This window comes from Microbacterium sp. PRF11, from assembly GCF_031844085.1.
Classification (GTDB): Bacteria; Actinomycetota; Actinomycetes; order Actinomycetales; family Microbacteriaceae; genus Microbacterium.
Genome location: NZ_JAUZUP010000005.1, coordinates 1 through 57,255 on the forward strand (window position 1 = coordinate 1; position 57,255 = coordinate 57,255).

At 70.1% G+C, this 57,255-nt stretch carries 48 protein-coding genes, 1 tRNA gene, 1 other RNA gene and 1 pseudogene; 25 read left to right on the forward strand and 26 right to left on the reverse strand.

From position 1 onward, the window contains the following. The 3 genes and pseudogenes from Q9R20_RS13665 to Q9R20_RS13675 all read left to right on the forward strand — a co-directional run. Positions 1-193 (forward strand): annotated as a pseudogene (locus tag Q9R20_RS13665) (hypothetical protein); the annotation flags it as partial. 74 nt (positions 194-267) lie between these two features. Continuing rightward, the gene (locus Q9R20_RS13670; RefSeq protein WP_311249854.1) at positions 268-1,137 is read left to right on the forward strand and encodes a hypothetical protein; all 870 of its coding nucleotides are present in this window, start codon (positions 268-270) and stop codon (positions 1,135-1,137) included. Between the two features lie 137 nt (positions 1,138-1,274). Next, a complete protein-coding gene (locus Q9R20_RS13675; protein ID WP_311249855.1) occupies positions 1,275-1,778 on the forward strand; it encodes a DUF3145 domain-containing protein in 504 nt (167 codons plus the stop codon). Between the two features lie 152 nt (positions 1,779-1,930). On the opposite strand, the gene Q9R20_RS13680 is transcribed toward Q9R20_RS13675, so the two are convergent. From Q9R20_RS13680 to aceE, 6 genes are all read right to left on the reverse strand, one after another. Beyond that, positions 1,931-3,169: a beta-ketoacyl-[acyl-carrier-protein] synthase II gene (locus tag Q9R20_RS13680; RefSeq protein ID WP_311249856.1), complete on the reverse strand. Its 1,239-nt coding sequence runs from the start codon at positions 3,167-3,169 to the stop codon at positions 1,931-1,933. A 68-nt stretch (positions 3,170-3,237) separates the two neighbouring features. After that, complete coding sequence (locus Q9R20_RS13685) at positions 3,238-3,486, reverse strand: acyl carrier protein (protein ID WP_022880558.1); 249 nt, start codon at positions 3,484-3,486, stop codon at positions 3,238-3,240. Between the two features lie 68 nt (positions 3,487-3,554). Continuing rightward, complete coding sequence (locus tag Q9R20_RS13690) at positions 3,555-4,559, reverse strand: beta-ketoacyl-ACP synthase III (protein ID WP_311249857.1); 1,005 nt, start codon at positions 4,557-4,559, stop codon at positions 3,555-3,557. Continuing rightward, positions 4,556-5,476, reverse strand: a complete 921-nt coding sequence (locus Q9R20_RS13695; RefSeq protein ID WP_311249858.1) for an ACP S-malonyltransferase — start codon at positions 5,474-5,476, stop codon at positions 4,556-4,558. The genes Q9R20_RS13690 and Q9R20_RS13695 overlap by 4 nt, the downstream gene beginning before the upstream one ends. A gap of 98 nt (positions 5,477-5,574) precedes the next feature. Continuing rightward, positions 5,575-6,762 carry a CdaR family transcriptional regulator gene (locus Q9R20_RS13700; protein ID WP_295840843.1) on the reverse strand — a complete coding sequence of 396 codons (1,188 nt, stop codon included), beginning with the start codon at positions 6,760-6,762 and terminating at the stop codon, positions 5,575-5,577. 115 nt (positions 6,763-6,877) lie between these two features. Further along, positions 6,878-9,604, reverse strand: coding sequence for a pyruvate dehydrogenase (acetyl-transferring), homodimeric type (gene aceE / locus Q9R20_RS13705; protein WP_311249859.1), 2,727 nt, complete (start codon positions 9,602-9,604; stop codon positions 6,878-6,880). 418 nt (positions 9,605-10,022) lie between these two features. Between aceE and Q9R20_RS13710 the strand changes: the two genes are divergently transcribed. Continuing rightward, positions 10,023-10,151: a hypothetical protein gene (locus Q9R20_RS13710; RefSeq protein ID WP_311249860.1), complete on the forward strand. Its 129-nt coding sequence runs from the start codon at positions 10,023-10,025 to the stop codon at positions 10,149-10,151. Between the two features lie 2 nt (positions 10,152-10,153). Here Q9R20_RS13710 and Q9R20_RS13715 read toward each other — a convergent pair. After that, a tRNA-Val gene (locus Q9R20_RS13715) sits at positions 10,154-10,226 on the reverse strand. 208 nt (positions 10,227-10,434) lie between these two features. Between Q9R20_RS13715 and Q9R20_RS13720 the strand changes: the two genes are divergently transcribed. The 4 genes from Q9R20_RS13720 to Q9R20_RS13735 all read left to right on the forward strand — a co-directional run bounded on the left by Q9R20_RS13720 (position 10,435) and on the right by Q9R20_RS13735 (position 13,769). After that, complete coding sequence (locus Q9R20_RS13720) at positions 10,435-11,163, forward strand: C4-type zinc ribbon domain-containing protein (protein ID WP_311249861.1); 729 nt, start codon at positions 10,435-10,437, stop codon at positions 11,161-11,163. 15 nt (positions 11,164-11,178) lie between these two features. Next, positions 11,179-12,882 (forward strand): bifunctional 3'-5' exonuclease/DNA polymerase, encoded by a 1,704-nt coding sequence (locus Q9R20_RS13725; RefSeq protein WP_311249862.1) that lies wholly within the window; start codon positions 11,179-11,181, stop codon positions 12,880-12,882. A gap of 31 nt (positions 12,883-12,913) precedes the next feature. Continuing rightward, positions 12,914-13,274: RNase P RNA component class A (gene rnpB, locus Q9R20_RS13730), an RNA gene on the forward strand. A gap of 216 nt (positions 13,275-13,490) precedes the next feature. After that, a complete protein-coding gene (locus Q9R20_RS13735; protein WP_311249863.1) occupies positions 13,491-13,769 on the forward strand; it encodes a hypothetical protein in 279 nt (92 codons plus the stop codon). 37 nt (positions 13,770-13,806) lie between these two features. On the opposite strand, the gene ppgK is transcribed toward Q9R20_RS13735, so the two are convergent. Next, positions 13,807-14,592 (reverse strand): polyphosphate--glucose phosphotransferase, encoded by a 786-nt coding sequence (gene ppgK / locus Q9R20_RS13740; RefSeq protein WP_311249864.1) that lies wholly within the window; start codon positions 14,590-14,592, stop codon positions 13,807-13,809. A gap of 97 nt (positions 14,593-14,689) precedes the next feature. Between ppgK and Q9R20_RS13745 the strand changes: the two genes are divergently transcribed. The 3 genes from Q9R20_RS13745 to Q9R20_RS13755 are packed head-to-tail and all read left to right on the forward strand — an operon-like array spanning position 14,690 to position 19,260. Beyond that, positions 14,690-14,893 carry an SPOR domain-containing protein gene (locus Q9R20_RS13745; protein WP_311249865.1) on the forward strand — a complete coding sequence of 68 codons (204 nt, stop codon included), beginning with the start codon at positions 14,690-14,692 and terminating at the stop codon, positions 14,891-14,893. Between the two features lie 25 nt (positions 14,894-14,918). After that, positions 14,919-16,259: a type I glutamate--ammonia ligase gene (gene glnA, locus Q9R20_RS13750; protein WP_295840807.1), complete on the forward strand. Its 1,341-nt coding sequence runs from the start codon at positions 14,919-14,921 to the stop codon at positions 16,257-16,259. A 10-nt stretch (positions 16,260-16,269) separates the two neighbouring features. Then, positions 16,270-19,260, forward strand: coding sequence for a bifunctional [glutamine synthetase] adenylyltransferase/[glutamine synthetase]-adenylyl-L-tyrosine phosphorylase (locus tag Q9R20_RS13755; RefSeq protein WP_311249866.1), 2,991 nt, complete (start codon positions 16,270-16,272; stop codon positions 19,258-19,260). A gap of 43 nt (positions 19,261-19,303) precedes the next feature. On the opposite strand, the gene Q9R20_RS13760 is transcribed toward Q9R20_RS13755, so the two are convergent. Next, entirely contained in the window at positions 19,304-20,998 is a 1,695-nt protein-coding gene (locus tag Q9R20_RS13760) for a long-chain-fatty-acid--CoA ligase (protein WP_311249867.1), read from the reverse strand. Between the two features lie 216 nt (positions 20,999-21,214). Between Q9R20_RS13760 and Q9R20_RS13765 the strand changes: the two genes are divergently transcribed. Together Q9R20_RS13765 and Q9R20_RS13770 are read left to right on the forward strand one after the other, a co-directional pair. Continuing rightward, complete coding sequence (locus Q9R20_RS13765; RefSeq protein WP_311249868.1) at positions 21,215-21,535, forward strand: hypothetical protein; 321 nt, start codon at positions 21,215-21,217, stop codon at positions 21,533-21,535. Between the two features lie 38 nt (positions 21,536-21,573). Next, complete coding sequence (locus Q9R20_RS13770) at positions 21,574-21,885, forward strand: DUF2277 domain-containing protein (protein ID WP_311249869.1); 312 nt, start codon at positions 21,574-21,576, stop codon at positions 21,883-21,885. 97 nt (positions 21,886-21,982) lie between these two features. On the opposite strand, the gene glnA (Q9R20_RS13775) is transcribed toward Q9R20_RS13770, so the two are convergent. Next, positions 21,983-23,407 carry a type I glutamate--ammonia ligase gene (gene glnA / locus Q9R20_RS13775; protein ID WP_311249870.1) on the reverse strand — a complete coding sequence of 475 codons (1,425 nt, stop codon included), beginning with the start codon at positions 23,405-23,407 and terminating at the stop codon, positions 21,983-21,985. Between the two features lie 91 nt (positions 23,408-23,498). Here glnA (Q9R20_RS13775) and Q9R20_RS13780 point away from each other — a divergent pair, with 91 nt between their 5' ends. Then, positions 23,499-23,969, forward strand: a complete 471-nt coding sequence (locus tag Q9R20_RS13780; protein WP_396653696.1) for an RDD family protein — start codon at positions 23,499-23,501, stop codon at positions 23,967-23,969. Positions 23,970-24,024: 55 nt separating this feature from the next. On the opposite strand, the gene Q9R20_RS13785 is transcribed toward Q9R20_RS13780, so the two are convergent. Continuing rightward, entirely contained in the window at positions 24,025-24,735 is a 711-nt protein-coding gene (locus Q9R20_RS13785) for a DUF4191 domain-containing protein (RefSeq protein WP_311249872.1), read from the reverse strand. Between the two features lie 118 nt (positions 24,736-24,853). Between Q9R20_RS13785 and Q9R20_RS13790 the strand changes: the two genes are divergently transcribed. Next, the gene (locus Q9R20_RS13790; protein ID WP_311249873.1) at positions 24,854-25,879 is read left to right on the forward strand and encodes a hypothetical protein; all 1,026 of its coding nucleotides are present in this window, start codon (positions 24,854-24,856) and stop codon (positions 25,877-25,879) included. Positions 25,880-25,896: 17 nt separating this feature from the next. On the opposite strand, the gene sucB is transcribed toward Q9R20_RS13790, so the two are convergent. Genes sucB through Q9R20_RS13805 form a run of 3 tightly spaced genes read right to left on the reverse strand, consistent with a single transcriptional unit; the run spans position 25,897 to position 30,547 of the window. Next, positions 25,897-27,657 (reverse strand): 2-oxoglutarate dehydrogenase, E2 component, dihydrolipoamide succinyltransferase, encoded by a 1,761-nt coding sequence (sucB, locus tag Q9R20_RS13795; protein ID WP_311249874.1) that lies wholly within the window; start codon positions 27,655-27,657, stop codon positions 25,897-25,899. 53 nt (positions 27,658-27,710) lie between these two features. Beyond that, positions 27,711-29,084 (reverse strand): dihydrolipoyl dehydrogenase, encoded by a 1,374-nt coding sequence (gene lpdA / locus Q9R20_RS13800; RefSeq protein ID WP_311249875.1) that lies wholly within the window; start codon positions 29,082-29,084, stop codon positions 27,711-27,713. Next, positions 29,081-30,547 carry a leucyl aminopeptidase gene (locus tag Q9R20_RS13805; RefSeq protein WP_311249876.1) on the reverse strand — a complete coding sequence of 489 codons (1,467 nt, stop codon included), beginning with the start codon at positions 30,545-30,547 and terminating at the stop codon, positions 29,081-29,083. The genes lpdA and Q9R20_RS13805 overlap by 4 nt, the downstream gene beginning before the upstream one ends. An 84-nt stretch (positions 30,548-30,631) precedes the next feature. On the opposite strand from Q9R20_RS13805, the gene Q9R20_RS13810 reads away from it, so the two are divergent. The 3 genes from Q9R20_RS13810 to Q9R20_RS13820 all read left to right on the forward strand — a co-directional run bounded on the left by Q9R20_RS13810 (position 30,632) and on the right by Q9R20_RS13820 (position 33,829). Next, positions 30,632-31,555, forward strand: coding sequence for a PAC2 family protein (locus Q9R20_RS13810; protein ID WP_311249877.1), 924 nt, complete (start codon positions 30,632-30,634; stop codon positions 31,553-31,555). Positions 31,556-31,811: 256 nt separating this feature from the next. Continuing rightward, entirely contained in the window at positions 31,812-33,134 is a 1,323-nt protein-coding gene (locus Q9R20_RS13815) for an RNA polymerase sigma factor (RefSeq protein ID WP_311249878.1), read from the forward strand. After that, positions 33,131-33,829, forward strand: coding sequence for a coenzyme F420-0:L-glutamate ligase (locus tag Q9R20_RS13820; protein WP_311249879.1), 699 nt, complete (start codon positions 33,131-33,133; stop codon positions 33,827-33,829). Before Q9R20_RS13815 ends, Q9R20_RS13820 begins: the two co-directional genes overlap by 4 nt. 191 nt (positions 33,830-34,020) lie before the next feature. Here Q9R20_RS13820 and Q9R20_RS13825 read toward each other — a convergent pair whose 3' ends face one another. Continuing rightward, the gene (locus tag Q9R20_RS13825; protein WP_311249880.1) at positions 34,021-35,043 is read right to left on the reverse strand and encodes a sugar-transfer associated ATP-grasp domain-containing protein; all 1,023 of its coding nucleotides are present in this window, start codon (positions 35,041-35,043) and stop codon (positions 34,021-34,023) included. Between the two features lie 44 nt (positions 35,044-35,087). Between Q9R20_RS13825 and Q9R20_RS13830 the strand changes: the two genes are divergently transcribed. Continuing rightward, positions 35,088-35,738, forward strand: coding sequence for an alanine racemase C-terminal domain-containing protein (locus tag Q9R20_RS13830; protein WP_311249881.1), 651 nt, complete (start codon positions 35,088-35,090; stop codon positions 35,736-35,738). Further along, positions 35,735-36,778 (forward strand): alanine racemase, encoded by a 1,044-nt coding sequence (locus Q9R20_RS13835; RefSeq protein WP_311249882.1) that lies wholly within the window; start codon positions 35,735-35,737, stop codon positions 36,776-36,778. The genes Q9R20_RS13830 and Q9R20_RS13835 overlap by 4 nt, the downstream gene beginning before the upstream one ends. 79 nt (positions 36,779-36,857) lie before the next feature. Here the strand turns inward: Q9R20_RS13835 and Q9R20_RS13840 are convergent, their stop codons facing one another. Further along, complete coding sequence (locus Q9R20_RS13840; protein WP_295838946.1) at positions 36,858-37,079, reverse strand: hypothetical protein; 222 nt, start codon at positions 37,077-37,079, stop codon at positions 36,858-36,860. Positions 37,080-37,241: 162 nt separating this feature from the next. Between Q9R20_RS13840 and Q9R20_RS13845 the strand changes: the two genes are divergently transcribed. Next, positions 37,242-39,314: a DNA topoisomerase IV subunit B gene (locus Q9R20_RS13845; protein WP_311250073.1), complete on the forward strand. Its 2,073-nt coding sequence runs from the start codon at positions 37,242-37,244 to the stop codon at positions 39,312-39,314. Between the two features lie 89 nt (positions 39,315-39,403). Here Q9R20_RS13845 and Q9R20_RS13850 read toward each other — a convergent pair whose 3' ends face one another. Then, a complete protein-coding gene (locus Q9R20_RS13850) occupies positions 39,404-41,857 on the reverse strand; it encodes a DNA topoisomerase IV subunit A (RefSeq protein WP_311249883.1) in 2,454 nt (817 codons plus the stop codon). A 71-nt stretch (positions 41,858-41,928) separates the two neighbouring features. On the opposite strand from Q9R20_RS13850, the gene Q9R20_RS13855 reads away from it, so the two are divergent. After that, on the forward strand, positions 41,929-43,059 hold the full coding sequence (locus Q9R20_RS13855) for an alkaline phosphatase family protein (RefSeq protein WP_311249884.1): 1,131 nt from the start codon (positions 41,929-41,931) through the stop codon (positions 43,057-43,059). An 8-nt stretch (positions 43,060-43,067) separates the two neighbouring features. Here Q9R20_RS13855 and Q9R20_RS13860 read toward each other — a convergent pair whose 3' ends face one another. Next, positions 43,068-43,985 carry an AEC family transporter gene (locus Q9R20_RS13860; RefSeq protein ID WP_311249885.1) on the reverse strand — a complete coding sequence of 306 codons (918 nt, stop codon included), beginning with the start codon at positions 43,983-43,985 and terminating at the stop codon, positions 43,068-43,070. 260 nt (positions 43,986-44,245) lie between these two features. Between Q9R20_RS13860 and Q9R20_RS13865 the strand changes: the two genes are divergently transcribed. Both Q9R20_RS13865 and Q9R20_RS13870 read left to right on the forward strand, forming a co-directional pair. After that, a complete protein-coding gene (locus tag Q9R20_RS13865) occupies positions 44,246-45,325 on the forward strand; it encodes a hypothetical protein (RefSeq protein WP_311249886.1) in 1,080 nt (359 codons plus the stop codon). Between the two features lie 147 nt (positions 45,326-45,472). Next, the gene (locus tag Q9R20_RS13870; RefSeq protein WP_396653697.1) at positions 45,473-46,264 is read left to right on the forward strand and encodes an SDR family NAD(P)-dependent oxidoreductase; all 792 of its coding nucleotides are present in this window, start codon (positions 45,473-45,475) and stop codon (positions 46,262-46,264) included. Positions 46,265-46,819: 555 nt separating this feature from the next. Here the strand turns inward: Q9R20_RS13870 and Q9R20_RS13875 are convergent. The 7 genes from Q9R20_RS13875 to polA all read right to left on the reverse strand — a co-directional run bounded on the left by Q9R20_RS13875 (position 46,820) and on the right by polA (position 56,066). Next, on the reverse strand, positions 46,820-47,377 hold the full coding sequence (locus tag Q9R20_RS13875) for a DUF6578 domain-containing protein (RefSeq protein ID WP_311249887.1): 558 nt from the start codon (positions 47,375-47,377) through the stop codon (positions 46,820-46,822). A gap of 26 nt (positions 47,378-47,403) precedes the next feature. Further along, positions 47,404-48,213, reverse strand: coding sequence for an SDR family oxidoreductase (locus tag Q9R20_RS13880; RefSeq protein ID WP_311249888.1), 810 nt, complete (start codon positions 48,211-48,213; stop codon positions 47,404-47,406). Positions 48,214-48,322: 109 nt separating this feature from the next. Beyond that, on the reverse strand, positions 48,323-49,087 hold the full coding sequence (locus Q9R20_RS13885; protein WP_311249889.1) for an SGNH/GDSL hydrolase family protein: 765 nt from the start codon (positions 49,085-49,087) through the stop codon (positions 48,323-48,325). Positions 49,088-49,206: 119 nt separating this feature from the next. Next, positions 49,207-50,541, reverse strand: a complete 1,335-nt coding sequence (locus tag Q9R20_RS13890) for an MFS transporter (RefSeq protein WP_311249890.1) — start codon at positions 50,539-50,541, stop codon at positions 49,207-49,209. Further along, a complete protein-coding gene (locus Q9R20_RS13895) occupies positions 50,538-51,608 on the reverse strand; it encodes an LLM class flavin-dependent oxidoreductase (protein WP_311249891.1) in 1,071 nt (356 codons plus the stop codon). Before Q9R20_RS13895 ends, Q9R20_RS13890 begins: the two co-directional genes overlap by 4 nt. Positions 51,609-51,706: 98 nt before the next feature. Then, on the reverse strand, positions 51,707-53,383 hold the full coding sequence (locus tag Q9R20_RS13900; protein WP_311249892.1) for a DUF885 domain-containing protein: 1,677 nt from the start codon (positions 53,381-53,383) through the stop codon (positions 51,707-51,709). A gap of 46 nt (positions 53,384-53,429) precedes the next feature. Beyond that, complete coding sequence (polA, locus tag Q9R20_RS13905) at positions 53,430-56,066, reverse strand: DNA polymerase I (protein WP_311249893.1); 2,637 nt, start codon at positions 56,064-56,066, stop codon at positions 53,430-53,432. Between the two features lie 60 nt (positions 56,067-56,126). On the opposite strand from polA, the gene Q9R20_RS13910 reads away from it, so the two are divergent. Further along, on the forward strand, positions 56,127-56,558 hold the full coding sequence (locus tag Q9R20_RS13910; protein ID WP_311249894.1) for a hotdog fold thioesterase: 432 nt from the start codon (positions 56,127-56,129) through the stop codon (positions 56,556-56,558). 74 nt (positions 56,559-56,632) lie between these two features. Here the strand turns inward: Q9R20_RS13910 and Q9R20_RS13915 are convergent, their stop codons facing one another. Further along, positions 56,633-57,253, reverse strand: a complete 621-nt coding sequence (locus Q9R20_RS13915; RefSeq protein WP_058233254.1) for an ANTAR domain-containing response regulator — start codon at positions 57,251-57,253, stop codon at positions 56,633-56,635. Between the last annotated feature and the right edge of the window lie 2 nt (positions 57,254-57,255).

Below are 57,255 nucleotides of genomic sequence, written 5' to 3' on the forward strand. Positions count from 1 at the left end.
CGGCGCCCCGGGCGACAAGCCCGCCCCGCCCGCCGACGGGTCGGCGCCGACTCCGCCCGCCGACGGTGACAAGCCCACCCCGCCCGCGGACGGCGACAAGCCCACCCCGCCTGCGCCCCCGGCCGACGGTGCCGCCCCGACGCCCCCGGCCGACGGCTCGGCGCCCACCCCTCCCGCACAGCCCGGGAGCTGACCCGACCGCGCTGACCGACGCGCCACGTTCCCGACGTGCAGCGCGCGGTCAGCGCGGTGCGGCACGATCGAGGGGTGGCGAAGAGACGTTCGCGGCCCCGCCGTACGCCCCGCGCGACGATCCTGCGACGTCGCCGCATCGCGTTCGGCGTCGTGGCCCTCGTCCTGGTGGGCCTCGTCATGCTGGCGATCGCACCGCTCGTCTCGCTCACGGCCGCGTGGAACACAGAGGTCCGCCGTCAGGCCGTCGATCTGCGCGACTTCGACCCCGGCACCCTCATCTCCGACGCCGAGTTCTACGACGGCGATGCGATGACCGCCGGCGAGATCCAGAGCTTCCTCGACGACCAGGTCGGCGAATGTCGCGACGACTCGTGCCTGGCGCGATTGCGCACCGAGCTGCCCGCTCGGGGGCCGATTGTCTCGGATGCCACGGGGGCGACCGTCTGCGAAGGATACGACGGCGGGGAGCTGTCTGCCGCAGAGATCATCGACCGCATCCAGAGGGCGTGCGGCATCTCCGCGAAGGTCCTGCTGGTGACGCTGCAGAAGGAGCAGAGCCTCGTCTCCGGGCGCACCGCCCGCGCCCCCTCCCCGGAGCAACTGGGCGCCGCGATGGGCGCTCGCTGTCCCGACGACGCCCCGTGCGATCCCGGTCGCTCCGGGTTCGCTCTGCAGATCGCGCAGGGCGCGACCGATCTGAAGTCGTACAGCGCCTCCGATTTCATGCGTCAGCCGGGGCAGCACTACATCGCCTACTCGCCCGACCCCTCCTGTGGGGGAAGCGACGTGACGATCACGAACGAGGCCACGGCGGCGCTGTATAACTACACGCCCTACCAACCCAACCCCGCCGCGATCGCGGCCCGCTGGGGCACCGGGGATGCGTGTTCCGCATACGGCAACCGCAACTTCGCCCTGTACTGGGCGCTGTGGTTCGGCTGACGCGACCCTCGCATCGGCGAGCCGAATCACAGTGTTGTGATTTCGTTATGCACGGGCGATAATGGCCGGGACAACCGAACACTCGCCACACTCCATCACAGGTCGTAGGGGAAGACGTACCTGACGAAGGAGAGACCATGGCGATCACGTCTTCGCGCGGAGTGATCCTGATCCACTCCGCGCCCCGCGCGTTGTGCCCCCACCTCGAGTGGGCGGTGGGACGCGCCCTCGGTCGCGCCGTCAACTTCGACTGGGCCGACCAGCCTGTGCTGACGGGGAGCCGTCGCGCCGAGTTCTACTGGGAGGGTCCGGTCGGCTCCGGCGCCGCGCTGGCGAGCGCCATCCGCGGTTGGGAGCACCTGCGCTTCGAAGTGAGCGAAGACCCGACTCCGCGCAGCGACGGCGGCCGCTGGATGCACACGCCGGGGCTCGGCATCCACTATGCGCAGACCGACGCGGCGGGCAACGTCGTGATCGGCGAGGACCGTGTGCGCTACGCCATGGAGGTCGCCGCGGGCGACGCGTTCGAACTGCAGCGCGAGCTCGATGTCGCCCTCGGCTCGGCCTGGGACGAGGAGCTCGAGCCCTTCCGCCACGCCGGCGACGACCAGCAGATCGTCTGGCTGCACAAGGTCGGCTGAAGCCGTCGGGCGGGGGAGGCGCCACTACCGGAGGTCGGTGACCGCACCCGGCACCGGGACCGCGTATCCCCCGCTTGACAACACGAGAGCCCCCTGGCATCCCCGAACGCAGTCGGGGGGATGCCAGGGGGCTCTCGCCGTAGGGACCGCGCTCAGACCGAGGCGATCGCGACCACGGCGTTGTGTCCGCCGAAGCCGAAGGAGTTGCTGATCGCGAGCTGGTCGCCGGTGCCGAGTTCGACGGGGGAGCCCGACAGCGCGAAGGGCACCTCCGGGTCCTGCTCGGTGAGGTTGATCGTCGGCGGGGCGACGCGGTTCTGCAGGGCGAGGACGGTGAAGATCGCCTCGAGTGCGCCGGTGCCGCCCAGCAGGTGACCGGTGGATGCCTTGGTCGCCGACACGGGGATCTCGTCGACCCGGTCCCCGAAGACCGCGCGCAGGGCCTGGTATTCGTTCGGGTCGCCGACGGGGGTCGAGGTGGCGTGGGCGTTGATGTGCGTGACGTCGTCGACCGAGGCCCCCGCCATCTCAAGCGCCATGCGCACGGCGCGCGCGGCGCCGCGACCCTCGGGGTCGTTGGCCGTGATGTGATACGAGTCGGCGGTGACGCCGCCGCCCACGATCGAGGCGTAGATCTTCGCGCCGCGAGCCTTCGCGTGCTCCTCGGTCTCGAGGATCAGCACTCCGGCGCCTTCACCCATGACGAAGCCGTCGCGGTCGATGCTGGCCGGGCGCGACGCCGTCTCGGGGGAGTCGTTGCGCTTGGACAGCGCCTGCATCGAGGCGAACGAGGCGATCGTGATGGGGTGGATGGCCGATTCGGTGCCACCGGCGATGACCACGTCGGCGAGGCCGTCGCGGATGTGCTGCACGGCGTTGACGATCGACTCGGTGCTGGACGCGCACGCCGAGGCCACCGTGCGGGCGAACGCGCGGGCGTTGAAGTGCAGTGACAGGTTGCCGGCTGCGGCGTTGGGCATGAGCATCGGCACCGTCATCGGCATGACGCGACGCGGGCCCTTCTCGCGCAGGGTGTCCCAGGCGTCGAGGAGCGTCCACACGCCGCCGATGCCGGTGGCGAAATCGACGCCGAGGCGGTCGGGGTCGATGTCGGGGGAGCCCGCGTCTTCCCAGGCCTCTTTGGCCGCGACCATCGCGAGCTGCGACGAGGGGTCGAGGCGCTTGGCCACGGGACGCTCGAGCACGGTCTCGGGACGCACGAGTGCCTCGGCGGCGAAGGTGACCGGCAGGTTGTACTGCTCGACCCACTCGTGCTCGAGGGAACGTGCGCCGGAGGTGCCGGCGAGCAGGGCGGACCAGCTCTCGGGCGCCGTGCCGCCGATGGGCGAGGTGGCTCCGATGCCGGTGACGACGATGCGGGGTGTGCTCATGAGCGATGAATCCTTGGTGCGGCCGACGGATCGTGACCGGTGGGGGCCGGAGCCCCCACCGGGAGGTGTCAGGACTGGTTCGACGTGATGAACGTCACGGCGTCGCCGACGGTCTTGAGGTTCTTGACCTCGTCGTCGGGGATGGTGACACCGAACTTCTCCTCGGCGTTGACGACGATCGTCATCATCGAGATGGAGTCGATGTCGAGGTCGTCGGTGAACGACTTCTCGAGCGCGACCTCGTCGGCCGAGATTCCGGTCTCGTCGGTGATGAGCTCGGCAAGGCCGGCGAGAACCTCGTCGTTGGTGAATGCCATGATGTCTCCTGTTTCTCGGGGATGGGGCCCGACGGGCCCCGATCAGTCTAGGGTTCGACGCTCGCGCGTCAGGGGAGGACGACGACCTGCGCGCCGAAGACCAGACCGGCGCCGAAGCCGATCTGCAGCGCGAGTCCGCCGCTGAGCTCGGGGTGCTCCTCGAGCAGTCGGTGGGTGGCGAGCGGGATGGATGCCGCTGAGGTGTTGCCCGTGGTCTCGATGTCGCGACCGATGACCACCGTCTCGGGCAGGCCCAGCTGCTTGGCGAACTCGTCGATGATGCGCATGTTCGCCTGGTGCGGGACGAAGGCGGCGAGGTCCGAGGGCTCGATGCCGGCGGCCTCGATCGCCTGACGGGCGACCTTGACCATCTCCCAGACGGCCCAGCGGAACACCGTGGGGCCCTCCTGGCGCAGGGTGGGCCACGGCGCGGTGCCGTCGCGGAACTCGTTCAGGGTGGCGTTCATGCCCACGGCGTCGGCCTTCGAGCCGTCGGAGCCCCAGACCGTGGGGCCGATGCCGGGGGTGTCGCTCGGGCCGACGACCACGGCGCCCGCGCCGTCGCCGAGCAGGAACGAGATGCTGCGGTCGGTGGGGTCGACGATGTCGCTGAGCTTTTCGGCGCCCACGACCACGACGTGCTTCGCCAGGCCCGCGCGCACCAGAGCGTCGGCCTGGCCCACACCGTACGCGAAGCCCGCGCACGCGGCGTTGACGTCGTAGGCGGCGGCCGGGTTCGCCCCGATGCGGTCGGCGACGATGGCCGAGGCGGACGGCGTCTGCTTGGGGTTGCTGATGGTGGCCACGATCACGGCATCGATGTCTTCGGGCGCCACGCCCGACTTCTCGACGGCCTCGCGCGCGGCCTCGGCCGCCAGGTCAATGGCATCCGTCTCTTTGTTCGCGCGCACGCGCGTGACGATGCCGGTGCGCTGGCGAATCCACTCGTCGCTGGAGTCGATGGGCCCGACGAGGTCGTCGTTCGGCACGAAGTTCTCGCCGCGCGCCGCGCCGTAGGAGTAGATGCGCGTGTGGGCCGGGCCCTGCAGCTGACGAAGGGTGGGGGTACTCATGCCTGGTCTTCTTTCAGGAGTGAGACGGCCGCGTCGAGGTCGTCGGGGGTCTTCACCGCCACGGTGGGCGTGCCGCGCAGGGCGCGCTTGGCGAGCCCCGTGAGGGCACCCGCGGGCGAGAGTTCGATGATGCCGGTCACGCCGTGCTCGGCGAACGAGGCCATGCAGCGATCCCAGCGGACGGGGGAGGCGACCTGGGCGACGACGAGGTCGAGGGCGCGGCGACCGTCGGAGATGACGGAGCCGTCGGAGTTGGTCCACAGGGTGGTGGAGGGGTCGGATACCTCGACATCGGCGGCCGCGGTGCGCAGCGTCTCGACGGCGGGTTCCATGAAACGGGTGTGGAAGGCCCCGGCGACCTGCAGCGGGATGACCCGCGCGCCGCGCGGCGCCTCCGCGCCCAGTTCGGCGAGACGGGAGAGCTCACCGGCGGCGACGATCTGACCGCCGCCGTTGAAGTTCGCGGGCGTCAGCTGCAGCGCCTCGAGACGCTCGAGTACGGCCTGCTCGTCTCCGCCGACGACGGCGCTCATGCCGGTCTCGACGGTGGCGGCCGCCTCGGCCATCGCGCGACCGCGCAGGCCCACCAGGCGCAGGGCGTCGTCGTCGTTCAGGACACCGGATGCCGCCAACGCGGCGATCTCGCCCACGGAGTGCCCCGCGACCCCGGCGACGGGCGTTCCGGCACGCTCGTTCAACGCGGCCCACGACAGCAGGCTCGCCGCGACGATGAGCGGCTGGGCCACGCTGGTGTCGCGGATCCGGTCGGCATCCCACTCGGTCCCCGCGGCCACGAGGTCGACGCCCGCGCGCTCCGAGAACGCTTCCAGACGCTCGCGCGTCCCGTCGAGTTCGAGCCAGGGGGAGAGGAAGCCGGGGGTCTGCGAACCCTGTCCGGGGAAGACGGCGATGATCACCGTTCCATCCTGCCAAGGATCAGGCGGGGGCTTCTGGAGATATCGTCACAGATATGCGGCGTGTCTTTGTGCGTGCCGTGCATCGGCCGCCGTCGGCGTCAGCGGGCGAGCGGCGGTCGTCGGTTCGAGAGACCACGTCGGCGCGTGGCATCGGTGCCGATGGAACCGAGGATCAACGCCGTCTGCAGGATGAGCGCCTCGCGGGGGCCCGTGGCATCCCACCCGATCACCTCGGAGACGCGCTTCAGGCGGTATCGCACGGTGTTGGGGTGCACGTACAGCTCGCGCGCGGTCGCCTCGAGCGACCGCCCGTTGTCGAGATAGCTCCAGAGCGTCGCCACGAGGTCGGCGCTGTGCGCCTGCAGCGGACGGTAGACGCGATCGACGAGCGTCTGCTTCGCCACCGCGTCGCCGGCGAGGGCGCGCTCGGGGAGCAGATCGTCGGCCTCGACGGGGCGGGGCGCGTTGCGCCAGGCGCGCGCGACGGCGAAACCGGCGAGGGCGGCGCGGGCGCTCTGGCCGGCGTCGACGAGCGCCGGAACGGCGGGGCCCAGCACGAGGTGGCCCGTCCCGAAGCTCGGCTCGAGGCGCTTGGCGATCTCGGGGAACGGCAGCTCGGCGACGTCGTCGCCGCCGCGCGCGGGCAGGTCGGCCCGGCCGAGGACCAGCACCAGACGCGATCCCTGCACGCCGATGAGGACGTCGACCCCGAGCTTGCGCGCGGTGCGGCGCACCTGGTCGACGTCGAGCTGCGGGGGAGTGGTCCCCACGAGCACCGAGACCTCGCCGTGGCCGTGCCAACCGAGGGCGGCGATACGGCTGGGCAGCTCGTCGTCGGCCTCTCCGGTGAGGATCGAGTCGACGACGAGGGCCTCGAGACGTGCGTCCCACAGACCCCGCGCCTCGGCGGCACGCGCGTAGACGTCCGCCGCGGCGAACGCGACCTCGCGCGAGTACGACAGCATGGCCTCGCGCACCTTCTCGCTGCGCCCGGCCACGCGCTCCTCCATGACCTCGACGGTCACGCGCACGAGCTGCAGCGTCTGCGTCAGGCTGACGCTGCGCAGCAGCTCGCGGGGAGCGGCGGCGAAGATGTCCGCCGCGATGGCGGGAGTGGATGCCGGCTCCTCGAACCACTGCAGGAACGAGGTGATGCCGGCCTGGGCCACCAGCCCGACGGCCGAGCGCCGCGCCGGCGGCATCTCGGCGTACCAGGGGAGGGTCTCGCCGAGGCGCTGGATGGTCGCGGTGGCGAGATCGCCCGAGATCCGGCGCAGCCACGCCAGCGTCTCGGCCTTCTCGTGCGCGGCTGCGTCGTCTTCTGCGCCCGAAGGCCGGTCGGGCCCGGTTCCGCCGCGCGAGGCGGAGGGACCGGACCCGACCGTGGAGTCGCTCACGCGATCACGCCTCGCCGCCCGCGTTGCCGCTGGTGCCGGCGTTGACGTCGTGCAGACGGTACTTCTCGATCGCCTGACCGACGACGGCGCGGTCGACCTTGCCCTCTTCGGCCAGAGCCTGCAGAGCACGCACCGCGAGCGAGGGACCGTCGATCTTGAAGAAGCGACGGGCCGCGGCGCGCGTGTCGGAGAAGCCGAAGCCGTCGGCGCCGAGCGTCCAGTAGTTCTGCGGGACCCACTGACGGATCTGGTCCTGCACGGCGTGCATCCAGTCGCTGACGGCGATGACCGGGCCCTGGGCTTCCTTCAGCTTGTCGGTGAGGTAGGGCACGCGGCGCTCCTCGTCGGGGTGCAGGAAGTTGTGCTCGTCGGCGGCCAGACCGTCGCGGCGCAGCTCGCTCCACGACGTGACCGACCAGACGTCGGCCACGACGCCCCAGTCGTCCTTCAGCAGACGCTGCGCCTCGAACGCCCACGGCACACCGACGCCCGAGGCGAGCAGCTGCGTGCGGGGGCCGTCGCCCTCGCCCGACGAGATGTGGTGGATGCCGCGGACAATGCCGTCGACGTCGACCCCCTCGGGCTCGGCCGGCTGCACGTAGGGCTCGTTGTAGACCGTCAGGTAGTACATGACGTTGGGGTCGGGGTGGTTCCCGCCGTACATGCGCTCGATGCCCGAACGCACGATGTGCGAGATCTCGTAGCCGTAGGCCGGGTCGTACGAGACGGTCGCCGGGTTGGTGGATGCCAGCAGCTGCGAGTGGCCGTCGGCGTGCTGCAGACCCTCACCCGTCAGCGTGGTGCGGCCGGCCGTGGCGCCGATGATGAAACCGCGCGCCATCTGGTCGCCCGCGGCCCACTGGGCGTCGCCCGTGCGCTGGAAGCCGAACATCGAGTAGAAGACGTACACCGGGATGAGCGGCTCGCCGTGGGTCGAGTACGCCGTGCCCGCCGCGGTGAACGCCGCGAGGGCGCCCGCCTCGTTGATGCCGACGTGCACGATCTGGCCCTGCGGGCTCTCCTTGTACGCCAGCAGCAACTCGCGGTCGACGGAGGTGTAGTGCTGGCCCTTGGGGTTGTAGATCTTCGCCGTGGGGAAGTACGCGTCCATGCCGAACGTGCGCGCCTCGTCGGGGATGATCGGGACGATGCGGTGACCGAAGTCCTTCACCCGCAGCAGGTCCTTCAGCAGACGCACGAACGCCATGGTGGTGGCGATCTCCTGCGTGCCCGAGCCCTTCTTGGGCAGCGCGTAGGCCGCATCGCCCGGCAGCTCGAGGCCGACGTGCGTGGTGCGACGCTCGGGGAGGAAGCCGCCGAGTGCGCGACGGCGCTCGAGCATGTACTTGATCGTCTCGTCCTGCTCACCGGGGTTGTAGTACGGCGGCTGGTACGGGTTCTCGTCGAGCTGCGCGTCGGTGACGGGGATGTCCATCGCGTCGCGGAACGCCTTGAGGTCGTCGAGGGTCAGCTTCTTCATCTGGTGGGTCGCGTTGCGGCCCTCGAAGTGCGGACCGAGGCCGTAGCCCTTGATGGTCTTGGCCAGGATGACGGTGGGCTGACCCTTGTGCTCCTTGGCCGCCTTGAACGCCGCGAACACCTTGCGGTAGTCGTGGCCACCGCGCTTGAGGCCCCAGACCTGCTCGTCGGTGTAGTCCTTGACGAGCTCGAGGGCGCGGGGGTCGCGACCGAAGAAGTTCTCGCGCACGTAGGCGCCGTTCTCGGCCTTGTAGGTCTGGTAGTCGCCGTCGGGGGTGCTGTTCATGAGGTTGAGCAGCGCGCCCTCGGTGTCGCGGGCGAGCAGGTCGTCCCACTCGCGGCCCCAGACGACCTTGATGACGTTCCAGCCCGCACCGCGGAAGAAGCTCTCGAGCTCCTGGATGATCTTGCCGTTTCCGCGGACCGGACCGTCGAGGCGCTGGAGGTTGCAGTTGACGATGAACGTCAGGTTGTCGAGGCCCTCATTGGCGGCGACCTGCAGCTGGCCGCGGCTCTCGACCTCGTCCATCTCGCCGTCGCCGAGGTAGGCCCAGACGTGCGAGTCGCTCACGTCTTTGATGCCGCGGTTCGACAGGTACTTGTTCGACATCGCCTGGTAGATCGCGTTGATCGGGCCGAGACCCATCGACACGGTCGGGAACTGCCAGAACTCCGGCATGAGGCGGGGGTGCGGATAGGAGGGGATGCCGTTGGGCGCCTGCGACTTCTCCTGGCGGAAGCCGTCGAGCTGCGCCTCGGTGAGGCGGCCCTCGAGGTACGCGCGGGCGTAGGCGCCGGGGGAGGCGTGGCCCTGGATGAAGATCTGGTCGCCGCCCGAGGGGTCGTCGAGACCGCGGAAGAAGTGGTTGAAGCCCACCTCGTACAGGGCGGCCGACGACGCGTAGGTCGAGATGTGGCCGCCGACGCCGATGCCGGGGCGCTGCGCGCGGTGCACCGTGACCGCGGCGTTCCAGCGGATCCACTTGCGGTAACGACGCTCCAGCTCCTCATCACCGGGGAACTCGGGCTCGTTCTTCTGCGAGATCGTGTTGATGTAGTCGGTGGTCGGAACCATCGGCACGTTGAGGTGCAGTTCCTTGGAGCCCTTCAGCAGGCTCAGCATGATCTCGCGAGCGCGAGCCGGACCCTTCGCCTGGACCAGCTGTCGCAGGGATTCCTGCCACTCCCCGGTCTCTTCCGGGTCGCTGTCCTGCGGCCCCTGCGAATACGGATCCTGGTCGTGAACAGTCACGGAAGACCTTTCGTCGTCTGGCAGGTCATGCCAGAGAATCGCCATACGAGTGCGGCAACCCTTGTCTGCTCCGCACAATCAACCAACGTCCAGCCTAGCGAGTCGGGACGACATCGGATGCTCTCCCGCGACGCATCCGTCGCCGCCGACGAGATGACCCTTCGACATCGAGACGTCGCGGGCCGACCCGGCCGCGGAGAGGAGGGATGCCGACTCCTCGAGCGAGCGGGGCTTGCAGAGCCCTCGCGCGTCCAGCCTGACCCCGTGAGCACCCGAGAGTCCGCCGCGTTCCGCACGTCAGCTGCTGCGGGGCGAGGGCGACGGAGCGGCGACCCTGCTCGGCGCCGCCCAGGTGTGAGGGGGCGAGGACTGGGCGCCCGGCTACGTCGACTACCTCTCCTTCTCGGCATCCATCGCGATGGCGTTCAGCCCTACCGACGTCATGCCGCTGAGCTCGCGCGCGAAGCTGTTCATGCTGGTGCAGGCGATGTCGGGATTCATCCTGCTCGCGCTGGTCATCGCGCGGAGCGTGAACATCCTGAACTGAGGTGGGCCCTGCCGGGATCGAACCGACGACATCCACGGTGTAAACGTGGCGCTCTACCAGCTGAGCTAAAGGCCCGGGATGCCTCGAGTCTAGCGTCGCGCCCGGGCAGCGACCGCACTGCCCGCGAGGTCACGTGACCCGGGCGGGAGCACAGGTCACGACGTGTCCCATCGCGCAGGTCACGTGATCTCGGGATGCCACCACCCGGCCGCCCGCTGCAGAGCCGACGCCACGGGTCCGGTGCGTGCCGCCGGTGTCTGAGCCGCGGGGTAGCGTGGGGGACGTGAATGCCGATCCCGCCGACCAGCGCAAACTGCTCGACCTCGCCGACCTCGACGCCCGCATCCGGCGCGACGAGAAGGTCTCGGCCAACCCGCCGCAGGCCGAGCGCGTGCGCGAGCTGATCGCGCAGCGCGCGACGCTGTCGCAGGAGCTCGCCACGCGTGCCAACGCGCGCGACGACATCACCGCCGAGCTGAAGCGTCTCGAGTCCGACGTCGCCGTGGTCGACGCCCGCATCGCGCGCGACACCGAGCGCCTCGCCGCTTCGTCGAACCCCAAGCAGGCGCAGGGCTTCGAGAGCGAGCTCGCCTCGCTCACGCGGCGCAAGAGCGACCTCGAAGACATGGAGATCGCCCTCATGGAGCGCCTCGAGACCGCCGATGCGGCGGTGTCGGAGCAGGAGGCGCTGATCGCCGAGACGAACGCCCAGGGCGCATCGCTCAGTGCCGAAGCCAAGGCGACCGTCACCGACGCGACCACCCGCCTCGAGGGCGCCCGCCGTGACCGCGACGCCGTCGCCGCCGCCGTGCCCGTCGAGCTGCTCGGCCTGTACGAGCGTCTCGCCGTGCGCGGCAACGGAGCGGGTCTGCTGCGCGCCGGCGCCTGCGAGGCGTGCCGCATGGTGCTGCCGCCGAGCGATCTGGCCACGGTCCGCCGCGCCCAGACCGATGAGGTCGTGTTCTGCCCCGAGTGCGGTGCGATCCTCGTCCGCACCGAAGAATCCCGATGACCTACCGCGGCGCCCGTGGCATTTGACACGGTCGTCGTCGGACGCGAGAACGGACGCGTCACCCTCGTCGTTCTCGGGCCCGATCACGCGCCGCTGAGCGAGCACGCGGTCGCCGCGCCCGACCTCGCCGCGGCCGTCGCCGAGCGCGAGGCGGCGGGCGGAGTGCGGTGGGTCTGGGCCGACTCGGCGCAGACCTATGCCGCTCTCCTCGACGCAGGCGTGCGCGTCGCCCGCGCGTGGGATCTGCGCCTGGTGCACGGCATCCTGCGCGACGCCCGCGCCGTGGGCGACGATCACGGTCTCCGCGACGCCGTCGAGTGGGATGCCGCGAACCGGGCGACCGTCACCGGCGACACGCTGTTCGAGCTCGGCGACACCGCCGCCGGGGTTCCCGAGTCGGTCTCCGCCGCCCTCGCCGAGTACCGTCGGCAGACCCACGCCATCGCGTCGTCCGCCACCCCCGGGGCACTGCGGCTTCTGTGCGCGGCGGAGTCGGCCGGGGCGCTCATCGCCGAGGAGCTCCATGCGGCCGGCGTCCCCTGGAGCCGCGCCGCGCACGAGGCGCTGCTGGAGGACGAGCTCGGCGCCCGCCGGGGTGGAGGGCTGCCCGCTCGCATCGAACAGGCGGCCGCTGCCGTCCGGGACGCGCTCGGCGACCCCGCCGCCTCCCTCGACTCGCAACCCCGCCTGCTGCGCTCGCTGCACCGCGCGGGGCTCCTCGTGCAGTCCACCAGCCGGTGGGAGCTCGCCGAGCACGATCACCCGGTCGTGCGACCGCTCATCGCCTACAAGAAGCTCATGCGGCTGTACACCGCGAACGGGTGGACGTGGCTCGACGAGTGGGTGCGCGACGACCGCTTCCGCCCGGTCTACGTCGCCGCGGGCGTCGTCACCGGACGCTGGGCGTCGTCGGGCGGGGGAGCGCTGCAGATCCCGCGCTCGCTGCGCACCGCCGTGCGCGCCGACCCCGGGTGGACGCTGGTCACCGCCGATGTTGCACAGCTCGAACCCCGCGTGCTCGCGGCGATGGCCCGCGACACGGCACTGGCGGAGGCGGCATCCGGTCGCGACCTCTACGCCGGCATCGTCGAGCGCGGCGCCGTCGCCAGCCGGGCCGAGGCGAAGCTGGCGATGCTCGGCGCGATGTACGGCGCCACCACGGGGGAGAGCGGACGGCTCCTGCCTCGACTGCGGCGCACCTTCCCGCGCGCGATGCGGCTCGTCGACGACGCCGCCCGCGTCGGCGAGGACGGAGGCGTCGTGCAGACCTGGCTCGGCCGGACGTCGCCGCCGGCGGGGGAGTCCTGGCGCGCGCTGCAATCGCTCGCCAGCGACGCCGCGGCATCCGGCATCGACGAGACCCGCGCCCGTCGCTCCGCGCGCGACCGGGGACGCTTCACCCGCAACTTCGTCGTCCAGGGCACGGCCGCCGAATGGGCCCTGGCCTGGCTGGCCGACCTCCGCTCCCGCCTCGCGGCCTTCCCCGAGGTGGATGCCGCCCACGCGGCGAGCGCATCGGGTCCGGTGTTCGGCCGGTCTCCGCACCTGGCGTTCTTCCTGCACGACGAGATCGTCGTGCACACGCCTCTGGTGCATGCGGACGCGGTGGCCGAAGCCGTGCGGAAGTCCGCGGCATCCGCCGGGCGCCTGCTGTTCGGGGAGTTCCCCATCGACTTCCCCCTCGACCTTCGCATCGGGACGACCGCGGAGAAGGGCTGAGGCGGTACCCCGGTAGACTGATCGCTGCGAATGGGTCGGCTGGACGGTCGCGTCACGGGTTCACCCGTGCCGAGGAACGTCCGGGCTCCACAGGGCAGGACGGTGGGTAACGCCCACCCGGAGTGATCCGCGAGACAGTGCCACAGAGAGCAGACCGCCCGCCTCGCGCGGGTAAGGGTGAAAGGGTGGTGTAAGAGACCACCGGGGGTCGTGGTGACACGACCCGCCAGGTAAACCTCGTCCGGAGCAAGGCCAGACAGGGGATGCAGACGCGGCTCGCCGAGTCCCCGGGTAGGCCGCTGGAGCGGCACGGCAACGTGTCGCCGAGAGAGATGACCGTCCACGGGGTTTCGACCCCCGGACAGAACCCGGCGTACAGGCCGGCCCATTCGCCCCTTCCGCCCGGTGGGTACGACGGTCCGCGGCGCCCAGCGTCGAACGATCCAACCCGATCCGCGCGCGGCGACGAATGACCTGTAGACCCTCCTGGCGCACCCCCTGTGCTCAGGAGGGTCGCCTGCGTTCACGGCTTCGCGTCGTGTCCATCCCCCGGTGAGTGTCGGACATATGTTCTACACTCGAGCACGGCCGGGGAAGGGGTCCGGTGCATGGGTTCGACGAGGGTCAGCGATGAGATGGTCGCGCGGGTGCTGGCATCCATCGCCCCCTGCACCCTCCAGCCCGAGACGTGGGGAGCGCGGCCGATCGAGTGGTACGCCCAGAAGCGTCCGGTGTGGGCGTGGGTGACGTGGCCCAATCGTGCGGCGACGCGAGAGCCCGCGTGGGCGACCGGGGGGAACGACCGGGTCGTCATGCTCGAGGTGCCGTGCGAGGGCGGGCACTGGGCACCGGTCGTCTGGCGCAACGCCGTGAGCGTGCGTCAGTAGTCGAACGCCGTCTGACAGCGCGGCGGGCGCCCGCCCGTCACTTGACGGCGGGGAGGGCCTCCGGGACGGGGACGGCGAGGGACGCCGCGCCGATGATGCCGGCGTTGTTGCGGTGCTTCGCGGGCACGATCGGCGCGCGCAGCTTCAGCAGGGGCAGGAAGTGCTCGGAGTGCTTGGACACGCCTCCGCCGACCACGATCAGGTCGGGGCTGAAGAGGAACTCGACGTAGTCGTAGTACCACTGCAGGCGCTTGGCCCACTTGTCCCACGACAGCTCTTCGCGCTCCATCGCCGAGTACGCGGCGAAGTGCTCGGCATCCTTCTTGTGCCCGGCGCGCTGAAGGTGACCGAGCTCGCTGTTGGGGACGAGCACGCCGTCGTAGATCATCGCCGAACCGATGCCGGTGCCCAGGGTGGTGAGGATGACCAGGCCCTCGACGCCCTTCGCGGCGCCGTAGCGCACCTCGGCGATGCCGGCGACGTCGGCGTCGTTCGCGAAGTGGATGTCGCGCGACAGGCCCTGCTCGAAGAACTTCTCGGCTTCGAAACCGATCCACGACTTCGACACGTTGGCGGCCGACAGGGTGCGTCCACCCTTGACGATGGCGGGGAAGGCGACGCCGAGCGGCAGATCGGCGGGCGCCTCAAGGGTCTCGAGCACCTGGCGGACGGCGGCGAGCACGTCGGCCGGCTCGGCGCCCGCGGGGGTGGCGACCTTGACGCGGTCGCTGACCAGCTCTCCGGCGTCGAGATCGACGATTCCCGCCTTGATGCCGGTTCCGCCGATGTCTACTCCGACCGCGCGAGATGCATTCGTTGCCATACCCCTCAGCCTATCCAGGCGCACGGTCGGCATCAGTAGGATCGGGGGAGCACCGGCGGTTCTGCGCCGACGCACGAGACCCACGTGAGGAGCCATCGTGAGCGACGACAACAACAAGTACTGGTACAACCTCCAGACCGGTCAGGTCGAGCAGGGGTACGAGTCGCCCGCCGTCGATCGCGCCGGCCCCTTCGACACCGCCGAAGAGGCGGCGAACGCTCCGCAGCTCATGAAGGAGCGCTCGAAGCAGTGGGCCGACGAAGAGGCTCGCGACGACTGGGGCTCCGGCTCGGCCCGCTGACGGCCCACCGAAACGAAGGATGACGATGGACAAGCAGCGCGATTTCGTCCTGCGCACGATCGAGGAGCGCGGCGTCAAGTTCGTGCGCCTGTGGTTCACCGACGTGGTCGGCACGCTGAAGTCGGTGGCGATCGCCCCGGCCGAGGTGGAGGGCGCGTTCACCGAGGGTCTCGGCTTCGACGGCTCGGCGATCGAGGGGCTCACCCGCTCGTACGAGTCCGACCTGCTCGCGCACCCCGACCCCACGACGTTCCAGATCCTGCCGTGGCGCGGTGAGATCGACCCGACGGCGCGCATGTTCTGCGACATCACCACGCCCGACGGGCAGCCCGCCGTCGCCGACCCCCGCCACGTGCTCAAGCGCACACTCGCGAAGGCAGCCGATGCCGGGTTCACGTTCTACACGCACCCCGAGATCGAGTTCTACCTGCTGAAGTCGTCGCAGCTCGGCCCCGACGGGCGCCCGCAGCCGGTCGACTCGGCGGGCTATTTCGACAACGTCCCCGGGGGCACGGCGCACGACTTCCGTCGCCGGTCGGTGCGCATGCTCGAAGACCTCGGCATCTCGGTCGAGTTCAGCCACCACGAGGGCGGCCCGGGCCAGAACGAGATCGATCTCCGCTACGCCGATGCGCTCACCACGGCCGACAACATCATGACCTTCCGCACGGTGGTCAAAGAGGTCGCGATCGAGCAGGGCGTCTACGCCACGTTCATGCCGAAGCCCATCAGCGGACAGCCGGGCAGCGGCATGCACACGCACCTCTCGCTCTTCGAGGGCGACATGAACGCCTTCTACGAAGAGGGCGCGCAGTACCAGCTGTCGAAGGTCGGCCGGCACTTCATCGCGGGCCTTCTGCGCCACGCGAACGAGATCTCGGCCGTGACGAACCAGTTCGTCAACTCCTACAAGCGACTGTGGGGCGGCGACGAGGCTCCCAGCTTCATCTGCTGGGGCCACAACAACCGCTCGGCGCTCGTGCGCGTGCCGCTGTACAAGCCCAACAAGGGCCAGTCGACCCGCGTCGAATACCGCGCGCTCGACTCTGCCGCGAACCCCTACCTGTCGTACGCGCTCATGCTCGCGGCCGGCCTGAAGGGCATCGAAGAAGAGTACGAGCTCCCCGCCGAGGCGGAGGACAACGTGTGGTCGCTCAGCGACACGGAGCGCCGTGCCCTCGGCTACGCCCCGCTCCCGTCGAGCCTCGACCACGCCCTCGAGTACCTCGAGGAGTCCGAGCTGGTCGCCGAGACGCTGGGGGAGACGGTCTTCAAGTACGTCCTGCTGAACAAGCGCCGCGAGTGGAACCAGTACCGCGCGCAGGTGACGCCGTTCGAGCTGGCGAGCAACCTCGAAGCGCTCTGACGGAGCACCGATGACCTCGGGCGACCGCTCCACCGCGCTCACCGCCCTCGCCCGCACCGGCTTCTCGAGGCTCACCGACGCAGACACCCTGCTCGGTGAGCTCGAGGAGTCGGTCGGTGTGAGCCGAGCGGATGCCATGCAGCTCGCGCAGCGCGTGGCCGACCCCGACGGGGCGCTGCGAGCCATCCTGCAGGTCGCTCGTCGTGACGTCGCCGCCGTACGCGCGGCTGCCGCGGATGCCGGCGCCTGGCGCGCGCTGTGGGATCTGGTGGGGGCGTCCGACGGCTTCGCGGAGTTCTACCTGCGGCACCCCGACGAGCTCGTCCACCTGTCGGGTGCTGGTCTCACCCTGCCCGACGAGCCCACCATGCGGACCGAGCTGCTGTCGTCGGTCGGCGACGTCGACGGGTTCGCCGCCGATGCGTCGGATGCTGCCTGGGTCGCGTTGCGCACCCGCTACCGGCGGCTGCTGGCCCGGATCGCCGCCTACGACCTCGGCCAGGACGACCCCGCGGAGGCGATCGGCGTGGTCGCCGCGGCCCTGGCCGACCTCGCCGGCGCGGCGCTCGAGGCCTCGCTCAGCGTCGCCCGCTCGCGCGTGTGCGCCCCCGGTCCCGCCGGCTTCCCCCGCGCGCAGGTCGAGGCCACGCGCTTCGCGATCATCGCGATGGGCAAGACCGGCGCCCGCGAATTGAACTACGTCAGCGACGTCGACGTGATCTTCGTCGGCGGTTCCTCCGACGAAGAGGTGGTGTCGGAGGCGCGCGCGATCGACATCGGCACGCGCCTGGCCGTGCAGACCATGCGTGGAATTTCCGGTCCCGAGATCGAGCCGCCGTTGTGGGAGGTCGACCCGAACCTGCGGCCCGAGGGCAAGCAGGGCGCGCTCGTTCGCAGCCTCGCCTCGCACCAGCAGTACTACGCCCGTTGGGCGAAGAGCTGGGAGTTCCAGGCTCTGCTGAAGGCCCGCGCGATCGCCGGCGACGCGACGCTGGGCGCCGAGTACGTGGCCGCGGTGCAGCCGCTCGTCTGGCACAGCGCTGCGCGCGAGAACTTCGTCGAGGGCGTGCAGCGCATGCGCGAGCGCGTCACCGAGCACATCCCCGCGGCCGAGGTGAACCGCCAGCTCAAGCTCGGCCCGGGTGGCATCCGCGACGTCGAGTTCACGGTGCAGTTGCTGCAGCTCGTGCACGGCCTCACCGACGAGCGCATCCGTCAGCGCGGCACCCTCGACGCTCTCGACGCCCTCGTCGCCGAGGGGTACATCGGCCGCTCCGAGGCCGAGGCGTTCGGGCGCGATTACCGTCTCCTGCGCCTGCTCGAGCATCGCCTGCAGCTGCGGGGCCTGCGGCGCACGGCGCTGCTGCCCGAGAAGGACGACGACCTGCGGGTGCTCGCGAGGGCCTCGCGGCTGGCGGACTCGGCATCCGGGGTCCAGGCGGTGTGGGAGGGCATCAAACGCGAGGTGCGCGACATCCACGTGCGCCTGTTCTACCGGCCCCTGCTCTCGGCCGTGGCGGCTCTCCCCGAGGGCGAGCGGACCCTGTCCACCGAGCAGGCCCGCGACCGCCTCGCGGCGATCGGTTTCCGCGATCCGGCCGGGGCCCTCCGCCACATCGCCGCTCTGACGAGCGGCCTGAGCCGCAAGGCGACCATCCAGCGGCACCTCATGCCGATCATGATCCGGTGGTTCGCCGACGGCGTCGACCCCGACTACGGGCTGCTGGTGTTCCGCCGCATCAGCGAGCGGCTCGGCAACACCCCGTGGTTCCTGCGGATGCTGCGCGACTCCGCCGGCGCCGCCGAGAGCCTCACGCGCGTGCTGTCGGGGTCGCGCTACATCGGCGAGCTGATGGAGTGGATCCCCGAGTCGGTCGCCTGGCTCGACGACGATGCGCTGCTGCGCCCCCGCTCGGGCAAGGCGCTCGAGGAGGAAGCCCGGGCCATCCAGACCCGCTGGCAGAACATCGACGACGCGATGCGCTCGGTGCGCGCCCTGCGCCGGCGCGAGATGTTGCGGGTTGCGATGGCGGCGGTGCTGGGCACGGTGTCGCTCGAGGAGCTCTCCGACGCGCTGACCACCATCACCGAGGTCACGATCCAGGCGACGCTGCGCGCGGTGCGCCGCGTGGTGGTGCCGCCCGAAGACGACGACCTCGACTTCGCCGTCATCGCGATGGGCCGCTTCGGCGGTCGCGAACTCGGCTTCGGCTCGGATGCCGACGTCATGTACGTGTATCGCGCGAACGGCCTCGACCCGCAGCGCGCGAGCCAGCTGGCGCTCAAGCTCGTCGCGGGTCTGCGCGAGCACTCCGAGGACCACCGGCTGCCGCTCGACCTCGACGCCGAGCTGCGTCCCGAGGGCCGCAGCGGCCCCCTCGCCCGTTCCCTCGAGGCCTACACCGAGTACTACCGGCGCTGGTCGCTGTCGTGGGAGGCCCAGGCCCTGCTGCGCGCGCGCGGGGTCGCGGGCAGCGTCAAGCTCATCCGCGCGTTCATGGAACTCGCCGACGAGGTGCGCTACCCGGCGGTGGCCGATCAGAACGGCCTGCGCGAGATCCGCCGCATCAAGGCGCGCGTCGAGAACGAGCGCCTGCCGCAGGGCGCCGACCCGGCTCGCCACCTCAAGCTCGGTCCCGGCTCTCTCAGCGACGTCGAATGGCTCGTGCAGCTCCTGCAGTTGCAGCACGCGCGCGCCGTGCCGGCGATGCGCACCACCTCCACGCTCGAGGCCCTCGACGCCGCCGTCGACGCGGGTGTCATCGAGTCCGAGGCAGCAGGGAAGCTCGCCGCGGCGTGGCATCTGGCGAGCCGGCTCCGCTCGGCGAACACCCTGCTGTCGGGGCAGACGAGCAACGTCCTCCCCGTCGACCGAGCCAAGCTCGACGGCATCGGCCGCATCCTCGAGTACGCGCCGCGCTCGGCGACACAGGTCGAGGAGGACTACTTCGGCGCCACCCGCCGCGCACGGCGCGTCTTCGACAAACTCTTCTACGGCTGAGCAGAGGGGATGCCATGGCCCCGAGGTCGTGGCATCCCCCTCGTCACGACATCAGGCGCTGACGCACCTCACGGCGGAGGACCTTGCCGATCAGGGAGCGGGGCAGGTCGTCGACCACGACCACGCGGCGCGGGACCTTGTAGGCGGCGAGACGCGTCTTGCAGTAATCGCGCACCGCGTCGGGCTCGATCGCGACCCCGTCGCGCAGCACGATCGCGGCGGCGACGTCCTCCCCGCCGCGGGGCTTCGGCAGGGCGACGACGGCGGCTCCGACGATGTCGGGGTGGGAGACGAGCACCTCTTCGACCTCGCTCGGCGACACGTTGAAGCCGCCGGTGATGATGATCTCCTTCAGACGGTCCACGATGGTGACGAAACCGTCGGGCGAGACCGAGGCGATGTCGCCGGTGCGCAGCCACTCGCCGTCGATGAGCGTCTCGGCGGTGTCGGCCGGCCTGTTCCAGTACCCCTGGAACACCTGCGGTCCGCGCAGCAGCAGCTCGCCGGTCTCCCCGAGCGGCAGGTCGGTCGTCGGATTCTCCGGATCGACGACGCGGATGTCGGTGCTCGGGAACGGAACCCCCACCGTGCCGGGCCGACGCGAGGGGCCGATGGGGTTGCCGAGCGCGACGGGCGACGACTCGGTCATCCCGTACCCCTCGACGAGCAGTCCGCCCGTGGCTGCCTCCCAGCGGTCGACGGTCGCGACGGGCAGGCTCATCGCTCCCGAGATGGCGAACCGGACGCTGGACAGGTCAATGGTGCCGCGCGCGGCCGCCCGCGCGAGCTGGTCGTAGATGGGTGGCACCGCGGGCAGGAAGGTCGGAGGACTCTTCTTCGCTGCGGCGGCCACGAGGTCGAGATCGTACTTCGGGAACAGCACGAGCTTCGCGCCGATGCTCATCGCGAAGGTGAGGCACAGGGTGAGACCGTACGCGTGGAAGAGCGGAAGCACGCCGTAGAAGGTCTCGTGTCCGTCTCGCAGGCCCGGGACCCACGCGCGTCCCTGCATCGCATTCGCGCGGAGGTTGCGGTGGGTGAGCACGGCGCCCTTCGGGGTGCCGGTGGTGCCGCTGGTGTATTGCAGCAAGGCGATGTCGTCGAGGAGCGGTCCGCGGTGCTTGCGCGAGATCGGGCCCCGGGTCAGCAGCGCCTCCCACGGCGTCGGCCGCTTCGATCGCACGCGCGCCGTCAGCTGCGCCCGCGCGGCGCGGGCCTTGGACACCGGGAGCCGCAGCGCGAGCCGCTTGCCGAGGGGCAGAGCGGCGGTGATGTCGACGCGGACGATGTGCTCGAGCGCGAGGTCGGACGGGAAGTCGGCGACCGTGTCGGCGAGCTTGTCCCACACGATCGCGACACGGGCGCCGTGGTCCTCGAACTGGTGACGCAGTTCGCGCGGCGTGTAGAGCGGGTTGTGCTCGATCACGATCGCCCCCAGCCGCAGCGCGGCGTAGAACGCCACGACGTGCTGCGGGCTGTTCGGCATGACGAGGGCCACCCGGTCGCCCGCGACCACGCCGAGCCGTCGCAGTCCCTCGGCCGCGCGGTCGACGAGCCGTCCGAGCTCGCGGTACGTGGTCGTGGCGCCGAAGAACTCCAGCGCCGTCTGACGTCCGTAGCGCGAGACGGCATCGGCGAGCATCTCGGGCAGGGTCTGCGTGGGGGCGTCGATCTCGTGGGGCACGCCGTCGGCGTACGAGTTCAACCAGGGGCGTGCGGCGTAAGGGGACGTCGGCATCCCCCCATCCTCACCCGCGTCTCCCACACGGCGGTGGGACTTGACCTGTGCGGATGCCGGGAAGCCGGCGACCTGCTTCGATGGGGGAGTGCACGTGCGACCGTTGACCGACGACCCGGCCATGATCCCGTCGGGGTGGGACGCGTCGTTCCTCCCTGCTCTTTCGAAAGTCCGACCCACGGGTCGCTGGTTCCGCCTCGTCGAGATCCCCGCCCCGTGAAGATCTCCCCGCACCGATTCACCGCCGAAGTGGACCGGACGCTCGACCGCCTCGGTCGCATCCGCTCACTCACGGCCGCCGCGGGCTCGATCATCTTCGGTGCCGTCACGCTCGCGCTCGTCGTGACGGTCCTCGGTGACCTCTCGTCCGGGCTCATCGGCTGGGGCGATGTGGTCGGGTCGACACGGCGCGGACTGCCCGCCGTGCTCGTCGTCTTCCTGGGCGGTCCCTTCGCCCTGCTGATGGTCTTCTACGGGGTGTTCGTCGGGGTGCGGCTCCGCCACCGCTGGGCGGACGTCCCCCGCCGCCGCCGCTGACCTACCGCCCGGGCGCGAAGGGGCCTACCCTAGCGGGCATGTGCCGCAACATCGTCCCCCTGCACAACTTCACGCCCCCGGCGACGGATGCCGAGTGCCACGACGCCGCGCTGCAGTTCGTGCGGAAGATCGTCGGGACGACGACACCCTCCCGGGCCAATCAGGCGGTGTTCGACCGCGCGGTCGACGAGATCGCGGCATCCGTCCGCCACCTGCTCGACGACCTCGTGACGAACGCCCCGCCCAAGGTGCGGGAGGTCGAGGCCGCCAAGCGTCAGGCGCGTTCCGCGGAGCGGTACGAGGCGATCCGCGTCTACCAGGAGCAGAAGCGCGCGGCGCGCACGGGCTGACTCGGGAAGTCATCGACGAGCGGTGCCTCCCGGACACGCGTCGACGCCCGCCCCCGCGAAACGGCGGGGACGGGCGTCGACGTGGATGATCGGGATATCAGACCCCGAAGTACAGTTCGTACTCGAAGGGGTGCGGGCGCTGGGCGATCGGCTGGATCTCGTTCTCGATCTTGTACTCGATCCAGGTGTCGATGAGCTCCTGCGTGAAGACGCCACCGGCGAGCAGGAACTCGTGGTCGGCGCGCAGGGCCTCGAGCGAGTCGAGCAGCGAGTTGGGAACCTGCGGGATGTTCTTGGCCTCTTCGGCGGGGAGCTCGTAGAGGTCCTTGTCGACGGGCTCGTGCGGCTCGATGCGGTTCTTGATGCCGTCGATGCCGGCCATCAGCTGGGCCGCGAACGCGAGGTACGGGTTGCCCGAGGCGTCGGGCGCGCGGAACTCGATGCGCTTGGCCTTGGGGTTGGTGCCCGTGATCGGGATACGGATGGCCGCGGAGCGGTTACCGGCCGAGTACACCAGGTTGACCGGCGCCTCGAAGCCCTTCACCAGGCGGTGGTAGCTGTTGAGGGTCGGGTTGGTGAACGCGAGGACGGCGGGCGCGTGCGCCAGCAGACCGCCGATGTACCAGCGGGCGATGTCGGAGAGGCCGCCGTAACCGGTCTCGTCGTAGAAGAGCGGCTTGCCGTCGTTCCACAGCGACTGGTGCGTGTGCATGCCGGAGCCGTTGTCGCCGAAGAGCGGCTTGGGCATGAAGGTCGCGACCTTGCCCCACTGCTCGCAGGTGTTCTTGACGATGTACTTGAACTTCAGGATGTCGTCGGCCGCGTGCAGCATCGTGTCGAAGCGGTAGTTGATCTCCTGCTGACCACCGGTGCCCACCTCGTGGTGCGAGCGCTCGAGCGCGAAGCCCGCCTCGATGAGTTTGAGGGTGATGTCGTCGCGGAGGTCCGCCGTCTTGTCGACGGGGGAGACGGGGAAGTAGCCGCCCTTGTAAGGGGTCTTGTTGGCGAGGTTGCCGCCCTCTTCGGCGCGACCGGTGTTCCAGGCGCCTTCCTCGGAGTCGATCGAGTAGAAGCTCGAGTTCTGCTTCACTTCGTAGCGGACGTCGTCGAAGATGTAGAACTCGGCCTCGGGGGCGAAGAACGCGGTGTCGGCGATGCCGGTGGAGGCGAGGTACTTCTCGGCCTTCTTGGCGACCTGACGCGGGTCCTTCGCGTAGATCTCACCGTTGCGCGGGTTGTAGATGTCGAAGACCATGACGAGGGTCTTGGCCTCGCGGAACTGGTCGACGTACGCGGTGGTCACGTCGGGGATCAGCTGCATGTCCGACTCGTGGATGTTCGCGAACCCGCGGATCGACGAGCCATCGAACAGCTGTCCGACGGTGAAGAACTCCTCGTCGACGGTCGAGGCGGGGATGTTGAAGTGCTGCTGCACACCCGGGAGATCCGTGAAACGGATGTCGAGGAACTTGACGTCCTCGTCCTGGATGAACTTGAGCACCTCGGACGAATCTTTGAACATGAAGACTCCAGAGGTAGAACATTCGGGATCATGCCGGCCTCGGCCAGCCTCCTCGACCCTATACAGAACCGGTGTCCCGGTCATATCTCGCATGTTTCCGGGATGTTACGGCGACCCGATTACGCTGGATGCCGTGAGCGCGACCGCTGAGAACGAGTATCCGGGCCAGCGGCTCGGCCTTCCCCGCGAGGGTCGCGGCTCCATCGCCCGTCCCGGACGCCGCATCGCGGCGCTGCTGATCGACGTCGTCAGCGCGGGACTGATCGGTTTCGCCTTCTTCTCGACGCCCGACCCCGTCACCGGCGTGCCTTTCGCCAACCCAATCGCGGCGAACGTCATCTTCTTCGTCGTGCAGATCTTGTTCATCCCGCTCATCGGGGGAAGCCCCGGACACCGCATCATGGGCATGCGCCTCGAGTTGGCATCCGGGGGCTGGGTGGGCCTCTGGCGACCCATCGTGCGGACGGTCCTGCTCGCGCTCATCATCCCGGCGGTGGTCTTCGACGCCGATCAGCGCGGACTCCACGACAAGGCGGTGGGCACCGTCCTGGTCCGCACCTGAACAGCCCGCACGGATGAGAAAGGCCCCCGCCGCGGCGGGGGCCTTTCTCATGGGGTCAACGGGGGCGCGGGGCGCGCATCTTCGTTGGGTCGACGCCCTTCGGAATGGGCAGCGACGACAGCCCCTGCGATACCGAGGACACGCGCTTGATGACGGCGGCCATGGTGGCACGGTCGACCTTCTTGGGCAGAGCCTTGATGGTCGAGGCGAGCTTCGCGATCGGCACCTCGTCGTCGCCGTGACCCACGTAGAGAATGGTGACGGGCACGCCCGCCGCGACGCGCGTCACCCGCGAGCGCTCCTCACCGACGAGGCGCGTGAGGCGGCTGCGGTTGCCCTCGCCGATGAGGACGACGCCACCGCGGCCGATGGCGCGGTAGAGCGCCTCCTGGGTACGGGGGTTCACGCCGATGGGCGCCTCCGAGGCCTGCCAGTTGCGGCCGAGCGACGACGACAGCACGTGGCCGGTCGCACCGGGCATACCGTCGATCTTCTTGTACATGGCGGTCGTCGACAGACGCGTCATGGTGATCATCGCGGCCAGGATACCGGCCAGCAGGCCCGTGACACCCCACAGGATGACGCTCCAGGCCGCCACCGGCGGGATGAGGAAGCCGATCAGCACACCGAGGGCGATGCCGACCAGCACGATCCCCGCCAGCAGGAACGGCAGCCACCGGTACTCCTTCTGGGTGAAGGTGTACAGGGTTTTCAGCTGCGAGAAGAAGCCCGGACGCTTCTCGGGCGTGGAAGTGCGAGCGGCCATGAGAACGATTCTATCTTCGCCGCCGACTCCTCCTCCCCAGCCCGCGGATCGAGCCGCTCATCCACCGTTCGCCTCTCGACGCCGGCAGCGCCCGGCTGCCGTGATCCAGCATCGGGGGATGAGCAGCAGCGCGGCATCCGTCCTCGTCGAACCCCTCGACGCCTACCTCCTCCGGCGTGCCCGTAGCGCGCTCGCCCTCACCCCCGGAGAGGCGGTCACCGCGGCCGTCGCCCTCTTGCGTGGATGCCGCAGCCCCGCCGCTCGCGGAGAAGGCACGCGGTGGTGGTTGCGAGCCGACGGTTGTCCGGTCGCGGTGGCCGAGGACGGCCCCGACGACGCGGTCTCCGCCACCGCCGACGCCCTCGAGCGTGTCGCAGAGCTCACCGACGGAGCCGCGACGCGGGAGATGGTCGAGCGGGCGCGCGAGAGCCTGCTCACGGAGCCGCCACGCGCCTGGGACCGATTCGAGCGCCGGCTGTTCGCGTTCGCCGATCCCGTGCCGCTCGTGCTCGGGCCCCTCGCGCCTGCGGACGAAGACGAGGCCGAGGGCGTCGACGAGCCTCGTCCCGGCGCCGCCTCCCGCGCCCTGTCGCTGGTGGACGCGGATCTCGGCGACGCGGTGCACGGCGTGCTTCGCGAGCTCCGTGAGCGATGGTCGTCCTCGCGCGGCCTGCGACTGAGCATCGTGGGTGGGGCCGTCGTCGCCGTGGTCGTCGCCACCGCTGCGCTCCTCCTCCCGCCGAGCGGGCAGTCGGATGCCTCGGTGGTGCCCGGTCCGGCCATTGCGAGGCCGACCGGGTCGACCTCCGAGGAACAGGGACAGTCGTCGCCTCCGCCCGCGTCCACCATGGGGGAGGTGCTCACCGGCAATCTCGTCGATGATGCCCGCGCCCTGTTCGCCGACATCGACGGGTGTGCAGGGGAACCGTCCTGCGTGAGCGGGTATTACGAGGACTCGGGCTTCCCGCAGGAACCCCTGCTCGAGCAGACGCTCGACGCCGAGATCGCGCTGCTCGACGACTTCGGCGGCGTCGGGGTCGTGCGGCTGACGCGGGGGGATCGGACGCAGTACGTGACGCTCGTCCGGCAGAAAGACCGATGGCTGGTCCGCGCCGTCAGAACGGTCGCGGACCAGCCATCATGAGCTGGTGCTCAGTGCTGTCAGATACCGAGGTCGCCCTCGAACTGGGCCGCCTCGAGACGGGCCTTCACCGCGCCGAGGAATCGGGCGGCGTCGGCACCGTCGATGATGCGGTGGTCGTACGACAGGGCCAGGTACACGTACGAACGGACCGAGATCGCGTCCTTGCCGTCAACGGTGACCACACCGGGCTTCTTGACGACGGCACCGAGACCGAGGATCGCCGACTGCGGGAGGAAGACGATCGGGGTGTCGAACAGGGCGCCGCGCGAACCGGTGTTGGTCAGCGTGAAGGTGCCGCCGGCGAGCTCGTCGGGCTTCAGCTTGTTGTCACGCGTGCGGGCGGCGAGGTCCGCGATCTCGCGAGCGAGCTGGGCGATGTTCTTCTCACCGGCGTCCTTGACGACGGGAGTGAGCAGACCGCGCTCGGTGTCGACCGCGATCGAGACGTTCTCGTGGGCGGGGTAGACGATCTCGTCGCCCTCGACCGTCGAGTTGATGATCGGGAACGCCTTGAGCGCCTCGACGGCCGCGATGGCGAAGAAGGGTAGGAACGACAGTTTGTCGCCCGTCTTCTGCTGGAACTCGCCCTTCACACGGTCGCGCAGCGCGGAGAGCTTCGTCACGTCGACCTCGACGACGGTGGTCAACTGGGCGGTCGCCTGCATGGACGCCACGGCGCGCTCGGCGATCACCTTGCGCAGGCGCGACATCTTCTGCGTCGTTCCGCGCAGCGGCGAGACCTCGACGGGCGCCGGGGCGGGAGCGGCGGCGGCCGGAGCCGACGACGCGGCCGGAGCCGACTTCGCCGCCTCGGCGGCCTTGAGCACGTCTTCCTTGCGGATGCGTCCACCGACGCCGCTGCCCTTGACGGACGCCAGGTCGACGCCCTGCTGCTGGGCCAGACGACGCACGAGCGGGGTGACGTAGGTGATGTCGTCGTTCGACGACGCGGAGGCCTGCTCGGCGGGCTTCTCAGCGGTGGCGGGGGCGGCCGCGGCGGGCTTCTGCTCGGCGACCGGAGCCGGCTGCTGGGCGGGCTTCTCCTCCGCCGCGGGAGCGGGCTGCTCGGCCGGCTCCTCGGCGGCGGGCTGCGCCGGAGCCTCGGACGGTGCGGGAGCCTCGGGCTGGGCGGCGGCGGGAGCCGCTCCGCTACCGATGCGGGCGAGGGCGGCGCCCACGTTCACCGTCTCGTCCTCCTGGACGAGGATCTCCTGCAGGGTGCCGGCGACCGGCGAGGGGATCTCGGTGTCGACCTTGTCGGTCGAGATCTCCAGCAGCGGCTCGTCGACGGCGACGTCGTCGCCCACGGCCTTGAGCCACCGCGTGACCGTGCCCTCGGTGACGCTCTCACCCAGTTCGGGCAGCTTCACCTCGGTGGAGTCGCCGCCGGCGGCCGGGGCGGACTGCTCGGCGGGCGCGGACTCGGCAGGGGCCGCCTGCTCGGCGGGCGCGGACTCGGCGGGAGCTGCTTCTTCGGCGGGAGCGGACTCCTGCTCGGCGGGGGCGGCCTGGGGCGCGTCGTCGGACGAACCGGCGCCCGACCCATCACCGATCTTCGCCAGGACGGCGCCGACCTCGACGGTCTCGTCTTCCTGGACGAGGATCTCTTCGATGACACCCGAAACGGGGGAGGGGATCTCGGTGTCGACCTTGTCGGTCGAGATCTCCAACAGACCCTCGTCCTCCTGGACGGTGTCACCGACCTGCTTGAGCCAGCGGGTGACCGTTCCCTCGGTCACGCTCTCGCCGAGAGCGGGGAGGACGACGGAAGTGCTCATGGATATGTCTCCTTCGTACCGGATGCGGTACCTAGCTTAGTGACCGGTTTCGGTCAGAGTGCGTGCAGGGGTTTGCCGGCGAGGGCGAGGAAGGCCTCGCCCAGCGCCTCGCTCTGGGTGGGGTGGGCGTGGACGAACGGCGCGATGTCCTCCGGGTGGGCTTCCCACCCGACGGCGAGCTGCGCTTCGGAGATCAGCTCGCCGACCCGGTCGCCGACGAGATGGGCGCCCACGACGGGACCGTCGACGCGGCGGACGATCTTGACGATGCCCGATGTGCCGATGATCTCGCTGCGGCCGTTGCCGGCGAGGTTGTACTCGTACGCCTTCACCGCGTGGGAGCCGTAGCGCTCCGCGGCCTGCGCCTCGGTGAGACCCACCGACGCGACCTCGGGGTGCGAATAGGCCACACGGGGGACGTCCGCATCGGGGACGAGCACCGGTGACAGACCGGCGATCTCTTCGGCGACGAAGATGCCCTGCTGGAAGCCGCGGTGTGCGAGCTGGAGTCCGGGCACGATGTCGCCCACGGCCCAGACGTGCGGCGCGGCGGTGCGCAGTCGATCGTCGGTCTGGACGAAACCGCGGTCGAGGACCACCCCGGCCTCCTCGAAGCCGAGACCCGCGGTCGCGGGGCCGCGGCCGACCGCCACGAGGACGTAGTCCGCCACGAGGGAGGAGCCGTCGTCGAGGCCGATCGTGACGTCACCGTCGGTCTGCGTCAGGGACGAGAACCGTCGCCCGAGCTGGAAGGCGATGCCGCGCTTGCGGAACGCGCGCTCGAGCGCCTTGCTCGATGCGACGTCCTCGGCGGGCAGCAGGTGCGGCAGCGCCTCGACGATCGTGACCTCGACGCCGAACGACCGCCAGACACTGGCGAACTCGACACCGATCACGCCTCCGCCGAGCACGACCACACGCTCAGGGATCACGTCGAGGTCGAGTGCCTGCTCGCTCGTGAGCACGCGACCGCCGATCTCGAGGCCCGGCAGACTGCGGCTGTAGGAGCCTGTGGCCAGGATGACGTCCGCGCCGCGGTACACGTCGTCGCCGACGCGCACCGAGGGGCCGGCCTCGAGGCGGCCCTCGCCGCTGATCACACGGATGCCGCGCGCGGAGACGAGACCCTCGAGGCCCTTGAACTTCTTCGCGACGATGCCCTCGCGGTAGCGGCGCACCCGCGCCGGGTCGATACCGCCGAAGGTCACATCGACGCCGATGTCGGCCGCGCCGCGGGCAGCGTCGGCCACCTCTCCCGCGTGCAGCAGGGCCTTGGTCGGGATGCACCCGCGGTGCAGGCACGTCCCGCCGAGCTTGTCCTTCTCGACGAGGACCACGTGCTTGCCGAGCTCGGCCAGTCGGAGCGCCGCGGCGTATCCGCCGCTGCCACCGCCCAGGACCACGACGTCGGCGGTGTACTCGGTCATCGCCGGGCGCCCGAGGCGAGCATCTCGACGAGAGAGCGCACGGTGGCCCCGGTCACGCCCTTGTCGGTGTACCCGAAGGGAGCCGACTTGTTCATGCCGACGCCGGCGATGTCGAGGTGCACCCAGGGGATGCGGGGCGCATCGGCATCCTCCGACACGCGTCCGACGAAGTGGCGCAGGAACAGCCCGGCGAAGAGCGAACCGCCGGACGGGTCGCCGATCTTCGCGTTCTGCAGGTCGGCGATGGGGGAGTCGAGGTCGTCGACCATGTGGTCGGGCAGCGGCAGCTGCCAGGCGAGCTCGGCCGCGCGTCCCGAGGCGGAGAGGTACTCGGCCACCGCCGCGTCATCACCCATGACGCCGGTGTGCCGGTTGCCGAGAGCGATCGTGATCGCCCCGGTGAGGGTCGCGACGTCGACGATGAGGTCAGGGTTCTCACGGCTGGCCGCGGCGAGGCCGTCGGCGAGCACGAGCCGGCCCTCCGCGTCGGTGTTCAACACCTCGACCGTCGTGCCGTCGAGCGTGCGCAGCACGTCGCCCGGGCGGGTGGCGCGACCGGAGGGCATGTTGTCGGCGATGCAGAGCCAGGCGCTCACCTTGACCGGCAGCTGCATCTCGGCCGCGGCCTTCAGGACGGCCAGGACCGTGGCGGCACCGCACATGTCGTACTTCATGCCGACCATGGATGCCGGCGGCTTGAGCGACAGGCCGCCGGTGTCGAACGTGATGCCCTTGCCGACCAGGGCGACGTGACGCTCTGCTCCGGCGGGGGAGTAGTCGAGGCGCACCATGCGCGGCGGACGGTCGGAGCCCTGTCCGACACCGAGGATGCCGCCGTATCCGCCGTCGCGGAGGGCGTCCTCATCGAGCACCTCCACCTCGACGGGGAGGCCGGCGACGGCCTCGACGGCCGCGTCGGCGAAGTCGGCGGGGCCCAACCACTCCGCGGGGGTGGTGACCAGGTCCTTGACCAGCGCCACGGCGCCGGCGACGGCCGAGACGGCCGCGGTGTCCGCCTCGCTGGGCGCGGCGGTGGTCTGGACGGTGACGCGCGACGCGCGCACCTTCGTCGCCTTCTTCTTGTAGTCAGCGAAGCGGTATCCGCCCAGCGCGGCCCCCTCGGCGAGGACGCGCCACGGCGCAGCGACGACGGACTGCACGGCGACGTGCTCGAAGCCGGTCAACTGGCGCAGACCCGTTCCCGCGGCGTCGCGCAGGGCGGCATCCGACGGATCGACCCCGGCTCCCGCCACGGCAAGTGGCTTCTCGACGCCGGGGAGGTGCACGCGCTGGAACGAGCCGGCACTGCCGGTGAAACCGACAGCGGAGAGGGCGGCGCCCAGCCCCTCCCACCCCTCGGGATCCGGATTCCCCTCCGAAACGGTGGGGACGATCAGCAGGATCGCATCGGCATCGGACTCGCGGAGGGGGGCGGAGGTGTACGCCACAGAGGGGAACGGCATGGCCCCCATCCTAGGTTCGCGCGTGTTCGCTAGGAGCGGGACGCACCGCGACCGCGGCATCCGGCACGCTCGTAGAGTGGAGGGATGACCTCCTCCGCCCCGCTGTACGACCGCGCTCCCGCCGCGCCGCCCGTGCCGTCGGGCCTGCCGCTCGTCATCGCCCTCACCGGTTTCACCGACGCCGGAGGAGCGGTCGCGCGGCTGGTCGAGTACTTCCGCGACGACCTCGAGCCCAACGCGCTCTTCGTGTTCGACAACGACGCACTGCTCGACTACCGGGCGCGTCGGCCGATCATCACGTTCGTCGAAGACCATCTGACCGACTACCGTCCGGCGCGCCTCGAGCTCTCTCTCGCCCACGACTCGCTGGGTCACCCGTTCCTGCTCCTCGCCGGCTACGAGCCCGACTTCCTCTGGGAGGCCTTCGCCGAGACGGTGCTCGAGCTCGCGGCGGGCCTGCAGGTGGCGTCGGTCACGTGGGTGCACGCGATCCCCATGCCCGTGCCGCACACGCGCCCCATCGGCACCACCGTGAGCGGCACGCGCGCCGACCTGGCCGAGGCGCACTCCGTGTGGCGTCCGCACACCCAGGTGCCCTCCACCGCCGGCCACCTGCTCGAATACCGCTTCGCCGAGGCGGGAGCGAAGGTCGCCGGTTTCGCTCTGCTCGTTCCGCACTACCTCGGCGACACCGAGTACCCCGCGGCGGCCCTCGCGGCCCTCGACAGCCTCACCGTGGCCACCGGGCTCGTATTCTCGGGCGAGGTGCTGCGCGAGGAGAACCGCGAGTTCCTCGGAAAGGTCACCGAACAGGTCGAGGGCAGCGACGAACTCACCCGCATGCTCGAGAACCTCGAAGAGCGCTACGACGCCTACATGGCCGGTTCCACGCAGGCGACGCCCATCATCCACACCGGCGACCTCCCGAGCGCCGACGAGCTGGCCGCCGAGCTCGAGCGCTTCCTCGCAAGCCGACCCGACGACGACCGCCGCGGCCGGCTCGGCTGACCCTTCCTCCCGAGCGCATTCTCGGATGCCGGGTCCTCGGCATCCGGGAATGTCAGGCGCGCTGAGGGCGTTGTCTACGCATACACCCCGGTCCGCGTCAAGTCCCGGTCCGGGAATGTGAGAGAATGAAGAACCTGACCCGTTGTCAACCGGACCAGGAGCCCCCGCTCCTCGGCTCGGGACTTGACAAGGGTCTTACTAGTGTCCGAGAACGACCGGTGGCCGTGCAGCGTACGTTCCCGGTGAAAGGCGAAACGTGGCAGACACGACAACCAAGACCCGCTCCCGGAGTGCGAAGGACACCGAGCTCGAGAACTCCGAGGAGACCGTGACGGCGTCGAAGACGACGACCGCCAAGAAGGCCCCCGCGAAGAAGGCCCCGGCCAAGGCCAAGGCGGCTCCCGCCAAGGCCAAGACGAAGGCCAAGGAAGACGACGACCTCGAAGAGGACGAGGACGACATCGACGAGGGCGACGTCGAGATCGACGACGCCGACGACAGCGAAGACTCCGACGACGCGGCGAAGACCGACGCGAAGAAGTCCGACGACGACGAAGACGACGAGACCCCCGCGGCTCCGGCCGAGGCCCTTCCGCAGGGTGCGATCGTCATCTCGTCGAGCGACGAGGACGACGTCCCCGTCTACTCCGCGCAGATCACCGGCGCCACCGCCGACCCGGTCAAGGACTACCTGAAGCAGATCGGTAAGGTGCCTCTGCTGAACGCGGCCGAAGAGGTCGAGCTCGCAATGCGGATCGAGGCCGGCCTGTTCGCCGAGGAGAAGCTGTCGAACATGTCGGCGGCCGAGAAGACCAGCCAGCTCGGTCTCGACCTGCAGTGGGTCGCCCGCGACGGTCAGCGTGCGAAGAGCCACCTGCTCGGCGCGAACCTCCGCCTGGTCGTCTCGCTCGCCAAGCGCTACACCGGTCGCGGCATGCAGTTCCTCGACCTCATCCAGGAGGGCAACCTGGGCCTCATCCGTGCGGTCGAGAAGTTCGACTACACCAAGGGCTTCAAGTTCTCGACCTACGCCACCTGGTGGATCCGTCAGGCCATCACGCGCGCCATGGCCGACCAGGCCCGCACCATCCGCATCCCGGTGCACATGGTCGAGGTCATCAACAAGCTCGCGCGCGTGCAGCGTCAGATGCTGCAGGATCTCGGTCGCGAACCCACGCCCGAGGAGCTCAGCCGCGAACTCGACATGACCCCCGAGAAGGTCATCGAGGTGCAGAAGTACGGCCGCGAGCCGATCTCGCTGCACACGCCCCTCGGTGAAGACGGCGACAGCGAGTTCGGTGACCTCATCGAGGACACCGAGGCCGTCGTCCCCGCCGACGCCGTGGGCTTCACCATGCTGCAGCGCCAGCTCGAGTCGCTCCTCGATTCACTCAGCGAGCGCGAGGCGGGCGTGATCCGCATGCGCTTCGGCCTCGGCGACGGTCAGCCCAAGACCCTTGACCAGATCGGCGACACGTTCGGCGTCACGCGCGAGCGCATCCGTCAGATCGAGTCGAAGACCATGGCGAAGCTGCGTCACCCCAGCCGTTCGCAGTCGCTCCGGGACTACCTCGAATGAGCGGCGAGGCCAACGCCGGCAAGGCGCTCACCGTCACCGTCGAGGGAACCTCGTACGCCCGTATCCCGATCCGCACCCGGGTCGTCATGCCGGGCGACGACCTTGACGCGTTCATCCTCGAGTACGCGAAAGATGCGGTGCAGCCGGGCGACCTGCTGTTCGTCACCGAGAAGATCGTCGCGATCACTCAGGGCCGCTCTTACAAGCTCGACTCGATCAAGCCCCGCAAGCTCGCGCTGTTCCTGTCGAAGTACGTCACCCGCACGCCCTACGGCATCGGCCTCGGCATGCCCGAGACGATGGAGATGGCGCTGCGCGAGTGCGGGACCCCGCGCATCCTCTTCGCCGCGGCCGTCTCGGCCGTGACCAAGGCGATGGGCCGCAAGGGCGACTTCTACCGCATCGCAGGCGACAAGGCGCGCGCGATCGACGGCCCCACCAAGGGCACGATCCCGCCGTACAACCAGGCCGTCGTGCTCGGCCCCGAGCGTCCGCGCGAGGTCGCGGCGCGCCTGAAGTCGCTGCTCGGCGGCGACCTGCAGGTGGCCGTGGTCGACATCAACGATCTGGGCGGCAACATCCTCGGCTCGACGATGGACAAGGCCGGCGAAAAGCGTCTCGTCGCGATCCTGAAGGACAACCCGCTCGGCCAGGGACACGAGTCCACGCCGCTCGGCATCGTCCGCCACAGCTGACACCGTCACACGAAAGGCCCGTCCCGTTCTCGGGGCGGGCCTTTCCGGCATCCGGATGCCATGACCTCGGGCCCGGACCCTTCGACAAAGCTCACGGACCTCCCGACCGAGGTGGCCGAGCCGTCGAAACCACCGGACCGTACGGAAGAGGCCCGCCCCCACACGGGGAGCGGGCCTCTCGGCATCCGGGATCAGAACCCGATCGCGGCCTGATAGCGCGGCTTGTGCCCGGTGCGGATACCGGTCACGCTCGGCTTGTTCTCGTACACGCCGGCACCCCAGTTGCCCTCGACGAGCACGGGGCCGTCGGGGCCGACGACGATGTCCCACCCGACATACTGCACCTGCGGCACGACCCGGGCGACCTGGTCGACGAAGGCCTTGACCTCGTCGATCATCGGCAGCTGGAAGTCGGCGATGCGCACGCCCGAGTCGGGGTGCAGCTCGTGCACGTGGCCGTGCGAGTCGTAGCCGGCACCGAGGGCGTGGCCGTTCTCGTCGAGCATCGTGTAGAAGCCGCCGAAGGTCATCTGGTCGCTGACCGCGCCGCGGCCGAACTTCTGCGCCATCGCGAGGATGTGCGTCTTCTCGCCGTCGAAGAACGCGGTCACACGGGTGGTGTTGACGGTGCCGGGGCAGACGGCCGCGAGGTCGTCGTGCTGGCGGATGACCTCTTCGACGAGGATCTCGCCGCGCTCGAGCAGTCCCCGGTGGAACGCGCCCCAGTCCTCGACCTCGGCCGCGTGGTAGCGGTGCACGCCCGTTCCGGCCTGGCCGACCGGCTCCTTGGTGACGATGGTGCCCAGCTTCTCGGTGAAGGCGCGCAGCTCGTCGGCGTTGTCGGCATCCACCACCATCCATTCGCGGCGGAGGAAGTCGCTGAAACGACGGTCGAAGGCGACCTTGTCCTGGAAGATGCCGCGGTAGTCGGGGTGGTCGTACTTCTGCGAGATCTGGTTCGACACCGGATGCGTCATGTACGTGGCGCGCTCGGCGGGGGTGAGGATCGCGAAGTCGTAGTCGATGTAGTCCTGGAAGCCGACGTTCTTCACGCCCGCCTGGTAGAGCATGTCGGCGACGACGAGCGGCAGGGCCTTGCCGTGCTGGGCCGAGGCCTCTTTGGCGCGTTCGATGACGGATCCGACGTCGATGCGGCGGGCACGTCCGGCGAGGTAGCGCAGGCGCGTGACGGGGGAGAAACCCTGCTGAGGCATGTGGCTCCGGGGTCGGGGAAGAAGGACCCCGTTAGTCTAAAGGGGTGACCTCCACGCTCCCTGCCCGCTCGCCCGCGGCCGGGGGAGTGGCACCCGTGGCCCTCGTTTCCGAGTCCGCCCTGCGCCGCAACGCGCCCCTCGCCCTCGCGGCCGGTGCCGGTTCGCACGCCGACGACGTGCTCGCCGCCGACGGGTGGGGTCACGGCGCCGGGTGGGTGGCATCCGTGCTCGCCGATCTCCGGATGGATGCCGCGCCCCTCGACGCTGCGGTCCTGTTCGGCCTGCCCGGCACGCACGCGCAACCCGTGATGTCGCTGCGCGGTCGAGCCCTGGGCACCAAGCCCCTGCTGCGCGGAGAGGGCGTGTCGTACGGCTACACGCACCGGGCGCCCCGCGACACGACCGTGGCCCTGGTGACCGGCGGGTACGCCCAGGGCGTCGTGCGATCGCTCGGCAACGCCGCGACGGTCGCGATCACCGGCCGACGTCACCGCATCGTCGGGCGCGTGGCGATGGATGTCTGCGTGGTCGACGTCGACGATGCGGCGGTCGCGCGCGGGGCGGAGGTCGTCTTCTTCGGCGACCCCGCCGACGGGCACCCCTCGCTGCAGGAGTGGACGGATGCCACGGGCCTGACCGCCGCGGAGATCGTCGCCGTCGTGGGTATGCGGGCCGATCGGCGGGTGACCACGTGAGCGCCGTCTACCGCGTCGACCTCGACGCCTTCGCCCGGAACCTCCACCGTGTGCGAGAAGCCGTCGCCCCCGCCTCCCACATGCTCGTCGTGAAGGACGACGCTTACGCCCACGGCCTGGAACCGATCGTGACGCGCGCCGTCACGGAGGGCGTTCGCTGGTTCGGGGCGTTCGACGTCGCGACCGGAGCCGAGGTCCGCCGGATCGCCGGACCCGACGCGCGCATCTTCGTATGGCTCATCGGGGGGATCGACGATCTCGTCGAGGGCGTCGCGGCAGACCTCGATCTCGGCATCGGCGACGAAGCACTGCTCGACGACCTCGCAGGGCTCCGCCTCGATCGACACGCTCGCGTGCACCTGAAGATCGACACCGGGCTGCACCGCAACGGCATCCGGCCCGAGCGGTGGGACGCGGCGCTCGCGCGAACGGCGGCGCTGGTCGCCGAGGGCCGAGCGGAGCTCGAGGGCATCTGGTCGCATATCTCGGAAGCCTCGGATGCCGACGACGACGACGCCCGCGCGCTGTTCCTCGCCGCGCGCGAGGCAGCGCTCGCAGCGGGTCTGTCCCCGCGCTTCTCGCACCTCGCCGCCAGCGCCGCCGGTTTCGCGCGCGGGGAGTTCCGCGAGGACCTGGTCCGGGTGGGCGCCTTCTCGTACGGCATCCGTCCCGCCGGCGGTCCGAGCGAGGGAGAGCTCGGAATCGAACCCATCGCGGGTCTGACCGCCACCGTGACGGCGGTGGATGCCGCCGGAGTGCACCTCGACATCGGGAGCCTGCACGGACTGCCCAGCAGCCTGGGCGGCCGCTTCGACGTGGCCACGCCCGAGGGCCCCCGGCGCGTCGAAGCAATCGGTCCGAACGCCGCGGTTCTCGCCCCCTGGACCGGCGCTGCCCCCGGTGACGAGATCGCCGTGTTCGGGAGGGGCGCCCTGTACGGCGTCACGGACCTGGCCGAACTCATCGAAACGATCGGCGAGGAGATCGCTCTGCGCGTGTCGCCCGTCGTCCCACGGGTCTTCATCGCCGCGAACGGCTGAGACACCGGAACGCAGGGACGCCTGATACGCGAAACGGGCCCCGACGCACGAGGTGCGCGGGGCCCGTTCCGACGGGGTCTTACTCCGGGGCGTTCAGACGAGCCGTCTCGTCGTGCCACGAGGTGGCGACGCTGCGGAGCTTCTCTTCGTACTTGCGGCCGTGGTGCGCGCAGAAAAGCAGTTCGCTGCCGTTGACGGTCGCGGCGATGTAAGCCTGTGCGCCACAGGAGTCGCAGCGATCGGCCGCGGTCAGGCGGTGATCGAGGACGGCTGACGCGTCGGGTGCAGTCGTGGTGGTCATGTCGGGTGCCCTCCTCAGGTGGTCGTGGGCGAGTCTCCATATACAACCACGCGGATGTTTCCCCTATGCCGCGGCTTGATCACATTTCGCTGTGCGCGTACGGTGGCCCGCCCCCGCTGTGTGTCTGGCAGGCGATGTCGGCGCCCGCGATTACGCTGGGAGATCGTGACGTCCGAGTACTCCGCCCATCATCTCCAGGTCCTCGAGGGCCTCGAAGCCGTGCGCAAGCGCCCGGGCATGTACATCGGGTCCACCGATTCCCGGGGTCTCATGCACTGCCTGTGGGAGATCATCGACAACTCCGTCGATGAGGCCCTCGGCGGCCACGGCTCGCGGATCGACATCCTGCTGCACGCCGACGGCAGCGTCGAGGTGCGCGACCGCGCCCGCGGCATCCCCGTCGACGTCGAGCCCCGCACCGGCCTGACCGGAGTCGAGGTCGTCTTCACCAAGCTGCACGCCGGCGGCAAGTTCGGCGGCGGTTCCTACGCGGCATCCGGCGGTCTCCACGGTGTGGGTGCCTCGGTCGTGAATGCCCTTTCCGAGCGCCTCGACGTCGAGGTCGACCGGGGCGGCAAGACATACGCCATGTCGTTCCACCGCGGCGAGCCAGGCCTGTTCGCCGGCGACGCCCCCGACTCGGCCTTCACCCCGTTCGAGCGCAGCAGCGAGCTGCGCGTGGTCGGCAAGGCACCGCGCGGCGTGACGGGCACGCGAATCCGCTACTGGGCCGACCGGCAGATCTTCACGAAGGATGCCGCCTTCGGCCTCGACGAGCTCGTCCAGCGCGTTCGTCAGACGGCGTTCCTCGTTCCCGGCCTCGAGATCGTCGTGCACGACGAGCGGAGCGAGGAGCGCGTCGAGACGAGCTATCGCTTCGACGGTGGCATCTCGGAGTTCGCGGAGTTCCTCGCACCCGACGCCGCGGTCACCGACACCTGGCGCCTCACCGGCACCGGCACGTTCACCGAGACCGTCCCCGTCCTCCAGCCCGGCGGGTCGATGGTCCCCACCGAGGTGGAGCGCGAGTGCGAGGTCGACATCGCGGTGCGCTGGGGCACCGGCTACGACACGACCACGCGTTCCTTCGTCAACATCATCGCCACGCCCAAGGGCGGCACGCACCAGCAGGGTTTCGAACAAGGACTCATGAAGGTGCTGCGATCGCAGGTCGAGCAGAACGCCCGCAAGCTCAAGGTCGGGAACGACAAGATCGAGAAAGACGATCTGCTCGCCGGACTCACCGCGGTCATGACCGTGCGCCTGCCCGAGCCGCAGTTCGAGGGCCAGACCAAAGAGATCCTGGGGACCCCCGCGGTGCGTCAGATCGTGGCATCCGTGGTCCAGAAGGAGCTCGCGGCCCGCTTCGCCTCGCCCAAGCGCGACGACAAGGCGCAGACCGCACAGCTGCTCGAGAAGGTCGTCTCCGAGATGAAGGCGCGCATCTCGGCGCGCACGCACAAAGAGACCCAACGGCGAAAGAACGCCCTCGAGTCCTCGTCGCTGCCGGCGAAGCTGGTCGACTGCCGCTCGAACGACGTCAACGACTCCGAGCTGTTCATCGTCGAGGGCGACTCCGCTCTCGGCACCGCGAAGCTGGCTCGCAACAGCGAGTTCCAGGCGCTGCTGCCCATCCGCGGCAAGATCCTCAACACGCAGAAAGCCTCGATCAGCGACATGCTGTCGAACGCCGAGTGCGCCTCGATCATCCAGGTGATCGGCGCCGGCTCCGGCCGCTCGTTCGATCTCGAGGCCGCCCGCTACGGCAAGATCATCCTGATGAGCGACGCCGACGTCGACGGCGCGCACATCCGCACGCTGCTGCTCACGCTGTTCTTCCGCTACATGCGTCCGCTCGTCGAAGAGGGCCGCGTCTTCGCCGCCGTCCCGCCCCTGCACCGCGTGATCGTGATGAACCCCGGCTCCAAGCCTAACGACACGATTTACACCTACAGCGAGCAGGAGCTGCACGCCCTGCTCACCAAGCTCAAGCGCTCCAACAAGCGCTGGCAGGAGCCCGTGCAGCGCTACAAGGGCCTCGGCGAGATGGATGCCGACCAGCTCGCGACCACGACCATGGACCGCGGCGGTCGCATGCTGCGCCGCGTGCGCGTGCAGGACATGGAGGCCGCGGCATCCGTGTTCGACCTGCTCATGGGCAGCGACGTCGCCCCGCGCCGCGAGTTCATCATCGACTCGAGCGACCGTCTCGCCCGCGAGCGCATCGACGTCTGACGCGCCTCACGCGTGAGTCGCCATGATTTGTCGCTTCGGGACCTCCGTAAGCGACGAATCGTGGCGACTCACGCGAGCGCCGGCAGCGGTCAGCGGACGACGGTGCCGATCGCGCCGATGACGGCGTCGAGCGGCTGACCGGAGGCGTCGCGCTTCGCGCCCGCCTCGGGCAGGGCGCGCACGGAGCCGTCGGTGCCGACCGCGCGCGGATCGGTGCCGACCCAGGCGAGGGTCAGGGCGTCCTCACCGCGGAGAAGGCGCTGCGCGCGCACTCCGCCCGTGGCGCGCCCCTTGGCGGGGAACTCCGTGAACGCCGAGACCTTGGCGCTGCCTGCGTCGGTCCCGGGAAGCGCCGCCGACGACCCGGCCACCGTGACCACGACCGCGTCGAAAGCCGACGCGCCCACGACCGCGAACGCGATGACCCGTGCACCGTCGGACAGACGGATGCCGGCCATGCCCCCCGCGGAGCGACCCTGCGGCCGCACAGAGGATGCGTCGAAACGCAGCAGCTGCGCATCACTGGCGACGAAGACGAGCTCGGCGTTGTCGCCCGCCGGTGCGGCGCCGACGACCCGGTCGCCGTCGCGGAGGGAGATGATCTCGATCTCGTCCTTGGCGCCCAGCTCGGTCGCCGCGACCCGCTTGACCACGCCCTGCTCGGTGCCGAGGGCGATGGTGGGGGAGTCGACCAGCGGCACGAGGGCCACGACCTTCTCACCCTTGGCGAGGGCGAGGTATTGCTCGACCTTGGTCCCTGCGGCGACCTGCACCGAGTTGGCGGGGACCGAGGGGAGGTCGACGGGGGAGAAGCGCATCAGGCGCCCCGCGGAGGTGACCGCCCCGATGTCGCCGCGCGTGGTCGTGTCGACCGACGAGCGGATGGCGTCGTGCTTCGACCGGCGCGCGGGCGGCACGACACCGCCGGCGGGCGCGTCCGCGACGAGCTCGGCGCGGACCATGCGACCGGTGGCCGACAGGTACACGCGACACGGCGAGTCGGCGATCTGCAGGTCGGCGGCGGCCGCCGCCTTCGCGGACCGCGGCTGAACCGGACCGCCGTTGAGCAGCATGGTGCGCCGCGGGGTGCCGTACGCCTCGGCGGCGGCATCCAGTTCTCTCGCCACCTGCTGGCGCAGCAGGGTCTCGCTGCCCAGGAGCTCGACGAGCTGGGCGATCTCGGCGTTCAACTGGTCGCGCTCGGCCTCGAGCTCGATGCGCGAGAACTTCGTCAGGCGGCGCAGGCGCAGCTCGAGGATGTACTCGGCCTGCGGGTGCGAGAGGTCGAACACCTCCTGCAGCTTCGTGCGGGCCTGCTCTCCGTCGTCGGACGAGCGGATGACCTGGATGACCTCGTCGATGTCGAGGATCGCGATGAGAAGTCCCTCGACGAGGTGCAGACGCTCGCGCTTGCGGGCGAGACGGTACTCGCTGCGGCGCGTGACCACGCGGAGGCGGTGGTCGATGTAGACCCGCAGCATCTCGCGCAGACCGAGGGTCTGCGGCTGGCCGTCGACGAGGGCGACGTTGTTGATGCCGAAGGAGTCCTCGAGAGGCGTGAGCCGGTACAGCTGCTCCAGGACGGCCTTGGGGTCGAAACCGGTTTTGATGCCGATGACCAGGCGCAGGCCGTTGTTGCGGTCGGTGAGGTCGGTGACGTCGGCGATGCCCGTGAGCTTCTTCGCCTGCACGGCGTCTTTGATCTTCTCGATCACGCGCTCGGGGCCGACGAGGTAGGGGAGCTCGGTGATCACGATGCCGGTGCGGCGCGGGCCCAGCGACTCGATCGACGCCTTCGCCCGGGTGCGGAACGTGCCGCGGCCGTTCGTGTAGGCGTCCTTGATGCCGTCGAGGCCGACGATGATGCCCCCCGAGGGCAGATCGGGGCCCGGGACGAACTCCATGAGCTCCTCGACCGTGGCATCCGGGTGCTGAAGGAGGTGGGTCGCGGCGGCGACGACCTCGATGAGGTTGTGCGGCGCCATGTTCGTGGCCATGCCGACCGCGATGCCCGTCGCGCCGTTGACGAGGAGGTTGGGGAAGGCGGCCGGCAGCACCTCGGGCTGCTGGAACTGCCCGTCGTAGTTGGGGATGAAGTCGACGACGTCTTCGTCGAGGTTCTCGGTGAGGGCGAGCGCCGGGGGAGCGAGACGCGCCTCGGTGTAGCGCGGAGCGGCGGGCCCGTCGTCGAGGGAGCCGAAGTTGCCGTGCCCGTCGACCAGCGGGACCCGCAGCGAGAACCACTGCGCGAGACGCACGAGGGCGTCGTAGATGGGCGCGTCGCCGTGCGGGTGCAGCTTTCCCATGACCTCGCCGACGACGCGCGCGCTCTTGACGTGACCGCGGTCGGGACGCAGACCCATCTCGGCCATCTGGTACAGGATGCGCCGCTGCACCGGCTTGAGCCCGTCGCGCGCGTCGGGCAGGGCGCGCGAGTAGATGACGGAGTAGGCGTACTCGAGGAACGACCCCTGCATCTCGGTCGAGACATCGACGTCTTCGATGCGCTCGGACACAGGGGAGGAGGAACGGGAATCGGGCATGGCGGCGACCTCGGGTCGGGCGGGCGTCCAGGGCGGACGAGGATCGGGAGCCGTGTGGAAGACTTGCTCCGATGTCCCTCAGCCTACCGGCGGACCCGCCGCGTTCCCGCAGCCTCACCGGTGTGGTGGAGCAGTCCCTGCGCGCGCTGACGGGGGAGTCCGACTGGTTCGCACCCGCGCGCAGCGTCATCGTCTTCCTCGTCGACGGTCTCGGTTCGCACAACCTCGCCGCGCGGCGCGGGCACGCCCGTTTCCTCGGATCGACCGGCGGGCGACGCGACGTCGCGCGCACCGTCTTCCCCTCCACGACCGCGGCCGCGTTGACGAGCCTGCTCACCGGCACCGAGCCCGGTGCGCACGGCATCGTCGGCTACCGCGCGCGCATCCCCGGCACCGATGTGGCGCCCAACCAGTTGCACGGCTGGGAGACCGACGGACTCGACCCGCACGTGTGGCAGCGTCGCGCGCCGTTGCTCGAGACGCACGCGGCTTCCGGCGGGCGGGCGTTCGTCGTCTCGCGACCGAGCTACACCGGTACGGGGTTCACCGAGGCGACGCTGCGCGGCGCGGAGTTCTTCCCCTCCGACGACCTCGACGAACGGGTGCGCATCGCGGCCGATCTAGCCGCACGGCATCCGGGATCCATCACCTACCTGTATGCCCCGGAACTCGACACGGCCGGGCACCGCGACGGGTGGGAGTCCGACCGGTGGACCGACGCCCTCGAGCAGCTCGACGACGCCGCTCGTCGCCTGTCGAACACCATCGACCCGCGCACGGGTGTGCTGCTGACCGCCGACCACGGCATGGTCGACGTCCCCGCGCACAAGCACGTGCTGCTGCGCGACGGCGACGCCCTGCTCGACGATGTCGCGCTCATCGGGGGAGAGCCTCGCATGCTCCACCTCTACACGACCGAGGGACGAGGGGATGCCGTGACCCGCACCTGGCGCGAGAGCGAAGACGCGCGCGCCTGGGTCATGACGCGCGACGAGGCGATCGCCGCGGGGCTGTTCGGGTCGCGGGTCGACGACGACGTGCGGCCGCGGATCGGTGACGTGTTGGTCGCTGCGCGCGGGCGGTTCGCGTTCTACGACGATCGCGAGTCCGATAAGCGCCCGCAGCGCATGGTCGGGCAGCACGGCTCGCTCACGGACGAGGAACGCACCGTCCCTCTGCTGCGCCTCGGCGCGTTCGCCTGACCGCGCGGTCAGCCCAGGAGCAGCGCGACCCCGAAGAGCACCGGCAGGCAGCCGACGGTCGAGATGAAGACGACGTCGCGCGAGAGGATCTCACCGACGCCGTATCTCTGGGCGAAGTTGAACACGTTCTGCGCCGTCGGCAGCGCCGCCAGGACGACGACGATGAACACCTGCTCGGCGGGGAGGCCGAACAGCGTCGCCACGAGCCACGCGAGAGCCGGCATCGCCAGCAGCTTGAGCACCGATGCGATGACGACGTCGAGACGGCGCCCCGGTTCGGTGAGCACGCGCTGCCCGTACAACGACATGCCGTACGACATCAGCAGCACCGGTACGCACGCGCCGGCGATGAGGTGCAGCGGGTCGAAGACGACCGGCGGCAGGTCGATGTCCAGCAGGGCGACCAGAACGCCGAGCGCGGACCCGATGAGCATCGGGTTCTTGGCCGTCTGCGCGAGGATCCGCCGGAACGAGCGTGAGCCGGAGGTCACGGCATCCAGGATCGCCAGCGCGATCGGCATGAGCACGAGCAGTTGGAAGAGGATGACGGGAGCCGAGAACGCCGCGTTGCCGAGCATGTAGAGCGAGATCGGGATGCCGATGTTGTTGCTGTTGACCTGACCGGCCGACAGTGCGGCGATCACCGACTCGCCCACGGGTCGACGAAGGATGAGCAACGACACGAGCGCCGACACCGCGATGATGACCGCGGCCGTGATCATCGACACCGGGAGCAGCGCCGAGAACAGCGTCGCGACATCGGCCTCCGCGAGCACCGTGAACAACAGGAAGGGCGAGAGCACGAAGAAGGTGAGCCGGCTCAGCACCGGACGTGCGTGCGGTCCCAGCAGATCGATGCGGGCGATGATGTACCCCACCACCACGGCGAGGCCGACGACGGCGAAGCCGGTCAGGATGCCGCTCACGCGCTCAACCGGTCGGTCAGGGAGGCGCACAGGAAAGTCATCGATTCGAGCGTAGCGGGGGAGCGGGGCGGCTGCCGCCCGTCAATGCGCTACTCGCACCGGGGCGTGTCTGCGCTCGATGTCTTCGGAGCGACTCCGATCCCTTCCGTTGCGTTCAGGCACGATGGCGGCATGCACGGTCAGGTCGTTTCTCGGCCACGTCATTCTTCTCGGAGCGGTGGGCATTCCATGATTGTGTCGGGAATCCCTAGGGTCTACTCGTGGAGATGAGGCGATTGCTCATAGGCGGCCGGACGGTGCGGTCCATCGAGACGACTGCTCGCACCCGAACCGAGTGGTTCTCCGTGATCTGGGCAGCAGAACAGAGACGGGGAAACGCCGCCTCGAGAGCCGACGTGCCCGGCAGAGTCCTGAGCGAGCAGTTGTTCTCCGCCCCATCGGACGAAGCGTTCATCGTGTGGGATGCCGACGTCCCCTCGGCTGGGCACGCGGATCCCATCACGTGGTTCGCGGGGAATGAATTGCGGGACCCGCCCCCGCCGATTCATAAAGCCGTTTCTCTTCTCCGGGCATTGTCCGACGAGGAGTTCTGGCCGGTCATCGACGCGCTTCAGGGGCGGCTGTGGGACAGGAGCCTCTCGGTCGCCGCGGGGCTCCTGGCGCAGGCGCCCGAAGAGTTCATCCTGCGATGGGCGCAAACAGCCGCAGTCAAGGCGCTGGCTCTGGCTGACGTCCTCGAGGCGGGCGGAATAGGAGCGTTCGACGAAATTCACGCTATCGGTGCCGTTGTCGGGAAAGGGCAACGCGCTTTCGACGAGGTGCTGAGCAACGCCGATGCATTCGACTCATCCTGGTGCACCGACAACTCGGCGCACGTACTGACGCTCGCGAGTCACGCCTACGAGCGGAGGACGGGGATGAGCGCTGATATCCACACCGCCTTCCAGCCCCGGGCGTCGGAGATCGGAGCGCGATCTGAGGCGCAGGTGGCCGAGCGCCAGAAGCAGCGAGGAATCAAATCTGACGCCCCGGATCCTGTCTTTCGGGCGGCGCGAGCGGTTGTCCGCACTCGAGGTGCGCTTCGCGAGCGAATTGTGCTCGTGAGGGACGTCGAGCATTCCGGGCGGTCGCTCGAGGACATTGCGGAGACCGGGTTGGCCGCGGACGAAAGCGAGATCCTGGCAGGCCCCGAGTTCGCGATGCAGCGCGCCATCGGCTCGTGGGGTGGCGAGGCGTTCGCGATCAAGCGGCGGACGACGCTCAGCGTCCCTGCGTATGTCGAGAAGTACTCATCCGTCCCCACCGTGGAGGCACGAAGCGGAATCCAAGTGCGCCGATAATGCACATTATGTCAGTTAGCAGGAGGAGCAGCCCTCCCCGCCCGTGTGAGGGACGACGCCTACACCGGCGAGACCGCGTCGGCGAGGAGGCGCGACGAGGCGCCTCATCGTCGTAGCGTCGAACCACGACGGAAGGACGCGCAGACAATGAGCAGCAGCATCTCCATCGACCTGTCCGGGAAGACCGCGGTCGTCACCGGTTCGACGCAAGGCATCGGGCTGGCCATCGCGCGCCGCCTCCACGACGCGGGAGCCGAGGTCGTCGTCAACGGTCGCTCCGTTGAGCGCGTCGACCGGACCGTCGCCGGTCTCGGCGATCGGGCACGCGGCGTCGCCGCCGACGTGACGACGGCGGAGGGCGCGGCGCAGCTCGTCGACACCGTGGGGCCGGTCGACGTTCTCGTGAACAACCTCGGGATCTTCGGCTCGACGCCGGCCCTCGAGATCGACGACGAGCAATGGCAGCGCTTCCTCGACACCAACGTCGTCTCGGCGGCGCGGCTCATCCGCCTGCTGCTTCCGGGGATGACGCAGCGCGGCTGGGGCCGCGTGCTGAACATCGCCAGCGACTCCGCCGTCGTCATCCCCGAGGAGATGATCCACTACGGCGCCTCGAAGAGCGCCCTGCTCGCGGTGTCACGCGGCTTCGCGAAGGCAGCGGCCGGAACCGGCGTGACCGTCAATTCCGTCATCGCCGGCCCCACCCACACCGAGGGTGTCGAGGACTTCGTCTACGAGATGGTCGACAACGACCTCCCGTGGGATGACGCGCAGCGCGAGTTCATGCGGACCGCGCGGCCGCAGTCGCTCGTCCAGCGACTCATCGAGCCGGAGGAGATCGCGAACATGGTCGTCTACCTCGCCTCTCCCCTGGCCTCGGCGACCACCGGCGGTGCGCTCCGCGTCGACGGCGGGTACGTCGACAGCATCCTGCCGTGACGAAGGGCCGCGAGATGAGCCCCTCCCGCGTGCACATCCTCGGCGCGAGCGGCAGCGGGACGACCACCCCGGGTCACGCGTTGGCCGCGCGCTGGGCGGTTCCGCACGCCGACGCCGACGACTATTTCTGGATGCCGACCACTCCCCCGTTCATTCGAAAGCGCGACGAGAGGCGGAGGGTGGCCCTCATGCGCGAGATCTTCGCCGCGCGCCCGCGTGGGTGCTCTCGGGGTCGATGCTGGGGTGGGGAGAGTCGGTCGTCGCCGAGTGCGATGCGATTGTCTTCCTCGCGCTGGATCCCTCCGAGAGGCTCCGGCGGCTCGACGCCCGCGAGGTCGTTCGACGCGGCGGGCCGGTCCCCGATGACGACGCCTGGCGCGCGTTCAGGACGTGGGCCGAGGGCTACGACGATCCCGCTTTCGACGGTCGCAATCGCGTCGAGCACGACAGGTGGTTGGCTACGACAGGCAAGCCCGTCCTGCGCCTCGACAGTCGGTCGACGGTGAGGGAACTGGTGGATGCCGTGTGCTCGTGGAAGCCTGCCGCGGCACCGTCCTAGAGATCCGTCTCCTCGACGTCCACGAGCCACCCCGTGCGCACCCGTACCCGCCGTTCGGCTGGCTCGGGCCCGTCGAGGTCGATCTCCGGGCCCTGATCCTCCGACCCCGGCCGCTCCCCCGGCACCCTGTCTCCGGGCACCAGCGCGACCGCCCCGGGCACGCGCTCGGATACCTGCATCCACCTCGTCGGGCGCGTGCCGATGAGGAATCCGTTGCCGAGGTCCCGCCCCGAGAAGGGCCAGAACTCCCCCTCCGCGGGCATCTCGGCATCCGGAGGCGCACCGTATCCGGGACGACGAAGAACGAACCGGTCGACGCTCTCGTGGACGACGATCTGCACGCCCGTGACCCGTCCGCGCACGCGGTCGTCCGTCGGGTGTTCCGGATGCCGCGCCTCGAAGGCGTCGACCGTCGCGGCCAGCTCCGCGCCGAGGTATCGGACGAAACGGTCGGAGGGCATCCGCCCCTCGATCACGAAGTCCACCTCGTCGCCGACGGCGAACGGGTCGCCGCAGCACGCCCAGTCCATCGCATCCAGCCACACGCGCGTCATGCCGTCCACGCTAACGGCGAGACTCCTCAGTCGCGACGCAGCCATCCCGACGTCACGCCCAGCACGCGCGACCCGGTCAGGTCGCCGAGGGACAGGCTCGCGAAGCGCACGGCGGCCTCCGAGGTCTGCCACCGGAACCGCGGGTCGTCAGTGGTCGCCGCCTCGACGACGGTGTCGGCGGCGTCGTCGGCCGCCTGCGCACTGGCGAACGACGCGGCCGCGCGATCGAGGTACGCCTGCTGCAACGCCGCGTAGGGGCCGGGCGCAGCGCGGTGCACCGACTCGACGAACGACGAGGCGACGGCGGCCGGCTCGACGATCGACACGTCGATTCCGAAGGGGGCGACGACCGGGGCGAGCGACTGCATGAGACCCTCGACGGCGAACTTGGCCGCGCAGTAGGCGTCCGAGAAGGGCTGTCCCACCGCTCCCCCGACGCTCGTCACGGTCACGATGCGGCCGCTCCCCCGCTCCCTCATCCCGGGGAGCACGAGACGGGTGAGCCGCGCGACCGAGAGGTAGTTCGTCTCGAGCTGCTCCTGCAGATCGGCATCGCTCATCTGCTCGAGCGTGCCCACGGCACCGCGTCCGGCGTTGTTCACGAGGATGTCGATCGGACCCACCGCCTCGACCAGGGCGCGCGCGGCTTCGGCATCCGTCACATCCAATGCCCGGATGTCGAGCTCGACACCCGCCTCGGATGCCGCTGAGCGCAGCGCATCGGCGCGTCCGTTGTCGCGGACCGTGGCGATCACCCGGATGCCGCGGGCCGCGAGCCCGATGGCGGTGTGCAGGCCGATGCCGCTGGAGGTTCCGGTGACGAGTGCGAGAGTCATGTGCCCAGTCTGCTCTTCGAACCCATGGGCGCGGTGTGCGGGGGTCGCGCAGGTGGCGCTGCCAGGGTCGTCACGGGAGCGAATGAATGCCGTCGCCCCCGGCCTCTGCTCACCCGCGCGGCGAGAGCTCCACCCACCCGCCGCCGAACTTCGCCTGACGGTTGTCGCCCGACGACGTGCCCGTGAGGCGGCGCCGCACCCACGGGGCGACGTGCTCGCGATAGTACGCCGTGCCCGTCAGCCGCTCGGTTTCGGGGATCTCGCGCAGGTGCCACCACTCCCCCGGCGGGGTGTGGCCGACGGACTCGATCACGCGCGCCGCGACGCGGTGATGACCGCGCGCGTTCATGTGCAGTCGGTCGACCGACCAGAACTCCCCTCCCGCGAGCTCGCGATCGAACCAGTTGTAGGCGGTGAGCACGTCGGGTCGCGCCTCCAGGCGCTTCTCGACCGCGTGCGACAGGCGGTCGCCGCGGGCCTCGATGATCTTGCCGAGCGGGAGTCCCGCCGAGGGGTTCGCCCCCGAGAGCACGATGAGCTGCACGCCCTCCTCGTCGCAGCGGCGGACGACGTGGTCGAACAGGTCGACGATGCGGTCGATCCCGGTGCGGGGACGCAGCATGTCGTTGCCCCCGCCGTTGAAGGACAGGTGGGTCGGCTTCAGCGCCAGCGCGGGCTCGAGCTGCTGCGCGACGATCGGCTCGATGAGCTTGCCGCGGATCGCGAGGTTGGCGTACTGAATCGGTTCGCCGGCGGCATCCGCCCAGCCCTGAGCGGCCAGGTCGGCCCACCCTCGGACGGTGCCGTCGGGCAGTTCGTCGCCGACGCCTTCGGTGAACGAGTCGCCGATCGCGACGTAGCGGACGGATGCCATGACCCGAGCCTACGCGCGCGGGCGGTGCAGGCCGTCCCCCGGCACACCCTCCGATTCGGGGCGAATCCTGCAGCCTGGGGCGGAAATGACCGGCCCCGAAGAGCGGAATCCGGGAGAGGCTACGCCAACGCCCGCCCGCGCTGCTCGCGCAGGAAGAGCGCGGCGACCACCGCCACGGCGAAGAACGCCGCGAACACCACGAACAGCAGCGGCGCTCCCCCGATGCCGAGCAGCGGCGGCACCGCGAGGGGAGCGAGGATCGACGCGATGCGCCCGACACCCGCCGCCCACCCCGCACCGGTGGCCCGGAGCGCCGTGGGGTACGTCTCGGGCGTCGCCGCATAGAGCGCGCCCCACGCCCCGAGGTTGAAGAACGACAGCGCCATCCCCGCGGCGATCACCGCGATCTCGCCGGTCGCCGTGCCGAAGAGCACCGCGGACACCGCCGAACCGGCCAGGAACGTCGCGAGCGTCGCGCGCCGACCCCAGGCCTCGATCAGCCAGGCCGCGACGGCGTATCCGGGCAGCTGCGCGAGGGTGATGATGAGCGTGAAGCCGAACGAGCGCACGAGGTCGTACCCCTGGGCGACGAGGATCGTCGGGATCCAGATGAACGCGCCGTAGTACGAGAAGTTCACGCAGAACCACAGCACCCACAGCGCCGCCGTGCGGGCCCGCAGCGCCGGCGCCCACAGTGCGCTCACGCGGGGTCGCGGGGCGGGAACGGATGCCGAGACCCCCTCCGTCGAGGCCTCGAGCGCGATGCGACCGGCCGCGGCCTCCAGATCGCGCACGATCACGATCGCCTCGGCGTTTCGACCCCGCGAGGCCAACCACCGCGGCGACTCGGGCAGACCCCACCGGACGATCAGCGCGTACACCGCGGGGATCGCACCGAGGGCGAAGGCCCAGCGCCAGCCGTCGGCCGAGGACGGCACGACGAGGTAGCCGATCAGCGCGGCGGCGGTCCACCCGACAGCCCAGAACGCCTCGAGGAAGACGATGAGCCGCCCTCGCATCCGCGCGGGAGCGAACTCGCTCACGTAGGTCGAGGCGACCGGCAGTTCGGCACCGAGCCCGAGGCCCACGACGAAGCGCAGCACGAGCAGCACGGCGAGACCGCCCACGAGGGCGCTCGCCCCCGTCGCGAGACCGTAGACGAGCAGGGTCAGCGCGAAGACGTGCCGACGCCCGAACCGGTCGGCCAGGAGCCCACCCACGCTCGCCCCGATCGCCATGCCGGCGAAGCCGACCGACGCGATCCACGACGCCTGCGTCGGCGCGAGCTGCCACTGCACGCTGAGAGCCGCGATGACGAACGAGACGAGGCCGACGTCCATGGCATCCAGGGCCCAGCCCAGACCGGAGCCGCCGAGGATCCGTCCGTGCCGACGGGTGAACGGCAGGGCGTCGAGGCGTTCGGACACCCGGATGGTGTCGGTGGTCGTGGTCACCGGATGCCGGGAGCGTCGGCCGGCGCGGAGCTGTCGGCGAGCATCTCCTCGACGAGGGGACGCACCTTCGTGCCGTACAGCTCGATGCTCGACAGGAGCCGTTCGTGCGAGATCGACCCGCTCGCGATCTTCATCTGGAAGCGCGAGTTGCCCAGCGCCCGCACGGTCGCCGCGATCTTGCGCGCGACGGTCTCGGGCGAGCCGACGTACATCGACCCCTCGGGACCGACGTCGTGCTGGAAACGCATGCGGTTGTACTCGGGCCAGCCGCGCTCGCGGCCGATCGTGTTGTTGAGCTCGGCGACGCCCTCGAAGGCTTCGTCCCACGCCTGCTCGTCGGTCGCGGCGACGTGGCCGGGCGAGTGCACCGAGATGGGCATCTGCGGCTTGCCGAGCTCCGCGAGCGAGCGGCGGTAGAGATCGGCGTAGGGGCGGAAGCGGGCCGCCGAGCCGCCGATGATCGCGAGCACGAGACCGTAGCCGTAGCGCGCCGTGCGCACCACCGACTCCGGAGAGCCGCCGACCCCGACCCACGCGGTCAGCCCGGTCTCGGTCTTGGGGTACACGTCGGCGTCCTGGAGGGCGGCGCGCGTACGGCCCGACCAGGTCACGGGCTTCTCGGTCAGCAGGTGCGAGAACAGCTCGAGCTTCTCCTCGAACAACTGCTCGTAGTCGGCGAGGTCGTAGCCGAAGAGGGGGAACGACTCGATGAACGAGCCGCGCCCCAGGATGACCTCGGCGCGCCCGTTCGAGATGGCATCCAGGGTGGCGAAGCGCTCATACACGCGAACCGGGTCGTCGCTCGAGAGCACGGTCACCGCGGTGCCGAGGTGGATGTTCGTCGTGCGCGCGGCGGCCGCGGCCAGGACGATCTCGGGGCTGGTGACCGCGAAGTCCTTGCGGTGGTGCTCCCCCACCCCGAAGAACGACAGACCGACCTCGTCGGCCAGGACCGCCTGGTCGACGACGTTGCGGATGGTCTGCGCGTCCGACAGCAGCGACCCGTCGGGCGCGCGGGAGATGTCTCCGAAGGTGTCGAGGCCGAGCTCGAGGGAACGAACGTCCATGGGGTCTCCTTGCATTCGGATGAATGAACTTTACGCGACCGCGGGGTATTCCCCCGCATCGCCGAAGGGCGCCGCCGAGGCGACGCCCCTCGGGGAGATCATGCGGATGCCAGAGCCGCGCGCAGCGTGTCGAGACCGACGCCGCCGATGTCGAGCGCGCGCGTGTGGAACTGCTTCATCGAGAAGTCGGTGCCGCGGCGCTCCTGCTCCTCGTCGCGCACCTGCTCCCAGATGCGCTGCCCCACCTTGTAGGACGGAGCCTGGCCGGGCCAGCCGAGGTAGCGGTTGACCTCGAAGCGCACGAACTCCTCGCTCATGTTGACGTTCTTCAGCATGAACGCCAGGGCGTAGTCGTGATCCCACGTCCCGGTGCCGTCGAGACGCGGCTTCTGCAGGTGCACGCCGATGTCGAGCACGACGCGAGCGGCGCGCATGCGCTGACCGTCGAGCATTCCGAGGCGGTCGGCGGGGTCGTCGAGGTAGCCGAGCTGCTCCATGAGGCGCTCCGCGTACAGCGCCCAGCCCTCGGCGTGACCGCTCGTGCCCGCGAGCAGGCGCCGCCACGAGTTGAGCTCGGCGCGGTTGTACACGGCCTGCGCGATCTGCAGGTGATGGCCCGGAACGCCCTCGTGATACACGGTCGTCAGCTCACGCCACGTGTCGAAGGTGTCGACGCCCTCGGGCACCGACCACCACATGCGCCCCGGCCGCGAGAAGTCGTCGGTCGGACCGGTGTAGTAGATCCCGCCCTCGTTCGTCGGGGCGATCATGCACTCGAGGTGGCGGATGGGCTCGGCGATGTCGAAGTGCGTGCGACCGAGCTCCTCGACGGCCTTGTCGCTCGTGCGCTGCATCCACTCCTGAAGGGCTTTTGTGCCGCGGAGCTTGCGGGACTCGTCCTTCTCGAGGAACGCCACCGCCTCCTCGACGCTCGCACCCGGCAAGATCTCGTTCGCGATGGCCTCCTGCTCGGCGACCATGCGCGCGAGCTCCTCGACGCCCCACTCGTAGGTCTCGTCGAGGTCGATCTCGGCGCCGAGGAAGTGCCGGGAATGGAGGGCGTACAGCTCGCGCCCGACGGCGTCGGTCTCGCCCGCCGCGGGGGCGAGCTCGGAAGACAGGAACGACGCGAGCGCGTCGTACGCGACGCGCGCCGCGTTGGCGTTCGTGGAGAGGTCGCGAGCGAGGGATGCCGGCAGCTGCCCCTCCTCGGGGGCGGCCTCGCCCACGAACTCGGCGAAGAACCCCGTGTCGGAGGTGTACCGCGCGATCTGGGTCACGACCTCGGTGACCTGGCGGCGGGCCGGGACGACGCCCTCGCTGATCCCGCGGCGGAGGGTCGAGATGTACCCGTCGATCGCGCCGGGCAGGGCCTTGAGCCGCTGCGAGATCGTGGACCAGTCGTCGGCGGTCGCGGTGGGCATCAGGTCGAAGGTCGAGCGGATGTCCTGCGCGGGAGACGCGATGACGTTCAGGTCGCGCAGGTGCGTCTTCGCCTCGTGCTTCTCGATCATCAGGTCGAGCTCGCGGCCCAGGTCCATTTTGGTCACGGTGTCGATCGCGTCGACGGCGTCGGCGGCGTCGAGGGCGGCCCGGGTCGCGCGCGCCTCGGCGATGAGGGCATCGGCGCCCTCGGGGCTGTAGTCGCCGAACCGCCCGTTGTGCTCGAAACGCCCGATGTAGGTCGCGAGGGTCGGCTCCCGCTCGGCCAGGGTGTCGACCCACGCGTCGGCGATCGTGTCGACCGGCGTGGGGGTGCGTTGTGCGTCAGTCATCCTCCGAGCCTAGGGAAGCCGCAGCCGGCGCGCACGCCCCCTGGCGCTAGTGCCCCGCCTCGTCCCAGTCGCCGCCGCGTCCGATCTGTACGTCGAGCGGCACCGAGAGGTCGGCGGCGTCGGCCATGCGCGAGCGGACGATCTGCTCCACGGCATCCCACTCCCCCGCCGCGACCTCGACGACGAGTTCGTCGTGGATCTGCAGCAGCACGCGCGAACGCAGCCCCGCCGACGCCAGCTCGTCGCGGATGCGGAACAGAGCGACCTTCATGATGTCGGCGGCGCTGCCCTGGATGGGGGCGTTGAGAGCCGCTCGCTCGGCGTTCTCGCGCAGGACGCGGTTCATGCTCGTGAGGTCGGGGAACGGGCGCCGGCGACCGAAGATCGTCTCGGTGTAGCCGTCTTGACGCGCCTGCTCGACCGAGCCGCGCAGGTAGTCGCGCACGGCGCCGAAACGCGCGAAGTACTCGAGCATGAGCTTCTTGGCTTCGGACTGCTCGATGCGCAACTGTTTCGACAGGCCGAACGCCGAGAGGCCGTAGACGAGGCCGTAAGACATCGCCTTGACCTTGGTGCGCATGGCCGGGGTGACGTCTTCGGGCTCGACGCCGAAGACGCGCGCGCCGACGAAGCGGTGCAGGTCTTCGCCGGAGTTGAACGCCTCGATGAGCCCGGGGTCGCCGGACAGGTGCGCCATGATGCGCATCTCGATCTGCGAGTAGTCGGCCGTCAGCAGCGTCTCGTAGCCCTCGCCGACCTCGAACGCGGCGCGGATGCGACGGCTCTCCTCGGTGCGGATCGGGATGTTCTGCAGGTTCGGGTCGGTGCTCGACAGGCGCCCCGTCTGGCTGCCGGTCTGCACGTAGGTGGTGTGGATGCGGCCGTCGGCGCCGGTCGCGGTGTCCAGGGCGTCGATGATCTGCTTGAGCTTCGTGGCCTCGCGGTGGCGCAGCAGGAGGTCGAGGAACGGGTGATCGGCGCTCTCCTGCAGATCGGCGAGGGCGGCGGCATCCGTCGTGTACCCGCTCTTGGTCTTGCGCGTCTTCGGCAGCTGCAGCTCGTCGAAAAGCACCTCCTGCAGCTGCTTGGGCGAGCCGAGGTTCACCTCGTGTCCGATCGCGGCATAGGCGTCGCGCGCCAGGGCGTCGGCCCGGGCGGCGAGCTCGTTCGAGAAGCCGGAGAGCTTCTCGTGCGAGACGGCGACGCCCGCGAGCTCCATGTCGGCGAGGGCGGTGAGCGTGGGCAGCTCGATGTCGTCGAGCACGCTCGCCACGCGCTCGGGGAGTTCGGCGCGCTGCGCCTCGGCCACCCGGCGAGTGAACCATGACAGCTGCCCCGGGGTCGCACCCTCGGTCTCCGGCACGAGCTGGGTCGGGTCGGCCACGGGCAGCTTCTCGTCGAGAACGCGCTCGACCAGGTCGCCGAGCGTCTTGTCGGGGAAGCTCGGGCGCACCAGCCACCCGGCGAGCACCACGTCGAAGGCGAGGCCGTCGACGGCGAGACCGCGGCGGGCGAGCGCCTTGATCTGCGGCTTGGCATCGGCGAACACCTTCGGGGCGTCGGAGGCCAGCCACGACGCGAGCGCCTCGCCCACGGCATCCGTCCACTCGCTCTCGACCGCGGCGTCGGCCGAGGCGAGGCCGATCGCCGTGGGCTGAGCGCCCTCGAGCGAGACGGTGACGCCGACCGGTCCCTCGGCCGCGGCGGCCCAGGATGCCAGAGCGTCGGCATCGAGACGGGTCGGCGTCGGGGCGGTCGCCGTGGGGCGCTGCTCCTCGACCTCGCCCGCGTCGCCGCCGAGGGCGTCGAAGACGCGCGGAAGGAGCGTGCGGAACTCGAGGCGCGCGAAGATGTCGCGCACGGCCTGCGCGTCGAGCGGGTGCATCTCGAGATCGCCGGGGCCCACAGGGAGCTCGACGTCGCGGAGCAGACGGTTGAGCGAACGGTTGCGGCGCACGCCGTCGAGGTGCTCTCGCAGGTTGCCGCCGACGACGCCGGTGATCTTGTCGGCGTTCTCGAGCAGGGCGTCGAGCGAGCCCCACTGCGTGAGCCACTTCACCGCGGTCTTCTCGCCCACCTTGGGCACGCCCGGCAGGTTGTCGCTGGTCTCACCGACCAGGGCCGCGATGTCGGGGTACTGCTCCGGCGGCAGACCGTACTTCTCGATAACGGCGGCGGTGTCGTAGCGCTTGAGCTGCGACACCCCCTGCACGTTGGGATACAGCAGGGTGATGTCGTCGGTGACGAGCTGGATCGTGTCGCGGTCGCCCGAGCACACCAGCACGTCGAACCCCTGCTCCGCGCCCTGCGTGGCGAGGGTGGCGAGGATGTCGTCGGCCTCGAAGTCCTCCTTCGAGAGGACCGGCACGCCCATGGCCCGCAGGCAGTCCTGGAGAAGCGGGATCTGCCCCTTGAACTCGGACGGGGATTCGCTGCGGTTGGCCTTGTACTCGGCATACTCGCGGGTGCGGAACGACTGGCGCGAGGTGTCGAAGGCGACCGCGAGGTGCGTCGGCTTCTCGGCCTTGACGAGGTTCACGAACATCGAGAGGAACCCGTAGATGCCGTTGGTGTGCTGCCCGTCCTTCGTCGAGAAGTTGTCGACCGGCAGGGCGTAGAACGCCCGGTACGCCAGCGAATGGCCGTCGACGACGAGGAGAGTAGGCTTTTCGGCATCCGTCACCCCTCCAGCGTAACGAGAACCACGGACACTCCCCCGGCCCCGGCCCGATCGAAGGCGATGATGACCTCCACGACCCCCGACACGACCTCCGGACTCGACTGGGCGAAGGAGCGCGGGATGGGCGCCCTCGCCGAGAAGATGGGCATCGAGTGGGTCGAGTTCTCGGTCGAGCGCAGCGTCGCCACCATGCCCGTCGAAGGGAATACGCAGCCGGTCGGACTGCTGCACGGGGGCGCGTACGTCGTCCTGGGCGAGTCGCTCGGGTCGATGGCGGCCAACCTCTACGCCGGCTCCGGCAAGCTCGCCGTCGGCATCGACATCAACGCCACGCACACGCGCTCGGCCACGTCGGGGATCGTGACGGGCGTGTGCACCCCGATCCACCTGGGCCGTTCGCTGACGGTGCACGAGATCGCGGTGTCCGACGAGCAGGGCCGCCGCTGCTCGACCATCCGCATCACGAACATGATCAAGGACGCCCCCGCGGGCTGAGCGCGCCGGGTTTCGCTGCGGAAACGAGAAATGGATGCCACCGACGCGGCATCCATTTCACGAAGAGGGAGAGATCAGGCCTTCTTGGGGGCCAACTGCTCGATGATCGCCTTGGCGACGTCCTGCATGGTGAGGCGGCGGTCCATCGACGCCTTCTGGATCCAGCGGAAGGCCTCGGGCTCGCTCAGCCCCATCTTCTCGTTGAGCAATCCCTTGGCGCGGTCGACGAGCTTGCGGGTCTCGAAGCGCTCGACCATGTCGGCGACCTCGGCCTCGAGCGTGATGATCTGCTCGTAGCGGGCGAGGGCGATCTCGATCGCGGGCAGGAGGTCGTTCGGCGTGAAGGGCTTCACGACGTACGCGAGAGCGCCGGCCTCGCTGGCGCGCTCGACGAGCTCCTTCTGGCTGAAGGCGGTGAGGAGCACCACCGGGGCGATGTGGTTCTTGCTGAGCTTCTCGGCGGCGCTGATGCCGTCGAGCTGCGGCATCTTCACGTCCATGATGACGAGGTCGGGGCGCAGCTCCGTGGCCAGCTGGACCGCGGTCTCGCCGTCGCCGGCCTCGCCCACGACATCGAAACCGTTGTCCCGGAGGATCTCGACGATGTCGAGGCGGATGAGCGATTCGTCCTCCGCGACGACGACGCGTCGGGGGGCGGCCGGAGCGCTGGCCGGAACGGCTTCTTGATCAGTCACGG

Coding starts and splice junctions, on each gene's coding strand:
- Q9R20_RS13770 (WP_311249869.1), top strand. CDS start 21,574: ATGTGCCGCAACATCGTCCCCCTGCACAACTTCACGCCCCCGGCGACG.
- Q9R20_RS13850 (WP_311249883.1), bottom strand. CDS start 41,857: ATGCCCGATTCCCGTTCCTCCTCCCCTGTGTCCGAGCGCATCGAAGAC.
- Q9R20_RS13855 (WP_311249884.1), top strand. CDS start 41,929: ATGTCCCTCAGCCTACCGGCGGACCCGCCGCGTTCCCGCAGCCTCACC.
- Q9R20_RS13675 (WP_311249855.1), top strand. CDS start 1,275: ATGGCGATCACGTCTTCGCGCGGAGTGATCCTGATCCACTCCGCGCCC.
- Q9R20_RS13885 (WP_311249889.1), bottom strand. CDS start 49,087: ATGGCATCCGTCCGCTACGTCGCGATCGGCGACTCGTTCACCGAAGGC.
- Q9R20_RS13875 (WP_311249887.1), bottom strand. CDS start 47,377: ATGACGCGCGTGTGGCTGGATGCGATGGACTGGGCGTGCTGCGGCGAC.
- Q9R20_RS13690 (WP_311249857.1), bottom strand. CDS start 4,559: ATGAGTACCCCCACCCTTCGTCAGCTGCAGGGCCCGGCCCACACGCGC.
- Q9R20_RS13710 (WP_311249860.1), top strand. CDS start 10,023: ATGGCGTTCAGCCCTACCGACGTCATGCCGCTGAGCTCGCGCGCGAAG.
- Q9R20_RS13880 (WP_311249888.1), bottom strand. CDS start 48,213: ATGACTCTCGCACTCGTCACCGGAACCTCCAGCGGCATCGGCCTGCAC.
- Q9R20_RS13810 (WP_311249877.1), top strand. CDS start 30,632: ATGACCTCCTCCGCCCCGCTGTACGACCGCGCTCCCGCCGCGCCGCCC.
- Q9R20_RS13870 (WP_396653697.1), top strand. CDS start 45,473: ATGAGCAGCAGCATCTCCATCGACCTGTCCGGGAAGACCGCGGTCGTC.
- Q9R20_RS13785 (WP_311249872.1), bottom strand. CDS start 24,735: ATGGCCGCTCGCACTTCCACGCCCGAGAAGCGTCCGGGCTTCTTCTCG.
- Q9R20_RS13755 (WP_311249866.1), top strand. CDS start 16,270: ATGACCTCGGGCGACCGCTCCACCGCGCTCACCGCCCTCGCCCGCACC.
- Q9R20_RS13820 (WP_311249879.1), top strand. CDS start 33,131: ATGAGCGGCGAGGCCAACGCCGGCAAGGCGCTCACCGTCACCGTCGAG.
- Q9R20_RS13735 (WP_311249863.1), top strand. CDS start 13,491: ATGGGTTCGACGAGGGTCAGCGATGAGATGGTCGCGCGGGTGCTGGCA.
- ppgK (WP_311249864.1), bottom strand. CDS start 14,592: ATGGCAACGAATGCATCTCGCGCGGTCGGAGTAGACATCGGCGGAACC.
- Q9R20_RS13910 (WP_311249894.1), top strand. CDS start 56,127: ATGACCTCCACGACCCCCGACACGACCTCCGGACTCGACTGGGCGAAG.
- glnA (WP_311249870.1), bottom strand. CDS start 23,407: ATGTTCAAAGATTCGTCCGAGGTGCTCAAGTTCATCCAGGACGAGGAC.
- sucB (WP_311249874.1), bottom strand. CDS start 27,657: ATGAGCACTTCCGTCGTCCTCCCCGCTCTCGGCGAGAGCGTGACCGAG.
- Q9R20_RS13900 (WP_311249892.1), bottom strand. CDS start 53,383: ATGACTGACGCACAACGCACCCCCACGCCGGTCGACACGATCGCCGAC.
- Q9R20_RS13685 (WP_022880558.1), bottom strand. CDS start 3,486: ATGGCATTCACCAACGACGAGGTTCTCGCCGGCCTTGCCGAGCTCATC.
- Q9R20_RS13840 (WP_295838946.1), bottom strand. CDS start 37,079: ATGACCACCACGACTGCACCCGACGCGTCAGCCGTCCTCGATCACCGC.
- Q9R20_RS13780 (WP_396653696.1), top strand. CDS start 23,499: ATGTTTCCGGGATGTTACGGCGACCCGATTACGCTGGATGCCGTGAGC.
- glnA (WP_295840807.1), top strand. CDS start 14,919: ATGGACAAGCAGCGCGATTTCGTCCTGCGCACGATCGAGGAGCGCGGC.
- Q9R20_RS13825 (WP_311249880.1), bottom strand. CDS start 35,043: ATGCCTCAGCAGGGTTTCTCCCCCGTCACGCGCCTGCGCTACCTCGCC.
- Q9R20_RS13790 (WP_311249873.1), top strand. CDS start 24,854: ATGAGCAGCAGCGCGGCATCCGTCCTCGTCGAACCCCTCGACGCCTAC.
- Q9R20_RS13680 (WP_311249856.1), bottom strand. CDS start 3,169: ATGAGCACACCCCGCATCGTCGTCACCGGCATCGGAGCCACCTCGCCC.
- lpdA (WP_311249875.1), bottom strand. CDS start 29,084: ATGACCGAGTACACCGCCGACGTCGTGGTCCTGGGCGGTGGCAGCGGC.
- Q9R20_RS13805 (WP_311249876.1), bottom strand. CDS start 30,547: ATGCCGTTCCCCTCTGTGGCGTACACCTCCGCCCCCCTCCGCGAGTCC.
- Q9R20_RS13760 (WP_311249867.1), bottom strand. CDS start 20,998: ATGCCGACGTCCCCTTACGCCGCACGCCCCTGGTTGAACTCGTACGCC.
- Q9R20_RS13895 (WP_311249891.1), bottom strand. CDS start 51,608: ATGGACGTTCGTTCCCTCGAGCTCGGCCTCGACACCTTCGGAGACATC.